The sequence below is a fragment of the Burkholderia sp. IMCC1007 genome, from assembly GCF_027257875.1.
Lineage (GTDB): Bacteria > Pseudomonadota > Gammaproteobacteria > Burkholderiales > Burkholderiaceae > Burkholderia.
In genome coordinates, this window is the sequence record NZ_JAPVQY010000008.1 from 1 (window position 1) to 57,014 (window position 57,014).

Here is a 57,014-nt window from a genome sequence, read left to right on the forward strand (position 1 = left end):
CTCGCGAAAGCGGGTGCGGCCGTCGCGATCGCCGACCTGAACCAGGACGGCGCAAACGCGGTGGCCGACGAGATCAACAAGGCAGGCGGCAAGGCAATCGGCGTCGCGATGGACGTGACCAACGAAGACGCCGTGAACAGCGGCATCGACAAGGTGGCCGAAGCGTTCGGCTCGGTCGACATCCTTGTATCGAACGCCGGCATCCAGATCGTCAACCCGATCGAGAACTACTCGTTCGCCGACTGGAAGAAGATGCAGGCGATCCACGTCGACGGTGCATTCCTCACGACCAAGGCCGCGCTCAAGCACATGTACAAGGACGATCGCGGCGGCGTCGTGATCTACATGGGTTCGGTGCACTCACACGAGGCGTCGCCGCTGAAGTCGGCGTATGTGACGGCCAAGCACGGCCTGCTCGGTCTTGCCCGCGTGCTGGCGAAGGAAGGCGCGAAGCACAACGTGCGCTCGCACGTGGTGTGTCCGGGCTTCGTGCGCACGCCGCTCGTCGACAAGCAGATTCCGGAGCAGGCGAAGGAACTCGGCATCAGCGAAGAGGAAGTGATCAAGAAGGTGATGCTCGGCAACACGGTCGACGGCGTGTTCACGACGGTGCAGGACGTCGCGCAGACGGTGCTGTTCCTGTCGGCGTTCCCGAGCGCCGCGCTCACCGGCCAGTCGTTCGTCGTCAGCCACGGCTGGTTCATGCAATAACGCCCCCGCCTCCCTGACAGGGAGGCGACTCCCGCATCACCGCTCATTGTCACGATGGAACGTGCAGTGCCGTCGATCGGCGTCACTCCGTTCCGCTCCGCCATCCATGGCGGGATTTCTCGGAGTCACTGATGAAACCGCACGCGCGTACAGAAAAGCAGGCCGTCGATGCGGCGGACCTGCATCACGAAGCCGGTGCGCCGGCCGCTGCGCGGTCGCTGCCGTACGAAACGATCGCGCTCGTCCTGCAAGGCGGCGGCGCGCTCGGCGCGTATCAGGCCGGCGTGTTCGAAGGTCTGCACGAGGCCGGCATTCCCCTCGACTGGATCGCCGGCATCTCGATCGGCGCGCTCAACACCGCGCTGATCGCGGGCAATGCGCCCGAACATCGCGTCGAACGGCTGCGCGAATTCTGGGAAACGATCTGCCAGCCGGCGTTCTTTCCCGCGATTCCGGCCGCATTCGAATTCGCGCTGTTCAACAGCATCGATCAGGTCCGCACGTTCTTCACCGCGTCGCAGGCCGCGAGCGCGATGATGCAGGGCCAGCGAGGGTTCTTCGTGCCGCGCTTCCCGCCGCCGCTGCCGGGCGTGGCCGATCATCCGGAAAAGATCAGTTGGTACGACACGTCCGCGCTGCGCGCGACGCTGCTCAAGCTGTGCGATTTCGACCGGATCAACTCGGGCGAGACGCGCGTGTCGGTCGGCGCGGTCAACGTCGGCACCGGCAACTTCGTGTACTTCGACAATTCGCGCATTCGCCTCGCGCCCGAGCACTTCATCGCGTCCGGCGCGCTGCCGCCCGCGTTCCCGCCGGTCGAGATCGACGGCGAGTATTACTGGGACGGCGGCGTCGTGTCGAACACGCCGCTGATGGAAGTGCTGCGCGCCCGGCCGCGCAGCGACACGCTCGCGTTCCAGGTCGATCTGTGGAGCGCACGCGGGCCGCTGCCGCGCACGATGGCCGACGTCGCCGAGCGCACGAAGGACGTGCAGTATTCGAGCCGCACGCGTTTCGTCACCGACACGCTGCAGCGCGAACAGCGCTACCGCAACGTGCTGCGCCACGTGCTCGACCAGGTGCCGGAAGAACAGCGCAAGAACGATCCGTGGTGCGTCGAGGCCGATGCGATGTCGAGCGGGAAGAAGTACAACATCCAGCATCTGATCTATCAGCAGAAAGCGTACGAGCACCACTACAAGGACTACCAGTTCGGTCTGTCGACGATGCGCGACCACTGGTCCGCGGGTCTCGACGACATCCGCAAGACGCTCGCGGTCAAGGACGGCCTCGCGCTGCCCACCAACGACGCGGGCTTCATCACGCACGATATTCACCGCCGCCGCTAAGGCCATGTGCAACGGACCGGCGCGATGCCTGCGCCGGTCCGTCTTCCTTTACGATCCGACATGCCGATTTTCATTGCGCTATTCGCGCTCATCGCGCTGGGATGGGGCGCCGTTCACCTGTTTCACGTCATCGCCGCGCAGTTCGGCCAGCCGGTCGCGATCGCGGCCGCCGTGCTCGCCGCCGCGTTCGTGATCGCGCTGATCGCGTGGTGGATCAAACGCCGCCGCGACATCGCACCGAACACGAAAGAACAAGGCTGGACTCACATCGTGCATCGCGCGTGGGGCGAGTTGCGCGTGTCCGCGACGCAGGGGCTGCTGTGGCTGTCGCATGACGGCGCGGACGGCCGCTATACGCTGTCGCAACTCGACGGCTGCGACGCTGAGCCGATCGATGGCCGCTGGCATCTCGTCGTGCGCGTGCGCGACGGCGCGCGCGGCGAATGGAAACTGCCGATGATGGACAAGCGCGACGCGCAGCGCTGGGCGCGCGTGCTGATGCTCGCGAAGGACAATCGGCTGTAACGGACTGGGGGCGCGGGCGGGGCGGCATACGGCTGCGTGTGGCGCATGACGGATGGCGCATGATGGACGACGCATGGCGCATGACGCTCGGCGAGCCGGAATGCCGCTCGCGCTATGCATGCTGCATCCGCCGCGCCGCAACTGCGGCGCCCGTTCCGGCCGACGACACCGCTGTTCTGGCGCCTGCCGACCGCATTCGTCGGCGGCCCCGCTCGCGCGAAGGCGAGCGAACCCCGCCACGCCCCACCCGCTTCCCTATCGCGCGCCGAGCGCCCATAACGCGTCGAGCACATGCTGTGTCGGCCGCTCGACCGGCCCGGCCCGATGCGCGATGCCCAGTTCGCGCCACAACGCCGGACGCAGCGGCCGCATCACGATCCGCGCGTCGGGCAGCGGGGCGCCCGCCTCATGCGGCAGCAGCGTCGCGCCGTACCCCGCGGCAACCAGGCTCTTGATCGCATCGTTGTAGTTGAGTTCGATACGCGGCTCGGGCCGATGGCCGCCGAGCGCGAACCATTCGGTCGTGAGCCGCGACAGGCGCGTGGTCGCATCGTTGAGGATCAGCGGACGCGCAGCCAGATAGGCCGACGTCACACGCGCCGGGAGCTGCCAGTCGGCGGGCAGGAAGGCCAGCACCGGGTCGCGCCGCCACGCGCGGATCGACAGCCCCGCGACCGCCGGCTGCGGCAGCGCAACCAGCCCGACGTCGAGCGTGCCCTGCGCAATGCGCGCCAGTGTGTCGGACGACGTGAGCACCGCGATCTGCACGTCGATGTCCGGATGCTGCTCGCGCAACCGGGCCACCGCCTGCGGCAGCAGATGCGCGATCGCGCCGGTCGACGCGCCGAGGCGCACTCGTCCGGTCAGCCCCTGCACCTGCCGCTGCACGTCGTCGAGCGTCGACTCGACCTCGGCCAGCAGACGGCGCGCCCGCTCCACCAGCGCTTCACCGATGGTCGACGGCCGCACGTTGCCGCGCGTGCGGGACAGCAACGGCGCGCCGATGCGGCTCTCGAGTTCGGCGACGTGAAGACTGACGGTCGGCGGCGCGAGATGAAGCAATTGCGCCGCGGCCACGAAGGATCCCTGGTCGGCGATTGCGACCAGCGTACGCAGCCGGTCCAGGCTGATCTCGCGCATTCCCACCTCTCGTTCAGGAAAACTGAATCCGGCAATCAGGAAATTCAACTTTTCCTATTCTAGGCGTTCGACGGACGATACGGTTTTCCCGACGTCCGAAGCAAGGAGCGCGACCACCATGAGCTTCCCCACTGTCTACATCGACGGCGATCAAGGCACGACCGGCCTGCAGATCCACGAGCGCCTGCGCGATCGCACCGACCTGCGGCTCGTCACGCTGCCGAACGCCGAACGCAAGGACCCCGCGCGGCGTGCCGAAGCGATCAACGCGTCCGACATCGCGATTCTGTGCCTGCCCGACGCCGCCGCGCGCGAGGCGGTCGGGTTCATCCGGAATCCGGCGGTACGCGTGATCGACGCGAGCTCGGCGCACCGTACCGACCCGGAATGGGTCTACGGCTTTCCCGAGATGGTCGAGGGGCACGCGCAGAAGATCGCACGCGCACGGCGCGTCACCAATCCGGGCTGCTATCCGACGGGCGCGATCGGCCTGCTTCGGCCGCTGCAACAGGCTGGCCTGCTGCCGCGCGACTACCCGGTGAGCATCCACGCCGTGTCCGGTTACTCGGGCGGCGGACGCAGCGCCGTCGACGCATTCGAATCGAACGGTGCGCCTCGCGCGAAACCGCTGCAGGTCTACGGCCTCGCGCTCGCGCACAAGCACGTGCCGGAAATCCAGCTGCATGCCGGGCTCGCACACCGTCCGCTGTTCGTGCCGGCTTATGGCGCCTATCGGCAAGGCATCGTGCTGACCGTGCCGATCGACTTGCGCGTTCTGCCGCCCGGCACGACCGGTGAGTCGCTGCATGCATGTCTCGCGCACCATTACGCCGACGCGCGTCATGTCGAGGTCACGCCGCTCGCGGACGCGCGCACGATCACGCATCTCGATCCCGAGGCGCTGAACGGTACGAACGACCTGCGGCTCAGCGTGTTCGTCAACGACGAGCACGGTCAGGTGCTGCTGTCCGCCGTGTTCGACAACCTCGGCAAAGGCGCATCCGGCGCGGCCGTGCAGAATCTCGATCTGATGCTCGGTGCGACGAACGTGGCGGAAGCGGCGTAAGCCGCGTGTGGACATCGTCGTGGGCGTGGCCGCCGAACAGAGCGGCGACGCCGTCGCATTTGCGGCTCGTGACGCTATCGCGAGCCGTCAAACCGCATCAGCGGATGCGCGAAACTTGCTCCCGTAAAAGCTCACCTTTGGACGATTTCAGCCCGCATCGTCGTTCGCCGCGGCATTCAGACCGGCGAACGTCTCGGCCAGAAAGTCGACGCACACGCGCACCTTCGCCGACGCCGCGACGCGTTCCGGATACACGGCCCAGATGTTCGCCGGCTGGTGCGCTTCCGGCAGCACGCGGCGCAGCGCGCCCTGTTCGATCAGCGGCCCCGCTTCCCAGATCGAACGCAACACGATCCCGCGCCCGGCCAGCGCCCATTGCACGGCCACCTCACCGTGGTTCGTCGACAGCGCGCCGCCGACCTTCACGGTTGCCGTCTCGCCGCGCAGGTTCAGCCGCCAGACGCCGAACGGATGGTCGCGCTCCTTGATCGCGAGACAGTCGTGCGACGCGAGATCCGCGAGCGAGCGCGGCGTGCCGCGTCGCGCGAGATAGTCGGGTGACGCGCACAGCACGCGATAGTTCGCCGCAAGGCGGCGCGCGATCAGGTGATCGGCGATGTCGTCGCCGATGCGCACGTCGAGGTCGTAGCCTTCGCCCGCGACGTCGACGAGCCGGTCGAACAGATCGAGCCGCACGTTCAGCTGCGGGTAGCGCGCGGAGAAGTCGAGCAGCGCCGGCGCAACGACATGCCGGCCGAAGCCGAAACTGCTCGAGATGCGCAGCGTGCCGCGCGGCACCGTGCGCGTGGTGGACACGTCTTCGACGAGATGGTCGACGTCGTCGAGGATCTTCTCGGCGCGCGCGAACACGCGCTCGCCGGCTTCCGTGACCGTCACGCGACGCGTCGACCGGTGCAGCAGCCGCGTGCCGAGCTGCGCCTCGAGCAGCGCGATACGCTTGCTGACATACGCAGGCGACACCGCGAGCTGCTCGGCGGCCGCGCTGAAGCTCGTCAGGCGGACGACCAGGCTGAACACGCGCAGGTCGTCGAGGTTCGGCGATTTGTTCACGATTCGTGGAAAGTCGATTAACCTTTCACGCGATTTTAATCCGAATGGAAATAAATAAAATGGCGTCATGTGCCGCTGCGCATGCTGCCAGCGGCCCGACCAGCCAAGGAGACTTGCATGAGCGACAGGACCTACAAGATTGCCGTGATTCCCGGTGACGGCATCGGCCGTGAAGTGATGCCCGAGGGGCTGCGCGCGCTGGACGCCGTCACGGCGCGTTTCGGCATCCGCTTCGAGTTCGAGCAGATCGACTGGGCCAGCTGCGAGTACTACGCGCAGCACGGCAAGATGATGCCGGACGACTGGAAGGCGCAGCTGTCGGGCATGGACGCGATCCTGTTCGGCGCGGTCGGCTGGCCCGCGACGGTGCCCGATCACATTTCGCTGTGGGGCTCGCTGCTGAAATTCCGCCGCGAATTCGACCAGTACATCAACCTGCGGCCCGCGCGCCTGTTCGATGGCGTGCCGTCGCCGCTCGCCGGCCGCAAGGCGGGCGACATCGACTTCATGATCGTGCGCGAGAACACCGAGGGCGAATATTCGTCGGTCGGCGGCACGATGTTCGAAGGCACCGAGCGCGAAGTGGTGATGCAGCAATCGATCTTCACGCGCCACGGCACCGAGCGCGTGCTGAAGTTCGCGTTCGATCTCGCGCAGCGCCGCGCGAAGCGCCTGACCGTCGCGACGAAGAGCAACGGCATCGCGATCAGCATGCCGTGGTGGGACGCGCGCGCGGCCGAGATGGGCGAACGCTATCCCGAGGTCGCCGTCGACAAGCAGCACATCGACATCCTGTGCGCGCGCTTCGTGCTGCAGCCGGACCGCTTCGACGTGGTCGTTGCATCGAACCTGTTCGGCGACATTCTTTCCGACCTCGGGCCGGCCTGCACGGGCACGATCGGCATCGCGCCGTCGGCGAACCTCAATCCGGACCGCACGTTCCCGTCGCTGTTCGAACCGGTGCACGGCTCCGCGCCCGACATCGCGGGCCAGTACGTCGCAAATCCGATCGCGATGATCTGGTCGGCGGCGATGATGCTCGACTTCCTCGGCAACGGCGCGGGACGCGAGCGCGAAGCGCACGACGCGATCGTCGCGGCGATCGAGGACCTGCTGCGCACCGGGCCGCGCACACGCGATCTCGGTGGTCAGGCGGGCACGCGGGAAGTGGGCGAAGCGATCGCGGCGCGGATCGCCGGCTGATCGAGCGCTGCGGGCAGTGCGCAGCTCGATGGGAATCGGTGCATGTCGGGTTCGGCGGTGAGCGACACGACATGCCGCTGCGCACCTGAACCCCATTCGGATGCGTGTGTGTCAATGCATGCGTTTCGCGGTCGTACGGTGAGCGACGCGATTCGATGACACGCACGGTTGGGTGCCGCTGGCGCGTCGGCGATGAGGATCGCGTTGAAGTCGAGCGATGAGTTGCATCGGGTGTCGATACCCACCGATCCAACTTCACCGCGCGCGTTTTACGAATGCGCGTGCATTCGATGCTTCTGTGTGCAATCGCGCGGGCTCACGTGAAGTTCGATACGTGAAGTTCGATCGGTGAGGTGCAGCGCGTAAAACGCCACACCGCACGCACAGAAAGCGCGTTCTCCCGAAAACCCTCACCTCAACGCAGCGCCCCCGTATTTCCTCACCTTTGAACACAGGCGTCGCGCTCGACGTACGATCGGGCGCGACGTTATCGTGTTCGTCACAGCCCGAGATCGGACAGACCGGGATGATCGTCCGGGCGACGACCGAGCGGCCAGTGGTACAAACGATCCGCTTCACGGATCGGCAGATCGTTGATGCTCGCATGGCGATGCGCCATCAGTCCGTTTTCGTCGAACTCCCAGTTTTCGTTTCCGTATGAACGGAACCAGTTGCCGGCATCGTCGTGCCATTCGTACGCGAATCGCACCGCGATGCGATTGCCGCCGAACGCCCACAGCTCCTTGATCAGCCGATAGTCGAGCTCGCGCGTCCATTTCCGCTGCAGCAGGCCGACGATCTCGTCGCGGCCCGTCACGAACTCCGCGCGATTGCGCCAGCGGCTTTGCGGCGTATAGGCGAGCGACACGCGCTGCGGATCGCGCGTGTTCCATGCATCCTCCGCGGCGCGCACTTTCTGGCGCGCCGTTTCGAGCGTGAAGGGCGGAACGGGCGGACGAACTTCCGGGGAAGCGGACATGGGATGCTCCTGTTCAAGGTTCTGGCCGCGCACGAGCGTGGCCGTCGGGACGAACTACTTCGATGATCGGGAAACCGTGTCGAGCAGCAGCTCGGCGGCGGCGCGCGCGTCGCGCGCGGCGTTTGCATCGCCGCTGACGAGGGCCACGCCGATCGCGCCGTCGATCAATACCAGCCATTGACGCGCGAGACGGGCAAACCCGCGACGCTCGATCCCGGCTTCGTCGGCATACGCGTCGAACCGCTCGCGCACGAACGCCAGCAAGCGCTCCTTGTGGATGCGCGCGACGACCCGCACCGGATCGTCGGCGTCGGCAATCTCGCCGGACGCGTTCAGGAATGCGCAGCCGTGAAAGTCGGGTTGCGCAAACCAGTCGCGCAGTACGTCGAACATGCCGAGCAGGTGCGCGCGTGGAGATTTGCCGCGCGCGAGCGTCGCGTCGACGAACCAGCGCATCCAGCGCTCGTCGCGACGTTCGAGTGCGGCGACGACCAGCGCCTCTTTCGATTCGAAATACGAATAAAAGCTCTTTCGCGCCGCGCCGGACCGCTTCACGATCGCATCGACGCCCGTCGCGTGGATCCCGCCCGAGTAGATCAGCGCCTCGGCCGCATCGAGCAGCCGGTCGCGAACGGCCGGTTCGCCGGAGAGTGCATTGGGTGTGTTCATGCGTTTACGGTAGAACGATCGTTCTCCGCCGTCAATGTTCGCGTGAAAAAGCCCTGTCGGTGAGAGGGCCGAACGTCGCGTGCTTCCAGTGGGCAAGTGGCGTCTTGCGGGCGGAGTTCGGCGCATGTTTGGATGTCCGCGACTCGAACCGCGATGGTTCAACGGTGAGCAGATCGAATAGCGGGCGGCGCACCGATCGGTGCGGCGTAGCCGAATGGTGAGTTCTTTCCGGTTGTTCACTTCACGCTCAAGGTTGTCATGGGAACATGGCTGAACCTCGGCCCGCGAGTCATTCCGCAACGGGCATCTATTCAATCGCGCGCTGTGAATGCGCGCCGGCAAAAAATCGAACGGTAAGAAGAAAGACGCGCGCCGAATGCGCGTGACAGAAGGGCGACCCTGATGGGTGAGATGCATGCGTGATTGCATGTCACCGAAGCGGTCCGAGGAATCGTAGTGTTCGTCGTCGCATCGCAGCCGGGAAGCTGCGTGTAGCCGCTGAATTCAACGTCCACGTGTGCCGCGAAAGCGCGATCGAGCCGCCATTCGGCACGCAAACACAGCTCCCGAATATTCTCACCTTACGCGTTCGTCGAAGCCGATCGACGTCGACGAACGTTCCAAACACCAGCGGGGCAGCCGGAAAACAGGCCGACGGCCCCGCCGGCGCTCAGACGGTCCAGTCGAGAATCACCTTGCCGCTTTCGCCGGACAGCATCGCATCGAAGCCTTTCTCGAAATCGTCGGCAGCGAAGCGGTGCGTGATGATCGGCGACAAATCGAGGCCGCTTTGCAGCATCGCGACCATCTTGTACCAGGTCTCGAACATCTCGCGGCCGTAGATGCCCTTGATCTCGAGGCCCTTGAAGATCACCTGGTTCCAGTCGATCGCCGTCTGCGCGGGCGGAATGCCGAGCAGCGCGACCTTGCCGCCGTGATTCATCGCCTCGAGCATGCTCGTAAACGCGCTCGGCACGCCGGACATCTCGAGACCGACGTCGAAGCCTTCCGTCATCCGCAGGTCGGCCATCACGTCGCGCAGCGACTCGCGTGCGACGTTGACCGCGCGCGTCGCGCCCATCTTGCGTGCGAGTTCGAGGCGGTAGTCGTTGATGTCGGTGATCACGACGTTGCGCGCCCCGACATGCTTCGCGATCGCCACAGCCATGATGCCGATCGGGCCTGCGCCGGTGATCAGCACGTCCTCGCCGACGAGGTTGAACGACAGCGCCGTATGCGTCGCGTTGCCGAACGGATCGAAGATCGACGCGAGATCGTCGGAGATCTCGGGCGGAATCTTGAACGCGTTGAACGCGGGAATCGCCAGATACTCGGCGAATGCGCCTTCGCGGTTCACGCCGACGCCCACCGTGTTGCGGCACAGATGGCGGCGCCCGGCGCGACAGTTGCGGCAGAAACCGCAGGTGATGTGACCTTCGCCGGATACGCGATCGCCGATCGCGAAGCCGCGCACTTCCTGCCCCATCTCGACGATCTCGCCGACGTATTCGTGTCCGACGTGCATCGGCACGGGAATCGTCTTCTGCGCCCAGTCGTCCCACTTCCAGATATGGATGTCGGTGCCGCAGATCGCCGTGCGGCGAATCTTGATCAGCACGTCGTTGTGTCCGACTTCGGGGCGCTTCACACGCGTGAGCGTGAGGCCCGGGCCGCGTTCGAGCTTTGCCAGTGCTTTCATGATCGCGCCTCCGTCAGACGATACCGAGCGACTTGCCGACGCGCACGAACGCGGCGACCGTCTGGTCGATCTGTTCGGGCGTATGCGCGGCGCTCATCTGCGTGCGGATGCGCGCGCGACCGCGCGGCACGACCGGGAACGAGAAGCCGATCACGTAGATGCCTTCGGCGAGCAGCTTGTCGGCCATGTTCGTCGCGAGCTGCGCGTCGCCGAGCATCACCGGGATGATCGGATGCGCGCCCGGCACGAGCGTGAAGCCAGCGGCAGTCATCTGTTCGCGAAACCGCACGCCGTTCTCGCGCACGCGCTCGCGCAGCTTCGCGCCTTCGTCGCTGCCGAGCAGTTCCAGCACCTTCAGCGACGCGGCGGCGATGCTCGGCGTCAACGTGTTCGAGAACAGGTACGGGCGCGAACGCTGACGCAGCAGTTCAACGATCTCGCGACGCGCCGCCACATAGCCGCCCGATGCGCCGCCGAGCGCCTTGCCGAGCGTGCCGGTGATGATGTCGACGCGGCCGTCGACGCCGCAATGCTCGGGCGTGCCGCGGCCATGCGCGCCGATGAAGCCGACCGCGTGCGAATCGTCGACCATCACGAGCGCGCCGTAGCGATCGGCGAGGTCGCAGATGCCTTTCAGATCGGCGATGATGCCGTCCATCGAGAACACGCCGTCGGTCGCGATCAGCTTGTGGCGCGCGCCCGCTGCGTCCGCTTCCTTGAGCTTCGCCTCGAGGTCGGACAGGTCGTTGTTCTTGTAGCGAAACCGCTTCGCCTTGCACAGACGGACGCCGTCGATGATGCTCGCGTGATTCAGCTCGTCGCTGATCACCGCGTCGTTCTCGTCGAGCAGCGTCTCGAACAGGCCGCCGTTCGCGTCGAAGCAGCTCGAATAGAGGATGCTGTCTTCCGTGCCGAGAAACGACGCCAGCGCGCTTTCGAGCTGCTTGTGCACAGTTTGCGTGCCGCAGATGAAGCGCACCGATGCCATGCCGAAGCCGTCCTGGTCGAGGCCGGCCTTCGCCGCGTCGATCAGGCGCGGATCGTTCGCCAGACCCAGATAGTTGTTCGCGCAGAAATTGAGCACGCCGGCACCGCCGGCGAGCCGCACGGCCGCGGCTTGGGGACTCGCGATCTCGCGCTCGGTCTTGTAAAAACCGTCCGCGCGGATCTGGTCGAGCGTCCCGCGCACCTGGGCGAGAAAGGCATCACGCATCGCAAAGCTCCTGACAGGGTTTCGCAATCCGTTCCGTGCCACTCGTGGCGGCAGCGCAACGGCCTGCTGCTGTTATAGTCGGTCGTTCGGTTGACCGCATTTATCCTATATTCCGAACTAGAATTCGAAATACCGAACAACTCTAAGCGAACGGAAACCAAATGGCAAGTTCCTCCGGGTCGCGGCGCACGCGTGCCGACGCCGCACCGCAGCAGCCGGCCGCGACGCCGCCGCGTGTCGGCGAGCAGATCCAGCGCCTGCGCAACGAGCGCAAGCTCACGCTCGACGACCTGTCGCGCGCGGCCGGCGTATCGAAGTCGATGCTCTCCGAGATCGAGCGCGACAAGGCCAACCCGACGATCGCGGTGGCTTGGCGGCTCACGAACGCGCTCGGCATCACGCTCGACGAACTGTTCTCGCAACCGAAAGCGCCCGAGACGATCCGTGTGGACGGCCCGCACGACATTCCGACGCTGGCTGGCCACGACGGCCGCTACCAGTTGCGCGTGTGGGGCCCGATCGACCTGGCCGGCAAATTCGAGTGGTACGAACTGACGCTGCCGGGCGGCGGCGCGCTCGTATCGAACGCACACGAACCCGGCACGCGCGAACACCTGACCGTGCTGCAGGGCGCGATGGAAATCGAAGCCGCCGACGCGAGCCGCCGCCTGAAAGCGGGCGACACCGCCCGCTATCCGGCCGACACGCCGCACGCCATCCGCAACCCCGGCAAGGCCGAGGCGCGCGCACTACTGATCGTGATTCATCGCTGACGATGCGTATAGCTGGCCGAATGGCCAGTTGCGGAAAATACTGTATGTTTGTACAGTATACGGACATTCCGCCATGCATGGCCGGGTCGGCGCACCGAGGCGCCTGCTTCGGCCGACAGGAGCCTGCGATGACAGAAGAACAAGATTTGGCCGCGCTCAGCTTCAAGGCTGCCGCGCACGACCTCGAACTGATCGTCCGCCATATTGCCGGGCGCTACATCCGCCAGCGCGTCCCGCTGTCGTGGCGTCTGCTGCACGCCATCGAAGCCGAGGCGCTGGCCGATCTCGGCTTTGCCAGCCGGCATGAAGCCGCTATGCGCCAGTTGTTCGAGCGCCCGTCGGACATGACCTTTCCCGAAACGGACGATCCGATCGATTTCGGCCGATCGAACGCACTCCCAGCCGTGTTCTCGTTCGCGGTGCTCGCCTATGAAGCAGCGGCAGCGTCGCAGAACGCGTCGCCGCGCGAGCGCGCGCCCCGTCCGTCGAAGGCTTGGGGCGACTGACGCCACGCCCGGGCCGTCCAGCGCGGCGGCCTGCTCCAGCATCCTGCTTACTGCCCGAGACGTTGCGGAAAGGGCTACCATACACGCAACTAACGGAATAAATAACATGTCTCTTCCCACGCCCCCCGACATCCCCGCACGGCCTGAAGAAAAGGACCTGTTCGACCGCGGCGCGTCCGACTGGATCGTCTCGCCCGAAACCGCGTTCGACGCATGGCTTGCCATGCAGGACTACCGTCGTTCATCGGCCGACGTCTATCGCGCGCAATGGGGCGCGTTTCTCACCTGGCTGCGTGCTCATCAGAAGAACCTCGCCACCGTCGATACCGCGTCGATCGCTCACTTCGTCGGTGAGCTTCCGATCCGGAAAACGCAACGAATGCGCTATTTGAGATTGATCGAGCGCGTGCTCGACCATATCCGGCGCACCGAGTTCGCATCGACCAACCCTGCCCGCTTCATTGCTCAGGATGGCGAAGCGACTTGGCGAAAGGCCCGTGACAACGAGCCGACCGGTTTCCTGACACCGACTGAACGCGCGAAGTTGCTCGCTTACCTGTTTTCGCCAATCGGCGTGTCCGGTTCCGCGTACTGGAAGGAGCGGCGTGATCGCGCGCTCGTTGCCGCGTTTCTCGGCGCTGGCGTGAAAACCGGCGAAGCGCGTGCACTTACGATTAGTTGCATCAATACCAGCGGCACATCGTTGCAGATCCAGTCGACGCATCCCGATTTCGCGCGCGAAACCCATCTCGCATCGTTCGCGATCGCGTTGCTGGAAGCATGGCTCGTGGAACGCAAGCGTCAGGAAATTCCGGGCGAACTCGTGTTCCCCGCATCGCATGCCGGCCGGCCGATGCACAAGGCAACGATGCTGCGCGCGATCGACGCGATCGTCGAATCCGCCGGGCTCACGTCGTCGCGCACTGCGCGCGCGAGTCCGCAAACGCTGCGCAACACCTACGCGGCCGAACTGTTCGAACACGACGTGCCGCCCGAGCGGGTCGGCAAATGGCTCGGTTTCATGCGCCCGATCTCGTCGAACCGCCTGCATCGCGCGTGGAAAAACTGGCGCGATGATCTCGCCAACGGTGATGCGTCCGACCAGGACGAAACTCACTGATTCGGAAGCGGCTGCTCACGCGACATGATGCGTGAGCGGCCTTGTGTGGCGCCGCCTCACCGTTTTGCGGCTCCCGAAAAACCTCACCTCAAGCTTCCCGGACAATCTCACCTGTGACACCGCGCCGGCGATCGGCGGCTCAGCTGCGCGCAAAGCGCGCGACAGCCTCGAATCGGGAAGGCCATGGCCCCGACGCATGTTCACATTCCGGGCACGACACTTCGAAGCCGTCGTCGCCACGTGACAACTCCGGCTCTCCGTCGCAATGCGGGCACTCGTTCGGGACCGGTATCTCGTGATCCAGCGACGTCCCGATCGCGGAAAACGCGTCTGCGTCGAGCTGGCCGGCATCGGCCAGCCGCCGAATCAGCGCCGAGATCTCCGGACTCATGCCGCGGCTCGCGCGCAGCGTGTTCGCCTCGCGCGTCGCGCGTTCCAGTTCGTCGCTCTGGGTGCGCAACTGCTCTTCGAGCCGGTCCGCACGGGCCTTGGCCGAACTCAGTTGCTGAAGAAAATCGAATTCTTTGCGTTGCACGTCGCGCAGGCCGCTCTGGTACGTCGAAGCCATGCTGCGCAGCGAATCGAGTTCGACCAGCATCGGTTTGACGCGGCGCTCGGCTTCGGCCACCGCGTCCTTGATCTGCTGCGCATAGTGTTCGGTGCGCTGCTGCAATTCGGCTTGCAACGTATCGATGCGATCGCGTAACGCAGCGTTCTGCGTCTGTTCGGCGTCGACGCGGCTGGCCATGGCAGCCAGTTCCTTCTCCAGTCGGGCGACTGTGGTGAGCAGCGTCGCTTCGTTTGCCGAACCGTGCGTCGATTGCGACGCGAGTTGCACTTCGAGTTCGGTCACGCGTGCTTGCAGCTGGTCGTTGCGGGTTTCGCTGCGGGCCAGCGCGCCTTCGAGCGTTTCCTGGCGAACGGTGGCGTCGCGCAGGCGCTGCTCCGCGTCGGTCACGGCTGCACGAATCTGTTCACGGTCGCCGTCGAGGCTTTCCCGGGCGGCTTTCAACGCTTCTTCATAGAGCGCACCAAGCAACGCGGCCGCCTTTTCCTCCACAGCTTTCGGAATCGCCGCGCCGTCGAGCCTGACCTTGGACGCGGAGCGGATGCGCTCCCAGAAGTGATCGATGTCCTTCGGAATGTCGCTGGCGCTGCCCGTCTGGGTCAGATCCCGGACATTGGCGGCCGACGGCCGAATGCCGAGATCGAAGAACAGACGCTTGCACGCATGCAGCGACAATTCCTGACGTCGAGCGCCGCTCGCGCGCAGCGATTCGAGTTCTTCCCGGATGGCGTGACGGATTTCATCCAGCGTCATGGCGTGGCTCACAGACATTGAGATGTTGCGATCATAACGAAATACGTATTTTTTGATACTTTTTTTCGTCGACCGTCGCGAATTTACGTCGCTTCGCACAGAAATCGGGTCTGTGAGGCGATTCACGCGAGTGGCGCTTCAAATCCCGTGAAACAAAGCGAAGAATGGCTGTCAAGTCATTGTATTACAAGCGTTTTCATGCACGCCTCCAAAAAGGGCATTTGTTTCACATGACAGCCGACATCGCAGCCTGTGGGTGTTCAGGGGTTGGTGTGTCTGTGGAAAACTCGGGAACGAAGGTCTTGAGAGTATTAGAAGTAAACACCCTTGAACCCTTAGTTAAAAACGTTAACGCCACGGCACAGCCTTATCCAGCAAGGCTTTCCGGCCGACAAGGTGAAGTTTTACGGGACCCAAGGTGATCTTTTGCGGGAGCAGAAGTGATGGGGTTCGGGGAGCTGCGTGAGCCGATGCAGGAAAGGTCGTGAGCGGATTCGGGATCACAGTCAAACACGCGTTTTTTCAAAGGTGAGGCTTTTCGGGGCCATACAGCCACAGAACCCGCGCTGTGCCTGCGTGCACAGATTTCTGCCTGTGCAGACATAGGTGAGATTTTGCGGGACCTTCTTCGCGCCCTGATTCTGCCCATCTTTTAGGCGTTTTTCCCGAAAGGTGAGGTTTCACGGGACTCACAGCAGATTTGCTGTGAGGATTTCCGGGAACCGGCCGCCATTTTGCACAGAAAAGCGCGCTGCGGGGCCTGTGATGCCCGAAAGGTGAGGCTTTTCGGGACGCAAATCCGGGGTTTCCTGCCCGCATCCCGCTGAGGTGAGGTTTTTCGGGAGCTAGATCACAGCCGGAGATCATGCTCACAGGTGAGGATTTTCGGGAGTCCAATTTGCCCGGAAATTGGTCAAAGGTGAGCCTTTTCAGGACCTGTGACCCGAGTAATTCGCTGAAAAGCCCGCCAGGACTGGCCGAAATCCGATTTTCGCTGTGCCACTTTTTGGCACAGGTGAGGTTTTTCAGGAGTCGGCACACAGCTGTCGCACTCGCTTCGAGGCCGGAAAGGTGAGGCTTTTCGGGGGGAGATCGTCCAATGCAGCCGAACGCCAGTTGCGCCTAAGTATCGGATGCGATTGAGATTTTTGATACCGCGCCAGTTACGGTGAGATTTTTCGGGAGTCGCTTTTGCGTCCGTTGCAGCGCCGTTTTTTTCAATAAGGTGAGGCTTTTCGGGAGGTCTTGCCGGCTAGTCCCGCGCGTGTCGGGGATTCGTCGACGAGCGGGTCACAGGATTACGGTTCGCTTGGGTGAGGATTTTCGGGACCGAACGTATTCTGTGCGCTGTACAATGCGCGCCCGGGCCTGTGAAGCGGACCCGCTTCACGCTCCGGAGCCGCTTTTCGGGTTGTGTTTCCGTATGCCGCGCGTGATCGCGATCCGCCGGCCAGCCGCGCCTGTACATGCATACAGGCCTGCACAGGGCCCTCGCAGCGATGCCGTGCGATGCAGCGGAGACGCTGTGACCGATGCACGTCGGAGGAGTCGTAAAATTACGACAAATCTAAAGGTGAGGTGATACGGGAGCCGGTTCCGCACGTGTCGCGCACAGGCAAAAATCTGTGAACCGGCGCATCCCGCGACACGTCTGGAAGAGTCCGGAACGCCCGGATTTCGGACCGGTGAGCGTTTTCGGGAGGCCGTTGGGGTGAGTGCCGCTTTGCACGCGCGCTTCACCGGCTATGGTGAGTATGTCGTTCTGGACGCACATCACCACAGGCGCTATCCTTCCGGGAAACTTCTCCTCCGACCCGACGCATGGCCACGAAGCGCGCCAAGAAAACCGATGTGGATGTGGTGAGTGCCAGTTCAGCCGAATTGCGTAAGGCCGTCGAGGCGATCGCAATTCAGCCGAAGAGCGGCAAGATCACGCTCCTTACCCGCAAGCTGTTCAACGTCCTGCTCGCCGTCGCGCAGCAGGCCGACGACTCGGGCGATACCTATCGCGCGCTGCTGTCGGACATCGTCGCCAACTCCGCCTTCGATTCGAACGACACCGCACTGGTGAAGGAACACCTGCGCCGCATGGTGTCGGTCCAGGTCGAATGGAGCACGGGCACGTCGAGCCAGAAGCCGGGCCGCAAGTGGGGCATTTCGACGCTGATTGCCGATGCCGAAATTCTCGAGGATCCGGCCACCCGCCGCGTGTGGGTCGAATTCTCGTTCGCACCGAAGATCAAGAAGAAGCTGCTGGACCCGGTGCAATACGCGCGCCTGAGCCTGCAGTTCCAGAGCCAGCTGCGCAGCAGCGCGGGTCTCGCGCTGTACGAAATCTGCGTGCGCTATCTGACGAACCCAAGCCATCTGACGATGCGCGAACCGTGGGAATGGTGGCGTCCGATTCTGTCGGGCACGCCGGATACTGAAGCCGGCGACGAGGCGAAGCGCGAGTACAAGTACTTCAAGCGCGACTATCTGCGCCCGGCGATCGCCGAGGTCAACGCAGTCACCAACATCTTCGTCGAGCTGATCGAGCATCGTGAAGGGCGGCGGGTCGCGGAGATCCAGTTCCGCGTGACCGAACGCAAGCAGCCGATGCTCGCGCTCGACGAGCATCCGAACGTGTTCGACAGCACGCTGGTCGACCGGATGGTGAAGCTCGGGATCCCGCTCAAGGAAGCGCAGACGCTCTACGCGGACAGCGAGGAAAACCGGATCCGCGCGGCGCTGCAGATGACCGAGCAGCGGATGCGCAGCACGACGCTGCCGCCGGTGCGCAGCGCGCCGGCGTTGTTCAAGGATGCGCTGAAGAAGGGTTATGCGCCGCCGGTGGAGTCCGTCGATGCGCTGCCGGCCGGCACGCCGTCGGCGAAGGTCGTCGCGCCGCAGCCGGACGATTTGAAAGCGCGTCTGCTGAGCGAATTCGCGGCGTTCCGCCGCAAGGAAGCGAAGGTGCTCTACGAGGAGCAGGGCGACGCCGAGCGCGAAGTGGCGCTCGAGTCGTTCGAGTCGGAGGTGTTGCCGACGATGGGCTCGCACCTGCGTGACGACTGGCGCAAGCGCGGCCTCGAGTCCAAGCTGGCCGAGACGGCATTTTTCGACTGGCTGGCCCAGAAGACCTGGGGCGAGCCGACCGACGGCGACCTGCTGTCGTTCACCCTGAATCAATCGCGGGCCGCCTGAGGCCCGCTCAGGCCCACTGACGGGCCGCCCGCCGGCCGCCGCCTAAGCGGCGGGTCCGGCGGATCTCCAGGCCGCACCGGCCGCTTCCGTCACTCCGACAACAGCATCCGTTCGAGCTGCTCGAGGATCGCGTCGCGCTTTTCCTTCGGAAGCCCGCGCAGGCGCAGTTCGATGCGGTCTTCGCCATACGACTTCAGGTCGCCGACCGACTTGCCGCCGAGCTTGATCTCGAGACGTTGCGCATAGCGCTGCCGCCCCGCCGGCTTCGGCGTCTCTTGTGCCGCGACACGGCCCTTGACGATGTCCGACACCTGACGCGTGCTGAGGTCGTCCGACACGATCTTGTTGATCAGTCGCAGCGTGGCCTCGGTGCCGCGCGCATTGTGATAACGGCCGACCTGATACGCCATGTTCGAACCGAAGCGATCGGGACGCGCGACCATCTCCTGCATGACCGCTTCCGGCAGCTTGCCGATCGACAGCGCAACGGCGACCGTCGACTCGTCGAGGCCAAGATGTTCGGACAGCTCCTTCTGGCTCTGGAAATGTTTGTCGTCGAGGAACCGGCGCCACACGACGGCGTTATCGAAGACCGTCTGCGAATCGCGTTGCACGTTCAGGTCGTACCCGAGCTTGTAGCTCTGGATACCGATCGGCACGTCGATGACGATCGCCTTCACCGATTCCTTGTTCGCTTCCTTCAGTGCGCGTACGCGGCGGCCGCCGTCGCTGACGAAATATGTGCCCGGATTGTCGTAGTCCGGAATCACGTGAATCGCCTGCTGTTGCCCTTGCTTCGCGAGGTTGACCGCGAGCTCGGCGATCGACGATTTCAGATAGAAGTGCCGCGGGTTGAACGGGCTATGCTTGATCGTCTTCAGCGGCAGCTCGATCACCTGGCCAGGTGCATAGCGGTTCTCGAGACGCCACGCGCGATATTGCGCCGACTCGTCGGTCGACGGATCGAGCAGGACTTCCGGCACGGGCGGCGGCGCGATGTCCTTTTTCGCGGACTTCGTCGGGGCCGGCGTGGCCGTCTCGGACTTGACGATGCCGTCGATGGCATTCAGGCGGTCAAGCGCAGTGCGCTTCTCGCTCGTCGTGATATCCGGGCGCGCTTGGAATCCTTTTGCAAATTGGGAGGGCTTCATGTGACTCCTTTATGCGCATAAAGTCAGGGCAGCATGGCGACGATTTCGTCGGCACATGCGCGAATTTCCGCAGCGGCCAGCTTGGCGCCGCGATCGTTCATCTGCAGCACGGTCTGACCGAGCGCCATCGCCTGCTTGTACGCTTCCCGGGTCGGGATTTGCGTTTTCAACAGCGGGAAGCCGAGATCCTCGAGTGCGCGCTTGAGCTCGCGCGTCAGCATCCGTTTCTCTTCGGTCTTGTTCAGCAGGAACACGGCGCGGAGGTCTTCATTCATCACTTGCGCCTGCTGGATCAGCTTGACCAACCCGACGCTCGACCAGTAATCGGCCGGCGACGACGAAGTCGGGATCACGGCAATCGACGCGGCCAGCAGCACGACGCCCGATACTTTCTCGGTGATCGACGGCGGGCAATCGACGACGATGATGTCGTAGTCGTTGATGAACTTCTTGATCTCGCGATGGATCTGGCCGCCGGCTTCGGCAAGGTTGACGACCGGGAAAGGAATGCCGGCGTCGCTGTCGCCAGACGCGCTCGACCAGTGAATCAGTGTGTTTTGACCGTCAGCGTCGATGACGAGGACGCGCTTCCCTTTCTCGTGGAATGCCGCGCCGAGGTGCATGGCAATCGTGCTTTTGCCGACGCCACCTTTTTGTTGAGTGACTGCAATGATTTCTGCGGCCAATTTCCACTCCTGTTTTTGGTCGTTGGAATTCTACAGGACGATATTTATATTTCAATGAAATTGTCGTTCACCAACTACGCGTTAGCCATTCGGGCTATCGGTTTATGCGCATAAACGAGACGGCCAATATCGAGTGGCTGAGGCGCCGCAGTTGTGCGGCTAGGGACGATCGATGAGTGGCTGGATAGTGGATCGGCAGACGGGTCGATTTCATGTCGCAGATGCCAGTCGCTCGCTGCGATGTGGAGGCACCTGCCCTCTCGCTTGTTCAGGAGGTCTGCTTCCTTCGAGGGGGGAGTTTGTGCGCATAAACTTCGGAGCGTGCGGCGGCTATTCGCCGGTGGGAGCAGCGTTCGACCTTCGCCTGGACAGGTGCGTCCTCTCTCGTGGACTGCCGAATTGCTCGGGATGCTCGGGATGCTCGGGATGCTCGGGATGCTCGGGATGCTCGGGATGCTCGGGATGCTCGGGATGCTCGGAACGCTCGGAACGCTCGGAACGCTCGGAACGCTCGGAACGCTCGGAACGCTCGGAACGCTCGGAACGCTCGGAACGCTCGGGACGCTCGGGATAGCGCGGCCGCTGCGTATAGGTCCCCTCGGTGTTTATGCGCATAAACGCGTCGAAGATGGCGATTGCAACGGGCTGACGACGAGTACATGGGGCGACGAGCGTTGCCGCTCGGAATGCTATCGAGCCCTGCCCCGCTGACTGCTGCAGGACGCAAGTGCAGGCCGAGCGGAGAGATGGCCACTAGACCTGCTCGCATGCGCGGAGCTTTATGCGCATAAATTCAATGAGGCGGCGCGCTCGGCCATCGTCATGCATCGACTCGATGCTGGCCGGTGGCCGTATCCGTCAGGTGTGCCGCAGGCCTGCCAAGACCGTGCGCGCCGCGTTCGACTGGAAATCGGCGATGAACCAGTTTGCTATCCTGTTCGGCGAGCGATTTATGCAGGCTCGTAGATAACCTGTTGTTCAACCGCCTCACCCACAAAAATGCGGACAGGTTCGGCCATCGTCATGCATCGACACGATGCTGGCCGGTGACCGTATCCGTCAGGTGCACCGCCGCCCTGCCATACCGTGCGGGCTGCGTGCGACTGGAAATCAGCGATGAACCAGTTCGCTATCCTGTTCGGTGAACGATTCACGCAGGCGTGTGGATAACGCGTCGTTTAATCCCCTCACCCACAAAAATGCGGACAGATTCGCCAGATGCGTTCGCGAACCTGTCCGCTTTGCTGCGCTCGGTACGTCACCGGGTGGCCATTGTTGGCCAAGTCGCTTCTCCGGCCGCGAGCGTCGTGATGCTCGACGGCGCAACACGCTTTATGCGCATAAACGTTTCAACCACCTTCGCTCGGACGTGTTCCGGCGACATACTCCTCCGCCCGCCGGATCTACCCCCCTCGCAATCTCGTTCCCGCCTCGCCGAATCCAACACGCTCGCAATTTCGTCGCTGCCCCGAGCCGCCGAAATACCCGCAATCAGACTGGCTACAATACTGACCTCTACCATCCAGGCCTGAAAGATGATCACGATCTATCACAACCCCCGATGCTCGAAGTCACGCGAGACTCTCGCGCTCGTAGATACACTGAACACGACCGGCACCCAAGTGAACGTAGTCGAGTACCTGAAGACGCCGCCGACCGTCGAGGAACTTGCAGTGCTGCATCGTCAGCTGGGCCGTCCGGTGCGCGATATGCTTCGCGATGGCGAGGAGCCGTACAAGACGCTGGATCTGGCTCGCGCGGATCTCACCGATGCCCAGGCATACGAAGCGATTGCCGCTCATCCGATTCTGCTGCAGCGTCCGATCGTCGTGTATCGAGGCAAGGCCGCCATCGGGCGACCGCCTGAATCGGTGCGCACACTGTTCGAATAATTATTGTTCGCCGTATTTTTCTGGTCACATCAGCCCGGCGCACGAGCACCGGGTTGATTGGGAAGATCGCTCTCCGCGACTACCGCGCAGCGACACCAGCGACACGACGCTTGGAAAGCGCACCGGGTCGGCGGGCCAAATCGCGCACCGCCGACACCTCTCCATACCGTCCTTCCCGCCGCACGGAAACCGCAGCCGCCAGCAAAACAACGCACAGATACAACGGCCGAGCGCAACCGATTACCCGAGTACATTCGCAGACCGCCGCCACCGCCCACATCACGCAGCCACGCCACGCAGCCCACGCCACGCAGCCCACGCAGCCCACGCCACGCAGCCCACATCACGCAGCCCACATCACGCAGCCCACATCACGCAGCCCACATCACGCAGCCCACATCACGCAGCCCACATCACCGCAGCCCACATCACCGCAGCCCACATCACCGCATGCCGTGCAAATCACACCAGCAGCGTAAAAGCAGCGATCACCACACCAACACCAACAGCAACACCACCATCGTCAACGCCCCCCACATCACCGGCCGCAACGACATCCCCCCTCTAACCACCCCCCGCCGTGTCCTCCCCCTCCCTTCCCGCCGCCGCCTGCGCAGCAGCCCTCAGCATCCCGATCTGTCCGCGATAAGCCCTGCATCCGCTACAAATCGGCAAATGCACACGCACCTGCATCCGCTCGTGCGGCGTCAAACGCCGGTCGAGCGCATCCGACAGCAGTCGCGTCACGTCAGTACATTTCCCCGGCAGCATCTTCGGTCGTCAGTCCTTTTTCGCTGAGGCAGGTGCGCAGGCGCGTGCGCGCCCGGTACAGCAGCACGCTGCAATGATTGGTCGTCAACGTCAGTTCGCTGCAGATGTCGTCGACCGCGACATCGAGGAATTCGCGCATCATGAACACGCGTCCGATTTGCTCGGGAAGATGGTCGAGGCAGACCTGGAACAGCGTCCAGAACTGCTGTTGCTGCAACAGCGTCTCGGGGCGCGGCCACGGTCGCGGCTTCGTATGCGCGGCCCAGTGCCCGTTTTCCTTGAACAATTCGCGATCGAGCACAGCTTCGCCATCGAGTTCGGCATCGAGCGCGGACAGGCTCACCATCCGCTGCCGTGCGCGCAGGACGTCGATCAGCTTGTTGCGCAGGATGCCGAACACCCAGGTCTTGTGCGCGGACCGTCCCGCAAATTCCCCGGCGTGCGACCACGCGGCGGTCAGTGCTTCCTGCACGGCATCTTCGGCCGCGTCGGCGTCGCGGAGCTGAAGTCGCGCGAAGCGCAGCAGGTCATGCCGCAGTTGGGCCAGATAAGCAGGGTCGTCGTACGCGGACGGCATGGCGGGTCGGAAGCCTCACGAAGCGAGCGCGAATACGCCACCGGGCGGGCGCGTCGCAGTGCGAGCAGCTTACTGGGCGCCACGTCGGCCCGCAACGCATGTTCCGTCGCGAATTCACGAACGCGGCCGGTGCGCTGCGCTATGCTTGCCGGAACCCAGCGTCGCGTGCAGCGAAGTCGCGACGCGGCCGATTTGTAACATCAGACGATAATGACCAAGTTATCCACAATTTCTGTGGAAAACCTTGTGGAAAGTCGGCCCAGTCGCCCCGTGGGACGGCTCGCGGGCTGGCTTGCCTATAAACAGACCTTTGTCGTCTGTCCAGCATCAATCGATCCGATTCCTCACTCACCGGAAGGAGAATGCCATGCCCTATCGTGTAGCGGTCGTCGTCGGCAGCCTGCGCCGCGGTTCCTGGAACCGCGCGCTCGCGCATGCCGTGGTTTCGCTCGCCCCCGCCGACTTCTCGTTCGAATTCGTCGAGATCGGCGAACTGCCGCTGTACAGCCAAGACTACGACGCCGACTTTCCGGAAGTCGCGCAGCGCTTCAAGCAGTCGATCGAAGCCGCGGATGCGCTGCTGTTCGTCACGCCGGAGTACAACCGGTCGATTCCGGGCGTGCTGAAGAATGCGCTGGATTGGGGCTCGCGTCCGTGGGGCCACAACTCGTGGTCGGGCAAGCCGGCTGCGGTGCTCGGCACGTCGCCGGGCGCGGTGGGCACGGCGCTCGCGCAACAGCACCTGCGCAACGTGCTCGCGTATCTCGATGTGAAGACGCTCGGCCAGCCCGAAATGTTCATCAAGCACGACCCGGCCCGCATCGACGATCAAGGCCAGATCGTCAGCGAGGACACGCGCAAGTTCCTGCAGGGCTTCGTCGATCGCTACGTCGGCTGGGTCCGCTTGCTGAAGGCGGCCTGAGCACCGCCTCCTTCACGCTGCCGGTGCCTGACTCGCGCGCCGCGGTTCAGGTGCCGGTATGCCGCGCATCGCGCGCTTCGCGAATCCCGAGCAGGATCTCGTCGAGCAGCGCGATGTCGAACGGCTTCGACAGCACGCGCACGTTGACGGTGCGCGTGCGGTCGAGTTCTTCCGCATAACCGGTGACCAGGATCACGGGCAGCTTCCCCGGCCGCTTGTCGATGGCCTCGGCGAGATCGATGCCGTTCAGCCGGCCCGGCATGTGGATATCGGAGATCACGAGGTCGAACGCATCGTTCGCGGCCGCGCCTTCGATCAGGCGCAACGCGTCGTCGGCGGTGGGCGCATAGGTCACGCGGTGCCCGAGCAGCGTGAGCAGCGCTTCGGTGCCGGCGGCGACTTCGCCGTTGTCTTCCACGAGCAGCACGTGCAGCCCGGCGAGCGCGCTGCTATCGTGAGCGACGGGCTGCGGCCGCGCGACGATGTCCTCGATGCGCGCGCGCGGCAGGTACAGGCGTACCGACGTCCCGGCGCCAACCGCGCTGTCGATCGTCGCCAGGCCGCCGGAACGTTCGCAGAACGCGAACACCTGCGGCAACCCGAGCCCCGTTCCCATCCCCTGCCCCTTCGTCGTGAACAGCGGCTCGAACGCCCGCGCGAGCACGTCGGGCGCCATGCCCGAACCCGTATCGTCGAGCGAGATCTGCACGAAATCGCCGGTCAGCGGAAAGCCGTCCTCACGGCGCAGCGTGACGTTGCGCGCGCCGACCGTGAAGCGTCCACCGGTCACCATCGCATCGCGCGCGTTGACCGCGAGGTTGATCACGGCGAGCTCGAGCTCCGCGACGTCGACGCGGATCGGCCAGACGCCGGGCTCGATCGCGACGACCAGCAACGACTTCGAACTGAGCGACGTCTTCAGCAGTTCGCGGCACGTGCCGAGCCATTGACCGACGTCGATCGTCTCGTTGTGCAGCGGCTGCTTGCGTGCGACGCCGAGGAGCTGGCGCGTGAGCGACTGGCCGTTCTTCAGCGCGCGTTCGATCGCGCCGAGCTCCTTGTCGAGATGCTGGACGCCGCGGCGCCGCACGATCTGCACGTTGCTCGAGATGATCATCAGCAGGTTGTTGAAGTCGTGCGCGACGCTGCCGACCAGATTGCCGAGCGCCTGCATCTTGCGCGACTGCCGGTACGCCGATTCGATCGAGCGCCGCATCGACGCTTCCGCCTGCCAGCGGTCCCACGCCTGCTCTTCCGCCTTCAGCCGCTTCAGCGACAGCCAGATCACCGACCATAGCGCGATCGACGGCGCGAACATCGAGATGAACAGCACGCTCAGGTGTTCGTACCATTCGCGCCAGATTGCCGAGGTGCGGTATGCGCAGGTCACGTACACGGGATAGCTGCCGACCTGGCGGTACGCGACGATCTCGCTGCTGCCGTCACGGCGCACGCGCACCACGCCCGCCCGCGGGTCACTGCGCGGGTTGCCGAAGGTCGCGCGAAGGTCGGTGTGCGCGAGCACCGGCGGCGGCGGGTACGACGCGATCACCGCGCCGTCGGAGCGCGCGAGCGCCATCGTCATCGGCGTGCTCGCACCGCCGAGCAGGTCGCGGTAGAACGCGTTGAAATACGACGACTTCAGCGCGATCGACACCATTCCGGCGAACGAACCGTCGGTGTGGCGTCGCGCGACGCCGGTGTTGAACACGGGGATGTTCTCGAGCTTGAGCGGCCCCATCATCAGCCGCGAGATGTGTTCGATCACCTTGCCGTCGCGGATGCCGGCGAAATCGTCGCGGTTCGCGATCGACGCATACGGCGCCGGATAGTACAGGCTGTTCGCGAGCAGCATCCCGCTCGCGCCGAAGATCGAGACGGCCGCGACCTGCGGATAGCCGCCGCCGATCGTGTTCAGCGCATCGTGAATGTCGGACTCCTCGTGGCGCACGGTGGCGTCGTCCATGTCCTGCACGAGGTCGACGATGCGCGCATCGAGGCTTTCGGTCAGGTCGAACACCTTGAGCGCGTGCTCCTCGGCGACGCGCACGGTGCGCATCGTCACGTCGCTCGCCGCGGCTTCGCGCGCCTTCAGGTCGTTGTACGCCATGACCGACACGTAGATGCACGGCAGCACGATCGCCGCGACGAGCAGCACGATCAGCGTGACCCGCCGGACCGCGAAATCGTGCTCGGGTGCACCGGATGCATAGCTGCCGTCGTCGTGCCAGTCGTCGGTGGGCGCAGAGGCGGATGTGCGGGAGTCGGCAGGCCGTTGGGACGTCATCAAAGGAAGCGGGTAAAGCAAAGTTGCATGCAATCATAAACGACTTGCGCGCGCCCACTGTGTCGCAGCACGCATACTGGACCTGTCGGTTCCTACAGGGTGCAAATGAAAGATTGAAAACGCGACGAATCCGGCAGCGCAAACGTACACAAAGAAAAATTCTGCGTACTTATCTTTAAAACGGGCGTGGCTGTTTTCCGAATGTCGGGCGATCGGATCGATTTTGTCCGAAATGGTGAAAATGGCGAGTTGCACCGGCCCCGATTTACTCAGAGAATCGCGCGTTGCTTTCCCTATGACAGATATATGCGCCCGCCGGCATTTGGCGCGCGGTGCGTCGCGTGTTCGTGCGCGGCGCCCGCGCGCGGCCGCACGGCGGTGCCCGCGCCTGATTGCATCACGGCTCAAGAAAGGCGCCGTGCGGCCGTTAACGCGAGAGAGACCATTCCGTATACCGCTTCGCGCCATGCCTTTGCCGATTGTGATTGCCGACGATTCCTTGCTCGCTCGCAAACTTCTGACAAAGGCGCTGCCGGGAGACTGGGACGTCGACGTCGCGTATGCGGCGAATGGTCGCGAGGCGCTGGCGCTCTATCGTGACGGCAAAGCTTCCGTGATGTTTCTGGACCTGACGATGCCCGACATGACGGGCTATCAGGTTCTGGAGACACTGCGCCACGAGGATCTGAACACGTTCGTGATCGTGGTATCCGCCGATATCCAGCCGCAGGCGCAAGCTCGCGTGCGCGAGCTGGGCGCGATCGCATTCGTTGCCAAGCCCGTGACGTCGGAGGCATTGCTGCCCATTCTCAAGGAGTATGGGTTGTATGCCTGAATCGGTATTCACGGCGGAGCAACGCGACGCGTTGCAGGAAATCGCCAACCTCGCGATGGGCCGCGCCGCGGCGCGCCTCGCGCTGTTGCTCGGGCATTTCATCGAGCTGTCGGTACCGCGCGTGCGCGTCGTGAAGGCCGCCGACGCGGGCGCCGCGCTGCGCGAGATGACCGGCATTCACGACAACGTGACGGCCGTGCGCCAGGGATTTCGTTCCGACATCAAGGGCGAGGCGCTCGTGCTGTGCCGAAGCGCAGGCGTCGCGCGGCTGATGTCGCTGATGGATCGGACGTTCGGCGCCGGCGTGTACGGCGGCATGGCGACCCAGGACGAGCTCGTGTTCGACGTCGCCAACGTGCTGATGAGCGCATGCGTCGCGTCGATCCTCGACGAGCTCGGCCGCAAGCCCGTGTTCTTCCCGCCGGGGCTGCTCGGCGCGAACGTGTCGTTCGACGACGTGTTCCAGCCGAACGCGCTCGCCTGGAATGTCGCGCTGCTGCTCGAAGTGAACTTCGGGCTCGAGGATCGCGCGTTTCGCGCACATTTCGTGATGCTGATGGCCGAGGATTCGATCCGGTTGATGGGCGACGCGCTCGACGCGTTGCTGTCCGCGCTATGACCGCCGCCACCACCACCACCGCTGCGTCGCTGAGCGACCTCGTGATCGAGCGGGTCGGCTTCGGCCTGTTCGTGCTCGATCGCTCGATGACCGTGCTGATGTGGAATCGCTTCATGCAGGACCACAGCGGCATCGCAGCCGACGACGTGATCGGCCGCAACCTGTTCGACCGCTTCCCCGACCTGCCGCGCGCATGGCTCGAACGCAAGCTCGAGAGCGTGTTCCAGCTCGGCAGTTTCGCGTTCAGCTCGTGGGAGCAGCGGCCTTACCTGTTTCGCTTCGAGCACGACCGGCCGATCACGGGCGGCGTCGACTACATGCAGCAGGACTGCACGTTCATGCCGCTCACGCGCGGCCGCGAAGTCGAAGCCGTGTGCGTGACGATCTCGGACGTCACGCACGTGAGCGTGATGCAGCGTGAGCGCGAGGAAGCGGTTGCGAAGCTGCGCGAACACGCGAATCGCGACGGCCTCACCGGCATCGCGAACCGGCGTTTCTTCGAGGCGCGGCTCGGCGACGAGTTCGCGCGCTGGCAGCGCTACGGCGGCGACCTGTCGGTGCTGCTGTTCGATCTCGACCACTTCAAGACGATCAACGACCGGTTCGGGCACGCGGTCGGCGATGCGGTGTTGCGCGAGACGGCGCGCCGCGTCGCGTCGATCGTGCGCTCACAGGACACGTTCGGCCGCTTCGGCGGCGAGGAATTCGCGCTGCTGCTGCCGTGTACCAATCTCGACGACGCGATGCGGGTGGCCGACAAGGTGCGCGATGCGATCGGCAGCACGCCGGTCGATGCGGAAGGCGTCAGCGTGCCGGTGACGGCGAGCGTCGGCGTCGCCTACGCGACGGCGGGCGCGCCCGCGAGCGACGCGCTCGTCAACGAGGCCGACACCGCGCTCTATCGCGCGAAGCGGCTCGGGCGCGACCGGTCGATCGCCTACGCGTGAGCGTCGCGCCGCCGCTTCGTGACGGCGGCGGCGGCGGTCGCGTCGCTCAGCTTTTCGCGATATCGGCCAGCACGCCGGCCAGCACCGCCGGCTGCGACACGAACGGCGAGTGGCTGCTGTCGAGCTGGTGCACGTGGGTCGGGTTGCCGGGCACGAACGCGTCGGCTTCGTCGATGAAGCGCTGCTGCAGCGCGGGCAGGATCACGCGATCCTGCAGGCACTTGATGTAGTGACGGTCGATCGCGCCCCAGCGCGCGGCGGTCGTCGGGATCGCTGTCGCGAACGGTGCGGCCGGTACGTCGCAGGTCATCAGGTTCGCCACCGCTTCGAAGTCGGCCTGCGGCACGTCGTCGTACAGCGCGCGCTTGACCGTCTCGCGATACGCGGCGTCGCCGCTGCGCGGATCGATCCGCAGCGCACCCGCGACGCGCGGGCTCGCGAGCATCAGCGGGCCGAGCATCTCGCCCTTGTTTTCCGGTGCGCGCACGTAGTCGAGGCCCGGCACGCCGGACGCGGGCATGAACGCCGCGAGATAGACGACTTTCGCGATCTTCTCCGGCGCGCGCTCCGCCGCGGCCGTGATCGCGAGGCCGCCCATGCTGTGGCCGACCACGACGACCTTGCCGTGGCCGAGCGCGTAAGCGTCGTCGACGGCCTGCATCACCTGCGACGCGTAGTCGTCGAGCGTCGTGTTCGCGACCGGCGACGGCTCGGCGCCGAACGCGTCCTTGTCGAGCGGCCGTTCGAGATAGGACGCGGGAAAGCGCGCATTGATGCCGTGCGCCGGCAGGTCGCGCGCGATCGACAGATAGCCGCGCGCGGCCAGTGCGGCCGCGACGTGCGCGTAGCACCACGCACCGTGCCACGCGCCGTGCACGAGCACGAAAACGGGATGGCCGGACTGCGGGGTGGCGGTAACGTTCGTCTCCATGGTGTCGGTCTTTTTTGAGAAAGACGTTCATCTTAGACGATGCGGCGCGCGTTCAAGCATCCACGCGGCGACCGATGCCGCGCGCATTCGCACCGGGTGTCGCGATGGGGCCCTTTTGTCTCGTACAGGCCACATCTCGTCCGGATCTGGTTTGATTTTGTATGGAAGCGCGTTAATTTGACGCTTTGTTCACGATTGCGCCCATGAACGTCGACTACCTCTTCTATCGGAAGCCGGACAAGCCGGGCCCCTATTCGCTCGACGACCTGGGCGACATCGCGCCGCCGATCGGGCCGAGCGACGCGGTGCGCGCGGGGATCGCGCGCGTGTTCGAACAGATCGACTGGCACGAGTCGCCCGACGTGCCGGGCGCCTGGTTCGGCACGGGCGGCCCGTCGTTCCAGTTCACGGCGGAGTCCGACGGGCACGTGACCAGCTTCATGGGGTCGCGCCTCGAACGCCGCTCGATGCTGCAGCTGACCCGGGAAATGGGGCTCATCGCGCTCGATCTGCAGCGCGACATCGTCTACGGCTGACGGGCGGCGCGACGCCGTTCGCCGCCGCGCCCCGCCCAGCCGGCCCGGCGCTGGTCCAGGGCGGCGCTCCAGCCGTGGCGCGGGTCCGCCATCGAAGTTCAAAGATTGCTATACTTTCGGCCAATTCCGGCTTCCGGCCGGTAATTTGTGCCTGTCTGCGTCGATCGTTCGCATATCTCGCACGCATTTGACGCCCTGACCAACCCAGCCGGGCATGGCTTCTTCAATCGCCCCGCGTGGGGGTCTCCGTGGAGCTCGTCTTGGCCGTTTCCAATCTCGTCGTGGACGAACAAGAAACCGACGCCGCTGCCGTCACATCGGGCAGTTCTTTCTATTTGGCAATGCGCATCCTGCCGGCCGTGCAGCGTGACGCAATGTTCCAGGTCTACGCGTTCTGCCGCGCGGTCGACGACATCGCCGACAGCGACCTGCCGCGCGCCGAGCGCAACGCGGGCCTCGATCGCTGGCGCGCGGACATCGACGCATGCTTCGCCGGCCGGCCGCCGCGTCATCTGGTGGCGCTCGAGCGCGAGATCCGCGCGTTCAACCTGCAGCGCGACGACTTCCACGCGATGATCGACGGGATGGCGATGGACGCCGCCGAAGACATCTGCGCGCCCGACGAGCCGACCCTCGACCTGTTCTGCGATCGCGTCGCGAGCGCGGCCGGCCGTCTGTCGGTGAGGATTTTCGGGATCCCGGAAGCGGAAGGGATCACGCTGTCGCACCACCTCGGCCGCGCGCTGCAACTGACCAACATCCTGCGCGACATCGACGACGACGCTGCAATCAACCGCTGCTACCTGCCGCGCGAACTGCTCGCGCGCGAAGGCATCGCGATCACCGATCCGGCGACGATCGTGCGCGATCCGGCGCTGCCGCGCGTGTGCGCGACGCTCGTCGAGCGCGCCATCGAGCACTTCCGCCAGGCCGACGCGGTGATGGACACCTGCACGCGCGCACAGGTGAAGGCGCCGCGCATCATGTCGGGCGCGTATCGCTGCATTCTCGACGCCGCGATCGCGCGCGGCTTCGCCGCTCCGCGCGCGCCGCTGCGCAAGCCGAAGGCGCGCATGCTGATGATCGCCGCGCGCTACGCGCTGTTCTGAGCCGATGCCCAGAACCGTCCACGTGATCGGTGCAGGACTCGCGGGCCTGTCGGCCGCCGTCGAGCTGCAACGCCGCGGGCGGCGCATCGTGCTGCACGACGCGCATGCGCACGCGGGCGGCCGCTGCCGCTCGTGGTTCGACGGGACGCTGAACACGACGCTCGACAGCGGGCTGCATCAGGTTTTCGCGGGGCAACCCGCGATGCAGCGCTACCTGCGCGCGATCGGCGCGGCCGATCAGCTCGCGGGGCCCGCGCTGTCTGAATTCGCGATGGTCGACGTCGCGTCGCAGCAGCGCTGGACGCTGCGCTTCGGCAACGGACGCTGGCCGTCCTGGCTGTTCGACGCGGCATCGCGCGTGCCGGGTACGACACCGCTCGATTACCTCGCGCTCGCGCCGCTCGCGTTCGCGCGCATGGGCCGCTCGCTCGCACAGACGATGCGATGCGACGGCGTGCTGTGGGAACGTTGGCTGAGGCCGTTTTTTCTCGGTGCGCTGAACGTCGAGCCGCGCCACGCGAGCGCCGAGCTCGCGCGCGCGGCGCTGTGCGGCGCGTTCGCCGCGGGCGGCCCCGGCTGCCGTCCGCTCGTCGCGCGTCACGGGCTGGGCAGCGCGTTCGTCGAACCGGCGCTGCGGATGCTGCAGCATGGCGGCGCGCAGATCCGCTTGAACTCGCGGCTCGACGCGCTCGAGTTCGGCGCGCACGGCAATGCGCTCGACGCGGTGGCGATCGGCGGCGAGCGCATCGATCTCGCGCCGGGCGACGCGGTCGTGCTGGCCGTGCCGCCCGAGGTCGCGCAGCCGCTCGTACCGGATCTGACCGCGCCCGACACGTTCGGCGCGGTCGTGACCGCCTATTTCGCGGTCGACGCGCCGGCCGGCAGCCCGTTGCAGACGAGCGTCGTCAACGGCGTGGTCGACGCGATGCGTACCGGCGGCGGCCCGCTCGCGGCGACGATCCGGGACGCGAGCCGCTGGCTCGAGATGCCGCGCGACGAACTCGCGCGGCGCATCTGGGAAGACGTCGCGCGCGTGAGCGGCGCGAACGCGGACACCCTGCCCGCGTGGCAGCTCGTGGTCGAGCCGCGCGCGGGTTTTGCGGCGGTGCCGTCGCAGGAAATGAAACGTCCGGCCGTGCGAACGCGCTGGACCAATCTCGTGCTGGCAGGCGACTGGATTGCCACCGGCCTGCCCGCCACGATCGAGGGCGCGATCCGTTCCGGCCAGCTGGCCGCGGACGTGCTCCAGACACAGTAAGCAACAGAGGGACCGATGAACGATCTCACCGAAATGGCTACCCTGTCCGCCGGCACCACGCCGGCCGGGCTCGACGCGGCCGTCGCCAGCGCAACCGACGCGCTGCTGGCCGCACAGAAACCGGACGGACACTGGGTCTACGAACTCGAGGCCGATTCGACGATTCCGGCCGAATACGTGCTGCTCGTCCACTATCTCGGCGAGACGCCGAACCTCGAGCTCGAACAGAAGATCGGCAAGTATCTGCGCCGCATCCAGCAGGCCGACGGCGGCTGGCCGCTGTTCACCGACGGCGCGCCGAACATCAGCGCGAGCGTGAAGGCGTATTTCGCGCTGAAGGTGATCGGCGACGACGAAAACGCCGAGCACATGCAGCGCGCGCGCCGTGCGATCCATGCGATGGGCGGCGCCGAGATGTCGAACGTGTTCACGCGCATCCAGCTCGCGCTGTACGGTGCGATTCCGTGGCGCGCGGTGCCGATGATGCCGGTCGAGATCATGCTGCTGCCGCAGTGGTTCCCGTTCCACCTGTCGAAGGTGTCGTACTGGGCGCGCACGGTGATCGTGCCGCTGCTGGTGCTGAACGCGAAGCGCCCGCTCGCGAAGAATCCGCGCGGCGTGCGTATCGACGAGCTGTTCATCGACCCGCCCGTCAACGCCGGGCTGCTGCCGCGCCAGGGCCACCAGAGCCCCGGCTGGTTCGCGTTCTTCCGCGTGGTCGACCATGCGCTGCGCGCGGTCGACGGGCTGTTCCCCAGCTACACGCGCGAGCGTGCGATCCGCCAGGCCGTGTCGTTCGTCGACGAGCGCCTGAACGGCGAGGACGGCCTCGGCGCGATCTATCCGGCGATGGCCAACGCGGTGATGATGTACGACGTGCTCGGCTATGCGGAAGATCATCCGAATCGCGCGATCGCGCGCAAGTCGGTCGAGAAGCTGCTCGTCGTGCACGAGGACGAAGCGTATTGCCAGCCGTGCCTGTCGCCGGTGTGGGACACGTCGCTCGCCGCGCATGCGCTGCTCGAAACCGGGGACGCGCGCGCCGAGGATGCGGTGATGCGCGGCCTCGACTGGCTGCGCCCGCTGCAGATCCTCGACGTGCGCGGCGACTGGATCTCGCGCCGGCCGCACGTGCGGCCGGGCGGCTGGGCATTCCAGTACGCGAACGCGCACTATCCGGACGTCGACGACACGGCCGTGGTCGTGATGGCGATGGACCGCGCGCAGAAGCTCCGGCACACCGACACGTATCGCGACTCGATGGCGCGCGCGCGCGAATGGGTCGTCGGCATGCAGAGCAGCGACGGCGGCTGGGGCGCGTTCGAACCGGAAAACACGCAGTACTACCTGAACAACATCCCGTTCTCCGATCACGGTGCACTGCTCGATCCGCCGACGGCCGACGTGTCGGGCCGCTGCCTGTCGATGCTGTCGCAGCTCGGCGAGACGCCGCTGAACAGCGAGCCGGCCCGCCGCGCGCTCGACTACATGCTGAAGGAACAGGAGCCGGACGGCAGCTGGTACGGCCGCTGGGGGATGAACTACGTGTACGGCACGTGGACGGCCCTGTGCTCGCTGAACGCGGCCGGCCTGACGCCGGACGATCCGCGCATGAAGCGCGGCGCGCAGTGGCTGCTGTCGATCCAGAACAAGGACGGCGGCTGGGGCGAGGACGGCGACAGTTACAAGCTGAACTACCGCGGTTACGAGCAGGCGCCGAGCACGGCGTCGCAGACGGCCTGGGCGCTGCTCGGCCTGATGGCGGCCGGCGAGGTGAACAACCCGGCCGTGGCGCGCGGCGTCGACTACCTGATCGCCCAGCAGAACGACGAAGGTCTGTGGGACGAAACGCGCTTCACGGCGACGGGCTTCCCGCGCGTGTTCTACCTGCGCTATCACGGCTATCGCAAGTTCTTCCCGCTGTGGGCGCTCGCACGCTATCGCAACCTGAAGCGCGCGAACGCGACGCGCGTGACGGTCGGGATCTGACGGCGTGGCAGCGACGCAGCTCAACGGCACGTTGCCCGTCATCGCCGTCACGGGGATGGCGTTCGAGGCGCGCATCGCGCGCGGCCATGGCGTCGACGCGGTGTTCGCCGCGCGGGCCGACCGGCTCGAGCGCGCGCTGGCCGAAGCGACGGCACGCGGTTGCGCGGGTATCGTCAGCTTCGGCACGGCGGGCGGGCTCGCGCCCGATCTGGCGCCCGGCGCGCTCGTGATCGCGGATGCGGTCGACGGGCCGTTCGGCCGCGTGCAGACGGACACCGGCTGGAGCGCGCGGCTCGTCGCGGCGCTGCACGACACGCCGGTGTGGGCGCGCGTCACGCGCGGCACGATGGCGGCCGTCGGCGCGCCGGTGATCAGCGAGCAGGACAAGACGTCGCTGCACCATGCGAAGGGTGCGCTCGCGGTCGACATGGAATCGCACATCGCGGCCGCGTTCGCCGCGGCGCGCGGCGTGCCGTTCGCGGTGTGCCGCGCGATCGTCGATCCGGCGTGGCGCACGCTGCCGCGCGCGGCGACGGCCGGCCTGCGCGACGACGGCACCACGGCCATCCTGCCGATCCTGCGCGAACTGCTGAAGCAGCCGTCGCAGCTCGGCGCGCTGCTGCAGGTCGCGAGCGACGCGCGTGCGGCACGCACGACGCTGATCCAGGCGCGGCACGCGTTCGAGCGTGCGGGCGCATTGCGGATCGTCTGAGCGGCGTTCGCCGCTTCTCCCCTTCCCCGTTCTTTTCGGATACGCAAAACAAGAGCGCTGCATGATGCAGCGCTCGTGGTCCTGCTCGTGCGTGCCGTGCCGCGTTACTGCACGGCAGGACTGCTCGCGGGCAGCGTCGGCATTGCCGGCGCGATCGGCGCGCCGTTGGAGGCAGGCGCCGTCGTCGCCCCGACCGGTGCGGCCGCAGACGCCGCGGCGGGTGCGGCAGGTGCGCTCGCGGGCGCTGCGCTGTCCGCGCCCGGATCGTCGTACTGCGGCAAGCCCGGCGCGGCACCCGATGCGCCCGGATCCTCGTAGTTCGGCAGCCCCGGCACGGCCGGCGCGGCCGCCGGCACCGCGCCCGATTCGCCGGGCTCGGTGTAGTTCGGCGCCGCGGCCGATGCCGACTGGCCGTGATACGTCAGCGACTTGCGCTGCTGCAGGTACGCATCGCGGACGAACGAATACGGATCGAGCGCCGCCTGCTTCAGCAGGTCGGTCGCGCCGAGCAGGTCCGAACGCGCGCTGATGAACTGCGCGATATACATCGGGTTGCGCACGGCCGGCTCGATGTAGTTCAGCAGGTTGAAGCGCACGTCCACCGCGCGGCCGACGCCGTCGCGGACGGTGCTCGGCCCGAACACGGGCAGCACGACGTACGGGCCGGACGGCATGCCCCAGCGCGCCATCGTCAGCCCGAAATCCTGGTGATGCTTCGGCAGCCCGGCAGGCGTCGCGATGTCGATCAGGCCGGCGACGCCGAACACCGAGTTCATCGCCACGCGCATCAGATCCTGCGTCGCATCGGTAATGCGCAACTGCAACAGGTTGTTCGCCATGTTGCCGAGATCGCCGAGGTTCGAGAAGAAGTTGCTGATCGCGGTGCGCACCGGTGTCGGCGTGACCTTCTGGTAACCCCTCGCGATCGGCTGCGCGATGTTCGTGTCGACCGTGTCGTTGAACTTGTACATCGCCCGGTTCATCGGCTCGAGCGGGTCGTTGGGGTTGCGGTTCGGGCCCGTCGCGCAGCCGCTCAGCACTGCGCTGGCAGCGATGGTCGCCGCAATGATTCGCACCTTATTCATTGTTTCCTTGCAATTGGTTCTTGGCGCGTTTGACGCGCGGTTTGCCCATCAGGACGGGCTGAAACACCACGGCGCCGATCAGGGTGCAGGTCAGTGCGAGCGCAAGCAGCTTGCCCATGCTCGACGTACCCGGATGATGCGACAGCCACAGGCTGCCGAAGGCGGTTGCCGTCGTCGCGGCGCTGAACAGCACCGCGTGCGTGAGGCTCGAATGCAGCAGGCCCGTCTGGCCCGCGCGCCACGCCATCACGAAATACACCTTGAACGCGACGCCGACGCCGAGCATCAGCGGCAGCGCGATGATGTTCGCGAAGTTGAGCGACATGCCGAGCACGACGCACATCTCGAGCGTCACGAGGCCCGACACGAGCAGCGGTATCAGCGTGCGCAGCACGTCGCCGAAACGGCGCAGCGTGACCCACAGCAGGATCGTGATCGAAATGATCGACCACAGTGCCGCATGCAGGAACGCGTTGATGATCGTGTTGGCCGAATGCAGGATCGAGATCGGGCCGCCAGTCGCGCCCGGCTCCGCCGCCTTCACCGCTTCCGCGAAGCGACGCAGCATCGTGTCGTCGTTCGGGTCGACGCCCTTCGGCACCTTCGGCGAGATCTGCACGAGCGCGTGGCCGTCCGGCGCGACCCAGTCGCGCACGAGCTGCGGCGGCAGCGATGCGCGCGTGACGTCCTGCGGTTGCAGCAGCGTCGCGAGCTGGTTCAGCGCGATGCGCAGCGTGTCGGAGAACGCGCGCTCGGCACGGTCGCGCGTCGCGCTGTCGGCGGCCGCGAGCTTCGCGAGCGATGCCGACAGGTGTTGCGCGGCGGCGGCGCCCGGGCCCGGGTGATCTTCCGCCGCGTAGCTCAGCAGATCCGACGTGCGCTTGAGCGCGGCGACGCGCTGTGCGTCCGTTGCGGGTGGCGCGGCCGGCTGCGTGAGCGCGGGCAGCAGGTCGCTCGCGGCGGCGGCGATCGCGGCGCGCTTGGCCGGCTGGTCGGGCGGGATGAAGGTCGACAGCGTCGTCGTGCGGCCGACTTCCGGCAGCGCATCGAGACGCTTCGCGGCGGCGTCGGCATCGGTGAGCGACGGCGCGAGCAGCGTGACGTCGTTGACGGCCGCTTCGGGCGAATCCTTCAGCGCGAGCAGCGTCGCCATCGATTCGCTGTGCGGATCTTTCAGGTGCAACGGATTGAAGTCGAAATGCAGGAACATGAGCAGCGGCAGTGCGCCGATCACGACCGCGAGCGTGCCGATCAGGATCGGCTTGCGATGGCGATCGAGGAAATCGTCGACGGGGGCGAGCCACGGGAAGCCCGGCGTCTTCGATTCGCCCGGCGGCGCGAACAGGCGCAGCAGCGCGGGCAGCAGCGTGAGCGTCGTCAGCAGTGCGACCAACATCCCGACGCCCGCGATCAGCCCGAGCTCCGACACGCCGCGATAGGCCGTGGGGATGAACGAGAAGAAGCTCGCCGCGACCGCCGCGGTGGCGAGTGCGAGCGGCATGCCCATCGAGTGCGCGGCGCCGATCAGCGCGTGATCGATGCGTTGGTCGCGGAAGCGTTCCTCGCGGTATTTCACGCCGTACTGGATCGAGAAATCGACGCCGAGGCCGACGAACAGCACCATGAACGCGACCGAGATCATGTTCAGCGAGCCGACCATCGCGAGGCCGAGCGCGGCAGTCACGACGAGGCCGACGAACAGCGTGACGAGCACCGAGCCGATCATCCGTTTCGAGCGCAGCGCGAGCCACAGGATGCCGAGCACGACGAGCAGCGTGAGCACGCCGTTGAGCGCCGCGCCGTCTTCCACCGACGCGAATTCGTCGTCGGCGAGCGGCTGCTCGCCAGTCAGGCGCACCACCGCGCCGTAGCGTTGCTCGAGGCCGAGCGATTTCGCGGTGTCGCGGATCACCTCGGTCGTTTCGGCGCCCGCCTTCAGCGCGCCGTAGTTGACCACCGGCTGCACGGTGACGAATGCGTACGCCGGTTGCCGCGCGGCGTCGCTGTCGACCAGCGCGCGCCACGAGAACGCGGCCGGCTTGCCCGCCAGCACGTCGTCGACCGTGGCCGCGCTGCGTGCGAGCAGCTTGGCCATCGCCGGCAGCTTCACCTGGCCGGTCAACAGCGGCTGGCCAAGCGTGGTGGACAGCGTGGTCGCGAGGCCGGTCAGGCTCGGGTTCTTCGCGAGTTCGTTGACGAGCGGACGCGCGCTCGCGAGCTGCGCCGTCGTGTCCGAGACTTCCTGCTGCGACAGGAACAGCAGCCCGTTGTGCTCGAAGAACGGGCCGCCGCCCGGTTCGGCGACCTGGCCGATGCGCCCGGCGTCGGCCTGCTTCTGCAGTGCATCGGTGAGTGCGTGCGCGGCGGCCGTCGCGAACTCGGGCGCGGGCGCCTCAACCACCGCGAGGATCGTGCCGTTGCGCTGCGGGAACGCCTTGTCGACGGCGTGGCTGAGCGCGGCCCATTGCGGCTCGGCATCGACGAGCTTGCTGATGTCGGTATTGATCTTGAAGTGCTGCGCGACATAGACGCCGCTGCACGCGGCGATGATGAACGACAGCACGACGACCCAGACGGGCCGACGTACCGACCATGCAACGAGTCGAACGATGAGAGAGGTCACCATGTGCGGTGCGGTGGGGCTGGGAAGGACAAAGGAACGAGTATACCGGCGCAACGTGACGGCGGTCGCGACGTTGCGGCTTTATGGGGCGGGAAGGATATTTGCTCCAGCGCTCAGGAATCGGTGCGGACGGGCCGGTGATTCGTATGAGGATATTTTCACGATCGGCCGGGATCGCGCTGCGGCGGGCACTGTGACAAAAGGGGCTCAAAGGTAACAGTCGATCACTGCCCCGCAGGCCGGCGTCGGGGCCGCTATACTTCGACCCACCGGCCGATGCAATCGACGCGATCTGCCGGCCGTTTTTTTCTCATCGAGTGCGATATCGTATGAAACGTCATCTGTTTGCTTTTGTCGCGGCGGCCGCCGTGTCGGTCTCCGCTTTCGCGCAGAGCGCGCCGGTCGACGTCGTGCGCAATGCGGTCGAAGGTACCGTCAGCGCGATGAAGGCCGATCCGTCCGCGCGCGGCGGCGATATGGCGAAGGTCACGCAAGTCGTCGAGCAGCGCTTCCTGCCGGCGACCAATTTCGAGCGCACGACCCGCATCGCCGTGGGCGATGCATGGAAACAGGCGACGCCGCAACAGCAGCAGGAGCTGTACAAGCAGTTCAAGCTGCTGATGACCCGCACCTATGCCGCGTCGCTCGCGCAGCTCGGCAACCAGGATGCGAAGTTCTCGTTCAAGGCGGGCGGTGCGTCCGGTGCCGATGCGCTGGTGCAGTCGACGGTGACCACGCCGGGCGACAGCCAGTCGGTCGGCTACCGGCTCGGCAAGGTCGGCAACGACTGGAAGATTTATGACATCGACATGTCGGGTGCGTGGCTGATCCAGGTCTACCAGGGCCAGTTCAAGGGCCAGCTCGCGTCGGGCGGGATCGACGGGCTTATTACGTATCTGCAGAAGCACAATTCGCGGACGAATTGAGGTCCGTTTTTCCGTATGCATGAAGGGCGCCCGCGGGGCGCCTTTTTCGTCGGCGCGCCCCGAACGCCGCCCTACCGCCGCCGATGCTCGACCGCGAACTTGATCAGTTCCGCCTGCCCTTCGATGTCGAGCTTGCGCTTCAGGTTGAGCCGGTGCGTCTCGACCGTGCGCACCGACAGCCCCGTCTGCTGCGCGATCTGCTTGCTCGACAATCCCTCGGCCAACGCGTCGAGGATGTCGCGTTCGCGCGGCGTCAGCCGGTCCAGCGGCGACGCGGCCGCGCTCGCGTGGATCATCCGCACCGCGAGCCCTTCGCTGAAGAACGTCTGCCCGGCCAGCACCGCGCCGATCGCGCGCACGATCTCGCTCGCGGGCGAATCCTTCAGCAGGTAACCGCTCGCGCCGGCGCGCACGGCCTGCGTCACGTACTCGATGTTGTCGTGCATCGACAGCATCAGCACGCGAATCCCCGGAAAGCGTTCGTGGAACACGCCGGCGAGCGTGATGCCGTTCATGCCGTTCATCCCGACGTCCATCAGTGCGAGATCGGGCTCGAGTGACGCGGCGAGCGCGAGCGCTTCGTCGGCATTGCCGGCCTCGCCGACCACGGACAGATCGGCCGCTTCGAGCCGCATCCGCAAGCCGTCGCGCACCAGCGGGTGATCGTCGACGAGCAGCAGGCGGGCGGCGGGCCGGGCGGTATCGGGGGCGCTCATAGGCAAAGTCTCCGGTTATGGGCGCGTCGTCAGGCGGCGCGCAGCGGCACGCGCGCGGCCACGACGGTGTGGCCGACCTGCGACGTGATCGTCAACGTGCCGCCGAGCGCATCGAGGCGCTCCCGCATGTTGCGCAGGCCGATGCCGCGGCGCGCATCGGTCTGCGACCGTTCGGCGTCGAAGCCGCAGCCGTTGTCGGCGATGGTGAGCGTGACGGAGTGCGCGCTGACGTCGAGCGTGACGGCCGCGCGCGACGCGTGCGCATGATGCACGATGTTGCTGAGCGCTTCCTGCGCGATCCGGAACAGCGCGGTGTTGACGGCGGCGGGCAACGGCCGCGCGCCGCTGTGCGCGACCTGCGTATAGCCGATGTCGATCCCGCTTTCGGCGCCGAATTCGCGCACGAGCTGTTCGAGCGCGGCGGCGAGGCCGAGATCGTCGAGCATCGCCGGCCGCAGCGCATGCGAGATGCGCCGCACTTCGCGCAGCGTGTCGCCGAGGCGCCCGACGCCCGACGCGAGCGCCTGCTCGGCTTCGGGCACGCGCGTTGCGCCGCGCTCGAAGCGCGCGAGCGCGGATTCGAGCATCAGCTTCGCGGACACCATCATCTGGCTGATCCCGTCATGCAGCTCGCGCGACAGCCGCTCGCGCTCCTGCTCCTGCGATTCGACGACACGCTGCGCGAGCTGCTTGAGCTTCGCATCGGCACTGCGCGACTCGCTGACGTTGAGCACCAGCGCGCACACCGCGATCGCCGCGGCGCCGGTCAGCGCGATCGCGGTGAGCCAGCTCATCGTGCGCTCGATGTTGGCGGACGCACGCGCGTCGATACGCTGCAGCGCGGTGTCGACGTCGTCGAGATAGATGCCGGTGCCGACCATCCAGCCCCACCGTTCGAGCGCGACGACGTAGCCGAGCTTCGGCGCGGCCTTGCCCGTGGACGGCCGCTGCCACGTGTAGCGCACGAAGCCGCCGCCGTGCGATGCGGCGCCGATCAGCTGCTGGATCGTCAGCGCGCCCTTGGGATCACGCATCGACCAGAAGTTGTGACCCACGCGCTCGGGCTCGCGCGGATGCATCAGCGAATTGCCGTGCAGGTCGTACACGAAGAAGTAGCCGTCGGGGCCGAAATCCATCTTCTGCAGCATTGCGAGCGCCTGCGTGCGCAGCAGCGCGTCGTCGCGCGCGTTGCGGCCGCTCGCGTCGTAGAGCGGCATGATCGCGCTGGTCGCGAGCTCGACGTAGTGCTTGAGCTCGACTTCCTTGCTCGACAGGTACGCGGCCTGGATCGTCGCGTGCTGCGTGCGCGCGAGCGACGTCGCCTGCTGGCGCACGCCGAAGCCGATGCCGGCGATCGCGAGCAGGAACGGCACGATGGCCAGAAGGAAGATCTTTGCCTTGAGTCTCATGGTGGTGTGAAGCGGGGCGCGGGCCGGCGGGCGCGTGTGTCGCGCGGCGGCTCGGCGAGCCGACATTGTCGGCGATTTCGCGCGCGGACGGCGGCGGCCGCGCGGCAGCGCGGCCGATGCTCAGGCCCGGTATTCAGGCCCGGTATTCAGGCCAGACACTCAGGCCAGGCACTCAGGCCCGACGCGCCTCGGGTTCGACGCTCGCGGGGTTCTGCACGACGATCTGGTTGCGTCCGCGCTCCTTCGCGCGGTACAGCGCGTCGTCGGCGAGCTTCAGCGCGGCCTGGATGCTGTCGTCGCGTTCCGGATAGCAGGTTGTCACGCCGATGCTCGCGGTCAGGCGGCCGGACGTGTCCGCATCGTGCCGGATGCCGAGATCGAGAATGCCCTTGCGGATCGTCTCGGCGATCGACACGGCGCCGTTCGTGTCGACGTCAGGCAGCACCACGACGAACTCTTCGCCGCCGTAGCGGGCCGCGTAGTCGGCCGGCCGGCGCAGGCATCCGGCGATGCAGCGGCCGACCGCCGACAGCGCGTCGTCGCCGGCCTGGTGGCCCTGCGTGTCGTTGTAGCGCTTGAAGTGATCGACGTCGACGAACAGCAGCGACAGCGCGTGCTGCGAGCGCGCGGCACGGCGCCATTCGCGCGCGAGCGTGACGTCGAGCATCCGGCGGTTGTCGAGCCCGGTCAGGCCGTCGGTGCGCGCGAGCGCCTCCAGCTCGGCTTCCGCGCGGTGACGCTTGCGCAACTGCACGTCGAGCAGCAGCGACAGGCCGACGAAGCCGAGCGCGAGCACGGCCATCGCGGAGCCGATCGGAATGGCGCGGTCATACCACGCGGCGTAGGTGTCGGCTTCCGAGCGCGCGACCATGATGATCAGCGGCAGGTGCTCGAGGTGCCGGAACACGTACAGGCGCCGCACGCCGTCGATCGTCGCGGTATCGGCGAAGCTGCCCTCGCTCGCAGTCATGAAATGCCGGAACGTGCTGGCCTTGCTGATATTGCGGCCGACGATCGACGGATCGTACGGCTTCCGTGCGAGCATCAGGCCGTCCGTGTTGATCAGCGCGACGGAGCCGCGATCGCCGAGCGCCAGGCGCGAGAACAGATTCTGGAAATATTCGAGCCGGATCGACATCACGGCAACCCCACCGAACGAGCCGTCGGGCCGCGTGATCCGGCGGCTGAGCGCGATGCTCGGCGAGCCGTCGCGCAGCCGCGAATGGTACGGGGGGCTGACGTACAGGCCGACGTCCGGATGATCGCGCTGCACGGTGAAATACGGCTCGTGGCTGAAGTTGGCCTTGCGCGGCACGTCGCTCACGCCGTCGACTTCGATGTCGCCCTTCGCATTCAGCACGTAGATACCGCCGAGGTACTTGGCCGTTGTCGCGCGGTCGAACAGCACCTGGCGGCGCAGCGCCATCGGCAGCGCTACGATCGTCGGGTCGTTCGCGCCATCGACGACCGCCTGCAGCGACAGCGAATAGATCTCGATGTTGCGTTCGATGTCCCACGACGCCATCAGCGCGAGGTTCTGCTGCATGCTGCGCGAGCGGTCGCGCGCGTCGATGCGGCCTTCGTACAGCACGATGGTGCACAGAAGCATCAGGAGCAGCGCGATCAGCAGCCCGGAATAGAAGATCAGGTGCGGCAGCAGGAGCCGGCGCAGCCGAGCGGCGGTACGGCCTGACAGGCCGGGTTCGCCGGGCATTGCGTAGTCGGTTTCTGCCATGGTCCGAGGATCGAGTGGCATCGTCGCTGGCGGCGGCCGATGCGATTGTTCGTATGGTTCGCCGGCGGCGATCCAGTGCGCGGGCTCCTGCGGATTTCGCCGGACCGACCGGGAAAGCGCGCCGATTATCGCTAAATTGCGGGCCGGATAAGCTGCTTAATTCCCCCGTTCACCGGCAAGATTTGCCGCGATTCGATGATCCGACGAATCGAGCGGCGCGAATTGGTCCGAGTATAGCGCGGGCATTCGTGTGCGCGGAAAATGTTGCGCCCGCTTGATCCGGATCAAATTGCCGGACCGTCCGATACTTGCGGATAACCCTCAAAGCATTGCAGTGCAAGGGCCGCGCGGCTCGTGCGGCCCGCTCGCCGATTTTCACGCTTTAACTCTGATGAATGGGCCAGCGAACTCGTTCGATATGTGCCGATTATCGTTTTCAGCGACTGCATGAACCTGATATGAAAAACGGGCGGCCGTGACGGCCGCCCGTTTCGTTAAGCCCGCATGCGGGAAGTCCCGCATGCGCGGGCTTAACCGCCTTACGGTTGCGCCTTGAACGCGAGCCGGAACCGATGCAGCAGCGGCTCGGTGTAGCCGCTCGGCTGCGACGTGCCCTGCAGCACCAGCGCGCACGCGGCCTTGAACGCGGTCGACTGGTCGTAGCCGGGCGCCATCGGCCGATAGTTCGGATCACCCGCGTTCTGCTGGTCGACGACGCGTGCCATCCGCTTCAGCACGTCGAGCACGAACGCCTCGGTGATCACGCCGTGACGCAGCCAGTTCGCGATGTGCTGGCTCGAGATGCGCAGCGTTGCGCGGTCTTCCATCAGGCCGACGTCATGGATGTCGGGCACCTTCGAGCAGCCGACGCCCTGTTCGACCCAGCGCACGACGTAACCGAGAATGCCCTGCGCGTTGTTCTCGACTTCGCTCAGGATCTCGGCCTCGCTCCACGCGGCGCGCTCGACGACCGGCACGGTCAGCAGCCCTTCGAGCAGCACGTCGCGCTCGCTCGCGTACGGCGTCTTCTCGAGTTCCTGCTGGACGGCTTGCACGTCGACCAGGTGGTAGTGCAGCGCGTGCAGCGTCGCGGCGGTCGGCGACGGCACCCAGGCGGTGTTCGCGCCGGCGCGCGGATGCGCGATCTTCTGCTCGAGCATCGCGTGCATCAGGTCCGGCATCGCCCACATGCCCTTGCCGATCTGCGCGCGGCCGCGCAGGCCGGCCGACAGGCCCGCGAGCACGTTGTTGCGCTCGTATGCCTGGATCCACGCCGACGACTTCATCTCGCCCTTGCGGATCATCGGGCCCGCTTCCATCGCGGTGTGCATCTCGTCGCCGGTGCGGTCGAGGAAGCCGGTGTTGATGAACGCAACGCGGCCGGCGGCCGCCGCGATGCACGCGGCGAGGTTCACGCTGGTGCGGCGCTCCTCGTCCATGATGCCCATCTTCAGCGTGTTGCGCGGCAGGCCGTACAGATCCTCGATGCGCGCGAACAGCGTGTCGGCGAACGCGACTTCGGCGGGGCCGTGCATCTTCGGCTTCACGATGTAGATCGAGCCCGTGCGCGAGTTGCGCTTGGCCTTCAGGTCGTGCAGCGCGCACAGCGTGGTGACGACGCCGTCGAGGATCCCTTCCGGAATCTCGTTGCCGTCGCGGTCGAGCACCGCGCCGATCGTCATCAGGTGGCCGACGTTGCGCACGAACAGCAGCGAGCGGCCATGCAGCGACAGCGTTCCGCCGGCGGGCGTCGTGTATTCGCGATCGGCGTTCAGGCGGCGCGTAAACGTCTTGCCGCCCTTCGCGACTTCCTCGGCGAGCGTGCCCTGCATCAGGCCGAGCCAGTTGCGGTAGAGCTGGACCTTGTCGTCGGCGTCGACGGCCGCGACGGAATCCTCGCAGTCGATGATCGTGCTGACCGCGGCTTCGAGCACGACGTCCTTCACGTTCGCGGGATCGGCGCGACCGATGGGCGTCGATGCGTCGATCTGGATCTCGAGGTGCAGGCCGTTGTGCTTCAGCAGGATCGCGGACGGCGCGCCGGCCGCGCCCTGGTAGCCGACGCACTGCGCCGGCTGCGCGAGGTGCACGACGCCCTTCGCGGTCTCGACCGCGAGCTGGCCGTCCTGCACGCGGTAGCGCAGCGCGTCGCGGTGCGAGCCGCTCGCGAGCGGCGCCGCGTTGTCGAGCACGTTGCGCGCGTAGTCGATCACGCGTTGCCCGCGCGTCGGGTTGTACGCCGACGTGCGTTCGGCGCCGCCGTCTTCGGGCAGCGCATCGGTGCCGTACAGCGCGTCGTACAGGCTGCCCCAGCGCGCGTTCGCGGCGTTCAGCGCATAGCGCGCGTTCGACAGCGGCACGACGAGCTGCGGGCCGGCCTGCGTGGCGATCTCGCTGTCGACGTTCGCGGTGGCTGCCGCGACGTTCGGCGGGACCGGCACGAGGTAGCCGATCGTTTCGAGGAACGCGCGAAACGCGGCATGGTCGCGCACCGGGCCCGGGTTCGCGCGATGCCACACGTCGAGCTCGTGTTGCAGACGGTCGCGTTCCGCGAGCAGTTCGCGGTTGCGCGGCGCGAGGTCGTGCACCAGCGCTGAAAAACCGCTCCAGAACGCGGCCTTGTCGATGCCGGTGCCCGGCAGTGCTTCGTTTTCAATGAACTGGCTGAGCGCTGGCGCGACTTGCAGTCCTGCTTGGTCGATCATCGTGATTCCTCCCGGGAACGAAAAACGCGCGCGTTGGCTGTAGGGCCTGTTCACGCTAATAACGGGCTTGCGCTGGCCCCCGGAAGGGCCGAGCGCAAGGATTGCGACGAAGCGAATACTCGACGTATTCGCGAGGAGCATGACGCGGCGATCGGCCCTTCCGGGGGCCAGCCCCACGAACGATTTTCTCCAAACAGGGGAACGTGCCTTTCCGCCCGCATGGCGGCGTCGTTCGTCGTTGCAATAGCTACGGCTATTGCGCCTCCTCTCTCCTTGCCCTGCGGGCGGAAAGGCACGTTCGCAAGCCCGTTATTAGCGTGAACAGGCCCTAGGCCACGACGCTTTGTGTGCCGGCGCGGGCGATCTGCGCGTCCTGCTCGGACTTTACGCCAGACACGCCGATTGCGCCCGCAATGCGGCCGTCCACCGTGACCGGCACGCCGCCTTCGAGCAGCCCCGTCAGCGGCGCGCTCAAAAACGCTGTGCGGCCACCGTTGATCATATCCTCATACGCCTTCGTCTCGCGACGGCCCAGCGCCGCCGCGCGCGCCTTGTCCTGCGCGATGTACGTGCTGGCGGCCGACGCGCCGTCCAGGCGCGCGAACGCCAGCAGGTGGCCGCCGTCGTCGACGATGGCGATCGACACGGCCCAGCCGTGGCGCTCGGCCTCCGCGCGGGCCGCGACGAGCATGCGTTCGACGTCGGCGAGTTCGAGTTCGGGTTTCGTTTTCATGGAAGTCCTCCGGAATCAGCGGTCAGTTGACGAGTCGGTTGTCGACGAGCTCGATCCAGTGACGCACGGGCGTGCGGCCCGCGCCGTTCAGGTGAGTCTGGCAGCCGATATTGGCCGTGACAATCAGGTCCGGCCGTGCGGCTTCGAGCGCGTCGAGCTTGTTGTCGCGCAGTTTCGTCGCGAGTTCGGGTTGCGTCAGCGAATAGGTGCCGGCGGAGCCGCAGCACAGATGGCCGTCGGCGACATTCGTCAGATCGAAGCCGAGCCGCGTCAGGATGCTTTCCACCGCGCCGCCGAGCTTTTGCGCGTGCTGCAGCGTGCACGGGCAATGGACCGCGACGCGGCGCGGCGCGGTATCGGCGAGCGCGTCGAGCGGCTCGGCCGCGATCACTTCGGCAAGATCGCGTGCGAGCGCGCTGACGCGCCGCGCCTTGTCCGCATAGACGGGGTCGGAGCGCAGCAGGTCGCCGTATTCCTTCACGAACGCGCCGCAGCCGCTCGCCGTCAGCACGATCGCTTCCGCCCCCGCCTCGACCGCCGGCCACCACGCGTCGATGTTGCGGCGTGCGCGGGCGAGGCCGGCGTCCTGTGCGTTCAGGTGATATTCGGTCGCGCCGCAGCAGCCGGCTTCGCGCGCGGGCGTGACGCTGATGCCGAGCCGGTCGAGCACGCGCGCGGCGGCCGCGTTGGTGTTCGGCGACAGCGACGGCTGCACGCAGCCTTCCAGCATCAGCACGCGCCGCGCGTGACGCAGCGGCGGGCGCGGCGCGGCCGCGGGCACGGCGGCCGGGATCTTGTCCTGCAGCGTGCCGGGCAACAGCGGGCGCAGCGCGCGGCCGGCTTTCAGCAGCGCGGCGAAGGTGGCCGGCCTCGGCACGACGTGGCGCAGGCCCACGCGCAGCAGGCGCTCGCGCGCCGGGCGGCGTGCGCGCTTCTCCGCTTCCGCGCGGCCGATGTCGAGCAGCGTGTGATAGCGCACGCCGGACGGGCACGTCGTTTCGCAGTTGCGGCAGCTCAGGCAGCGGTCGAGATGCTGCTGCGTGCGTTCGCCGCACGGCTCGCCTTCGAGCATCTGCTTGATCAGGTAGATGCGTCCGCGCGGCCCGTCGAGCTCGTTGCCGAGCACCTGGTAGGTCGGGCAGGTCGCATTGCAGAAGCCGCAGTGCACGCATGCGCGCAGGATCGCTTCCGCTTCGTCGGCCCGGTCGAGGGCCTTGCTTGCTTCGCTGAGATTGGTTTGCATCGCGGTTCGGATTCGGGTGGCGTCAGACGTCCGCGTACAGGCGGCCGGGATTGAAAATCGCATGCGGGTCGAGCTGGGCCTTCAACTGCCGATGCACGCGCAACAGCGCGGCCGGCAGCGGCTGGAACGGCTCCGGTGTGACGCCGGGCGTGCAGCAGGTTGCGTGGCCGCCCCACTGCGCGGCGAACCGCTGCACGTCGGCCGGTGCGGCATCGCTCTTCAGCCAGCGCTGCGCGCCGCCCCAGTCGACCAGCTGCGCGCCGGGCAGCGCGTCGAGCGGCGCGGCGGCCGGCACCGACACGCGCCACAGTGGGCGCGGATCGTCGAAGAACGGCAGCGACAGGTCGCGCAGCCGCGCCCAGAACCCGTCGTCGCGATCGTCCATCCGCTCGCCGCCGATCGTGTCGCGCGCGGCCTTCACCGAGCCCTCGCCGCCTTCGATCCGCACGCGCAGCACGCCGTCCGCGTGGCAGGCGCCGGCGAGCGGCAGCCCGGCGCGCCGCCATCCGGCGATGCGTTGCACCGCTTCGGCCGCCGTGAGCGGCAACGCGAGATCACCGGTCGAGCGCGGTTTCGGCAGCACCTTCAGCGACACCTCGGTCACGACGCCGAGACAACCGAAACTGCCGGCGAGCAACCGCGACACGTCGTAGCCCGCGACGTTCTTCATCACCTCGCCGCCGAAGCGCAGGTGTTTCGCGTGGCCGGTGATCACGCGGCAGCCGAGCACGAAATCGCGCACCGCGCCGGCCCACGGGCGGCGCGGCCCCGACAGCCCGGCCGCGAACATCCCGCCGACGGTCGCTGCGGCGCCGAACGACGGCGGCTCGCACGGCAGCATCTGGCCGGCCGCGTCGAGCATCGCTTCGAGCTCGGCGAGCGGCGTGCCCGCGCGGGCGGTGATCACGAGTTCGGTCGGGTCGTACGCGACGATGCCGCGGTGCGTGCGCACGTCGAGCGTGCGGCCTTCGACGGTGCGGCCGACGAAGGCCTTCGTGCCTGCGCCGCGAATGTGCAGCGGCTGGCGATCGTGGATGGCGGCGTCGACCTGTGCGACGAGCGCCGCGCTGTCGTCGATCGATTCGATGTCGCGTCGCATCAGAAGCGCTCCAGTTCGGGAAACGGCAGCTTGCCGTGATGGACGTGCATCGCGCCGAATTCGGCGCAGCGATGCAGCGTCGGGATGTTCTTGCCGGGATTGAGCAGGCGCTGCGGATCGAACGCGGCCTTCACCGCGTGGAAGAACGTGATTTCGTCCGCGTTGAACTGCACGCACATCTGGTTGATCTTCTCGCGCCCGACGCCGTGTTCGCCGGTGATGCTGCCGCCCACCGCGACGCACAGCTCGAGGATCTTGCCGCCGAGCGCTTCCGCGCGGTCGAGCTCGCCCGGCCGGTTCGCATCGAACAGGATCAGCGGATGCATGTTGCCGTCGCCCGCGTGGAACACGTTCGCGACCGGCAGCGCGTATTCGGCCGACAGCGCGGCGATGCCTTCGAGCACGCGCGGCAGCTCGCGACGCGGAATCGTGCCGTCCATGCAGTAGTAGTCGGGCGACATGCGGCCGACCGCGGGGAACGCGTTCTTGCGGCCGGCCCAGAAGCGCTGGCGCTCGGCTTCGTCGCGCGCGACGCGGATCTCCGACGCGCCGGCATCGCGCAGCAGCGCGGCGACGCGTTCGGCATCTTCTTCGACATCGCTCGCGCTGCCGTCGAGTTCGCACAGCAGGATCGCCTGCGCGTCGACCGGGTAGCCGGCGTGGATGAAGTCCTCGGCCGCGCGGATCGCGAGGTTGTCCATCATCTCGAGCCCGCCGGGAATCACGCCCGCGCCGATGATGCGCGCGACCGCCCCGCCCGCTTCGGCCACGTCGTCGAAGCTCGCCATCAGCACCTTCACGCTCGGCGGCTTCGGCAGCAGCTTCACGGTCACTTCGGTGACGATGCCGAGCATCCCTTCCGACCCGGTGAACAACGCGAGCAGATCGAAGCCCGGTGCGTCGAGCGCGTCGGCGCCGAGCGTCAGCGTGTCGCCGTCGATCGTCACGATCTCGACCTTCAGGATGTTGTGCACCGTGAGCCCGTATTTCAGGCAATGCACGCCGCCCGCGTTTTCGGCGACGTTGCCGCCGATCGAACACGCGATCTGCGACGACGGATCGGGCGCGTAGTAGAGGCCGTACGGCGCGGCCGCCTGCGAGATCGCGAGGTTGCGCACGCCGGGCTGCACGCGCGCGATGCCGGCATCGGCGTCGATGTCGAGAATCCGGTTGAACTTCGCCATCACGAGCAGGATGCCCTTTTCGAGCGGCATCGCGCCGCCCGACAGCCCGGTGCCCGCGCCGCGCGCGACCACCGGCACGCCGTGCGCGGCCGCGACGCGCAGCACCGCGCGCACCTGCTCGACCGTGTCGGGCAGCACGACCGCGAGCGGCACCGTGCGGTATGCGGCGAGGCCGTCGCATTCGAATGGCTTGAGCGCCTCGCGTTCATGCAGCACGTCGAGGCCGGGCGCCGCCGCGCGCAGCGCGGCGACGAGCGTGTCGCGGTCGACCGTCGCCAGCGGGCCGTCGATCCGTTCGTCGTAGGCGAAACTCATCGTGTGTCTCCGTCTCCACCATGCAGGCGCCGCGCGGTAGGCGGCGCGCCGGATGGAACGCATTCTTGGCGGGACGTGCGGGCGTGTCCAGACGTCACGCGAGTGGTCATACCAGTTTTTGCAGGGGCGTCAACCAGCAGCTATCGATTAGGTCTAAAAACCCAACCATGACAAGGCTTTGTGCGAAAATCCCCGATATTCTTCCGAGGTGGTCATACCAGCATGGAAATGCACGATCGACAGGCCCCCGCGCGCAATGTGGCCGACGTCGTCGCCGAGCGGATCGAGCAGCTGATCGTCGACGGCGTGCTGAAGGCAGGCCAGGCGCTGCCGTCCGAGCGGCGGCTGACCGAGAAGCTCGGCGTGTCACGCACGGCTGTGCGCGAAGGGATGAAGCTGCTGCGCGCGCGCGGGATCATCGATACGACGCACGGCAAGGGCTCGTTCGTCGCGAGCCTGACCCCGCAACGCGAAGTCTCTCCGATGATGCATCTGCTCGGTTCGCAGCCGCGCACGCTGTACGACCTGTTCGAGGTACGCGGAATGCTCGAGACGGAAGCCGCGCGGCTCGCCGCGCTGCGCGGCACGCCGGCCGATTTCATCCTGATCCGGCGCCGTTACGAGGAAATGACGGCGGCGGACACGCAGGATCTCGATCCGGCCGCGCGCGCGAAGCTCGACCATGCGTTCCACCTCGCGATCTGCGAGGCATCGCACAACCCGGTGCTCGTCAATACGCTGCAATCGTTGACCGATCTGCTGCTCAGTTCCGTGTTCGCGTCGGTGAACAACCTCTATCACCGCGAGCCGTTGAAGAAGCAGATCGACCGCCAGCATGCGCGGCTTTACAACGCGGTGACCGGGCGCTTGCCCGACCAGGCGCGCAAGGCCGCGAGCGAGCATATTCGCCAGTGCGTCGACTACCTGCGCGAGATCGAACAGGAGGAACAGCGGCTCGTGCGCTCGACGCTGCGGCTCGAAGGATGGACTTGAGGCGAGCGCACGCTGGAGCGGACGCCGTCGCCATGACGTTCGTCACGGAAATCGTCGTCCCGGTGCGGCCTGAGGAGCGAATATGTCACAATGTGACCCATTCGATGCGTGGCCCGACACGACCCGTTTCGCCTTCGCGCGACACGTGCTTTGGCGGTCGACCGTGACGCGCCGCCGATCCTTGAAGGAGGACGCTGCATGTCGATTCCGATGCGTGGCGACGGGCCCGAGGCCCGCGCCGTCCAGATCCTGCATCGCCCTGTCTGCGACCTGCTCGGCTGTGCATGGCCGATCGTGCTCGCGGGCATGGGCGGCGTTGCGCGGGCCGAGCTCGCGAGTGCGGTGAGTGCCGCCGGTGGCTTCGGTTTTCTCGGGATGGTGCGCGAGCCCGTCGCGTTGATCCGGCGCGAGGTCGGGTTGGTTCGCGCGGCGACCGAGCGGCCGTTCGGCGTGAACCTGATTCCCGCATCGACACCGCCTGAACTGCTCGATGCACAGCTCGACGCGTGCATCGAATTGCGCGTGCCCGTGGTTGCGCTGTTCTGGGACGTGATGCCGGGCGTCGTGCGGCGTCTGCGCGATGCGGGCGTGCGCGTGGTACATCAGGTCGGGTCGCTCGACGATGCGCGCGCGGCGGAGGCGGCCGGTGCACAGGCGCTGATCGTGCAGGGGCACGAGGCTGGCGGTCATGTGCGTGGCGATCGGCCGCTGGCCGAGTTGCTGCCTGACGTGGTTCGTACGACGCGGTTGCCGGTGCTCGCGGCGGGCGGCATCGTCGATGGTGCCGACGTGGCCGCTGCGATGGCGCTCGGCGCGCAGGGCGCGGTGATGGGTACCGCGTTCATCGCAACGCATGAATCGTTCGCGCATGCGTATCACCAGCAGCGGATCGTCGACGCGCATGAAGGCGACGCACTGCTGACCGACATCTTCCATATCAACTGGCCGCGCGGTGCACGCGTTCGTGTGTTGCCGTCGAGCGTCACGCGCGGCGAGCGCGGCGATCCGTTCGGCGACGCGCGCGTCGTGATCGGCGACGAGGAAGGGCGGCCGATCTATCTGTTCAGCACCGACTCGCCGCTGCGTACGATGACGGGCGATTTCGAAGCGATGGCGCTGTATGCGGGTACCGGGGCCGGGCGGATCGATGCGATCGAATCGGCCGGCGCCGTGCTGCGCCGTATCGTGCTCGATGCGGCGGCGATCGTCGAGAACGGGGCGGTGACGACTGCACCGGCAGCTGCGTCCGACGAGAATCGGGCGGCGTTGCTTGCGGCGCTAGATGAATTGCTGGAGGCGGAGCGCGCGGGGGCTCGGGTTGCGTCGGAGACGGCGGCAGAGGTCACGGAGGATGCCGAACTGCATCGGTTGATCGCGCATATTCGGCAGGACGAAGCACACTGGTGCAGCGTGCTCGTCGATGCGATCCGCACGCTTGGCGCGACGCCTACGCGGGCGACCGGTTCGTTTTATGAAAAGGCGATGGCGATCGACGATCTGGCCGAGCGGATGGCGTTTCTGAATCGAGGACAGAGGTGGGTCGTGCGCAAGCTGCAGACGCTGCTGCCGACGCTTGCCGACCCGGATATTCATCACGCGCTGTCGCTGATGCTGGTCGCGCATGAGAAGAATATCGGGTCGGTGGACATGCGGTTGCGGGAGCAGCGGGCGGGCGGGGTGTAAGCGTATGGGGAAGTCGCGGCTGGAAACCGTGTTGGCCGGTTCAGCGGCGATCATTGCCGATCGCGTCCGACGGGCGGCACTCAAGCCCGGCGCGAATCCTCATCGTGCTCGGAATCGGCGGCCCGCAGTAGCTCCGCCACGGAATTCAGAATGACGGCGGTCACGCCCCAGATATCGTATTCCTGATCCGCCCAGTACCACGCGCCGGCGCGCTCGCCATCCGTGTATTGCCGCGGCAGGGCGGAATTCAACAGCGTGGCGAGCGGCAATTCGAAGATCTCTTCGACCTCGGCCGGCGCCGCCGCCCATGCGGCCGTGGCAGACACGAGGCCGATCACCGGGACGATGGCGTGATTACGCTTCCGTGTCTTATGGATCGGCAGACACCCGACCAATCGGACAGCGTTCGGGTCGAGGCAGATCTCCTCGAAGCTCTCGCGCAGTGCCGTGCATCCCACGTCGTGATCCGACTCCATCGGGCGGCCGCCGGGGAAGCTCACATGCGAGGAATATTCGCTCAGGTTCGACGAGCGCTTGGTGAGCAGAACCGTCGGCGCTGGGCGTAGCACGACGGGCACCAGCACGGCCGAAAGTTTCCACACGCCGCTAATGTCGTCGAACGATTCCTTTATCGCAGACCAGCTCGTCGAACCCGGAAGCCGGAAACGCTCCACGCCTCGCACGATGGACTCGACGAGAACGTGCGTTGCGCCGGTGTCCGGCAGCGACGCGGGTTGTTCGTCATCGGTATTCAGGGCGCCTTGGTCGGTTTTCACGTCCTCCTCCTGTATGGATGCAGCGGAAATACCTCGATGCGGTTGTTCCTGTTCAGCGAGCGCGTCGATGCTGGCGCGATCACGATACCGTATTTTGCGAAATGTCCGCGGCGTTCGAGGTCGACCGGAAGCCGGCATCGGGTTCGGCTTGAGTGAACGGAAAATCCGGTATCACGGACATGCCTGCGGCGACGAGCACCTCGTCATTCCCAGCTACTCCGTTCAGAGCCCGAAAAGCAAAAACCCGCCTTCCGGGCGGGCGCTCGGGTATCGCCCGCATCGGGCCGCGCGGGCGCTGGCGGAAGGGCGCGCGCCGACGGTCGCGCTGATGGTGTCGAGCATCGCGAACCGGTTCTATCCGCATCGGACTCGCGGTCGAGCGCGCAGTGCGCCGCAACGGGCAGTTTTTGATCATCCGCAATACGAATGAAGATCCGTTGCAGGGGCGCGCGTATCTCGACCAGATCGCCGGGGCAAGAGAGGACTCCGTCGCCCGCTCGCCTCACCCGCCTTCGACGAGCCCCATCACGATCCGTCGCGCCGATTCGAGATGGGACACGGTCATCGCCCGCGCGCCGCGTGCATTGCGTGCCCGGCACGCTTGCAGGATCTCTTCATGCTCGACCTGGAACGACGGCGTATCCGCAAGCAGCGTCGTCTGCAGGCGTTCGTACCGCTCGACCTGGCCGCGCAGTTCCGCGATCGCCTGCAACAGCCGCGCGTTGCCGCAGCACGAATACAGCAGCGCATGGAATTCGCGATTGAGCTCGCCTTGCCGGCGCGGCACGCCGGATTCGCCGAGCAGCCGATGCACGAGTTCGGCGCGTGCCAGCGTCTCGTCGTCGAGCCGCTTCACGCTCCGGTAGATCGCATCGCCTTCGAGCAGCGCGCGCATGTCGTAGATTTCCTGCACGTCGGACGCATCGAGCATGCGCACCACCGCGCCGCGATTGCGGAAGATGTCCAGCAGCCCTTCGCGTTCCAGGCGCTGGATCGCTTCGCGCATCGGAATCCGGCTGATCCCGAAACGCTCGGCAAGGTCGCGCTCGACGAGCCGTTCGCCTGCCTGCAACTCGCCGTTGATGATCATTTCCCGCAGCGATGCGGCCACCGCGTCCGCCGTGGAATCGAGTCTGGCTTCCATGCCTCTGGGCTCCTGAGTTTGGAATAATGGTATACCAAACGTGATTCCAGTGCCACAATGTCGGCCTCACGTTCCGATAGCAGAGGAGAGCGAGATGGCGCATGGCGAACACAAGTACCGCGTGGCAGTGGAGTGGGTCGGCAACCGCGGAACCGGCACGTCGGGGTATCGCGAATATGGCCGCGATCATGTGATCCGCGCGGGTTCGAAGCCGGATATTCCCGGTTCGTCGGACGCCGCGTTTCGCGGCGATGCGGCGCGCTGGAACCCGGAGGATCTGCTGCTGGCGTCGGCTTCGGCGTGCCACAAGCTCTGGTATCTGCATCTGTGCTCGGATGCCGGGATCCGCGTGCTCGCGTACGTCGACGACGCCGAAGGCACGATGCTCGACAGCGCCGAACCAGGGCGCTTCACCGAAATCGTGCTGCACCCGCGCGTGACGATTCGCGCCGGCGACGATCGCGCGCTGGCGGAGCAACTGCATCGTGCGGCGCATGCGAAGTGCTACGTGGCGAACTCCGTCAATTTCCCGATCCGGTGCGAGCCGGTGATCGAGTTCGCCGCGGGGTGACGCACGCCAGGAGTCGACGTTGAAGCTCTTGTCCGAAGACGGAAGGCTCGCGGCACCCTGGGTGTAACCGGCGCACCGGGTCGACGCGGCCGGCGTGCCGTTCGGTTCCACCGGCACGCGCGCCGCACGGGCGGCCGTTCCCGAGCATCGTTACAGCGCGACCCCGTACACGTCGCGCGCGGCCGCGCGGATCGCGTCGGCCATCACCGCGACGGCCGGCGAATGCAGCCGGTCGGTGCGCGTGATGATCCCGAAATCGTCCATCCGGCAATCCATCTCCAGCGGCAGCACGGTGACGATCCCGTGTCGCGCGTAGTACAG

The 57,014-nt window shown here is 66.3% G+C and carries 50 protein-coding genes and 1 pseudogene (1 of these 51 running past the window's edge); 25 read left to right on the plus strand and 26 right to left on the minus strand.

What is annotated here, in order from left to right:
- From O1Q03_RS10055 to O1Q03_RS10065, 3 genes are all read left to right on the plus strand, one after another.
- Window positions 1–711, plus strand: a 711-nt coding sequence (locus tag O1Q03_RS10055; protein ID WP_269503140.1) for a 3-hydroxybutyrate dehydrogenase, incomplete at its 5' end; no start/stop codon positions are given.
- Window positions 712–842: 131 nt separating this feature from the next.
- Entirely contained in the window at window positions 843–2,060 is a 1,218-nt protein-coding gene (locus O1Q03_RS10060) for a patatin-like phospholipase family protein (protein ID WP_269503142.1), read from the plus strand.
- 60 nt (window positions 2,061–2,120) lie between these two features.
- The gene (locus O1Q03_RS10065; protein ID WP_269503143.1) at window positions 2,121–2,585 is read left to right on the plus strand and encodes a hypothetical protein; all 465 of its coding nucleotides are present in this window, start codon (window positions 2,121–2,123) and stop codon (window positions 2,583–2,585) included.
- A 255-nt stretch (window positions 2,586–2,840) separates the two neighbouring features.
- On the opposite strand, the gene O1Q03_RS10070 is transcribed toward O1Q03_RS10065, so the two are convergent.
- A complete protein-coding gene (locus tag O1Q03_RS10070) occupies window positions 2,841–3,725 on the minus strand; it encodes a LysR family transcriptional regulator (RefSeq protein WP_269503144.1) in 885 nt (294 codons plus the stop codon).
- Window positions 3,726–3,843: 118 nt separating this feature from the next.
- Here O1Q03_RS10070 and argC point away from each other — a divergent pair, with 118 nt between their 5' ends.
- The gene (gene argC, locus O1Q03_RS10075; protein WP_269503145.1) at window positions 3,844–4,791 is read left to right on the plus strand and encodes an N-acetyl-gamma-glutamyl-phosphate reductase; all 948 of its coding nucleotides are present in this window, start codon (window positions 3,844–3,846) and stop codon (window positions 4,789–4,791) included.
- 147 nt (window positions 4,792–4,938) lie between these two features.
- On the opposite strand, the gene O1Q03_RS10080 is transcribed toward argC, so the two are convergent.
- A complete protein-coding gene (locus tag O1Q03_RS10080; protein ID WP_269503146.1) occupies window positions 4,939–5,862 on the minus strand; it encodes a LysR substrate-binding domain-containing protein in 924 nt (307 codons plus the stop codon).
- Between the two features lie 117 nt (window positions 5,863–5,979).
- Here O1Q03_RS10080 and O1Q03_RS10085 point away from each other — a divergent pair, with 117 nt between their 5' ends.
- Window positions 5,980–7,065, plus strand: coding sequence for a tartrate dehydrogenase (locus O1Q03_RS10085; RefSeq protein ID WP_269503147.1), 1,086 nt, complete (start codon window positions 5,980–5,982; stop codon window positions 7,063–7,065).
- Window positions 7,066–7,564: 499 nt separating this feature from the next.
- On the opposite strand, the gene O1Q03_RS10090 is transcribed toward O1Q03_RS10085, so the two are convergent.
- From O1Q03_RS10090 to O1Q03_RS10105, 4 genes are all read right to left on the minus strand, one after another.
- Entirely contained in the window at window positions 7,565–8,044 is a 480-nt protein-coding gene (locus O1Q03_RS10090) for a nuclear transport factor 2 family protein (RefSeq protein ID WP_027781811.1), read from the minus strand.
- Window positions 8,045–8,098: 54 nt separating this feature from the next.
- A complete protein-coding gene (locus tag O1Q03_RS10095) occupies window positions 8,099–8,713 on the minus strand; it encodes a TetR/AcrR family transcriptional regulator (RefSeq protein WP_269503412.1) in 615 nt (204 codons plus the stop codon).
- Window positions 8,714–9,383: 670 nt separating this feature from the next.
- Complete coding sequence (gene tdh, locus O1Q03_RS10100; RefSeq protein ID WP_098554394.1) at window positions 9,384–10,412, minus strand: L-threonine 3-dehydrogenase; 1,029 nt, start codon at window positions 10,410–10,412, stop codon at window positions 9,384–9,386.
- A gap of 13 nt (window positions 10,413–10,425) precedes the next feature.
- On the minus strand, window positions 10,426–11,625 hold the full coding sequence (locus tag O1Q03_RS10105; protein WP_269503150.1) for a glycine C-acetyltransferase: 1,200 nt from the start codon (window positions 11,623–11,625) through the stop codon (window positions 10,426–10,428).
- A gap of 161 nt (window positions 11,626–11,786) precedes the next feature.
- On the opposite strand from O1Q03_RS10105, the gene O1Q03_RS10110 reads away from it, so the two are divergent.
- The 3 genes from O1Q03_RS10110 (at window position 11,787) to O1Q03_RS10120 (ending at window position 14,024) form a co-directional block, all read left to right on the plus strand.
- Window positions 11,787–12,398 carry a helix-turn-helix domain-containing protein gene (locus O1Q03_RS10110; RefSeq protein WP_269503151.1) on the plus strand — a complete coding sequence of 204 codons (612 nt, stop codon included), beginning with the start codon at window positions 11,787–11,789 and terminating at the stop codon, window positions 12,396–12,398.
- A 128-nt stretch (window positions 12,399–12,526) separates the two neighbouring features.
- Window positions 12,527–12,904 (plus strand): DUF2471 family protein, encoded by a 378-nt coding sequence (locus O1Q03_RS10115; protein WP_269503413.1) that lies wholly within the window; start codon window positions 12,527–12,529, stop codon window positions 12,902–12,904.
- 106 nt (window positions 12,905–13,010) lie between these two features.
- Window positions 13,011–14,024, plus strand: coding sequence for a tyrosine-type recombinase/integrase (locus tag O1Q03_RS10120; protein ID WP_269503153.1), 1,014 nt, complete (start codon window positions 13,011–13,013; stop codon window positions 14,022–14,024).
- Between the two features lie 139 nt (window positions 14,025–14,163).
- Here O1Q03_RS10120 and O1Q03_RS10125 read toward each other — a convergent pair whose 3' ends face one another.
- Entirely contained in the window at window positions 14,164–15,345 is a 1,182-nt protein-coding gene (locus tag O1Q03_RS10125) for a DNA-binding protein (RefSeq protein WP_269503414.1), read from the minus strand.
- A 1,821-nt stretch (window positions 15,346–17,166) separates the two neighbouring features.
- Between O1Q03_RS10125 and O1Q03_RS10130 the strand changes: the two genes are divergently transcribed.
- A complete protein-coding gene (locus tag O1Q03_RS10130; protein ID WP_269503154.1) occupies window positions 17,167–18,531 on the plus strand; it encodes a replication initiation protein in 1,365 nt (454 codons plus the stop codon).
- Between the two features lie 89 nt (window positions 18,532–18,620).
- Here the strand turns inward: O1Q03_RS10130 and O1Q03_RS10135 are convergent, their stop codons facing one another.
- Together O1Q03_RS10135 and parA are read right to left on the minus strand one after the other, a co-directional pair.
- Window positions 18,621–19,682: a ParB/RepB/Spo0J family partition protein gene (locus tag O1Q03_RS10135; protein ID WP_175691088.1), complete on the minus strand. Its 1,062-nt coding sequence runs from the start codon at window positions 19,680–19,682 to the stop codon at window positions 18,621–18,623.
- A gap of 23 nt (window positions 19,683–19,705) precedes the next feature.
- A complete protein-coding gene (gene parA, locus O1Q03_RS10140) occupies window positions 19,706–20,368 on the minus strand; it encodes a ParA family partition ATPase (protein WP_269503155.1) in 663 nt (220 codons plus the stop codon).
- Window positions 20,369–20,767: 399 nt separating this feature from the next.
- Here parA and O1Q03_RS10145 point away from each other — a divergent pair, with 399 nt between their 5' ends.
- Window positions 20,768–21,079, plus strand: a complete 312-nt coding sequence (locus O1Q03_RS10145; protein ID WP_269503156.1) for a hypothetical protein — start codon at window positions 20,768–20,770, stop codon at window positions 21,077–21,079.
- Between the two features lie 824 nt (window positions 21,080–21,903).
- Window positions 21,904–22,260, plus strand: coding sequence for an arsenate reductase (glutaredoxin) (gene arsC / locus O1Q03_RS10150; RefSeq protein ID WP_269503157.1), 357 nt, complete (start codon window positions 21,904–21,906; stop codon window positions 22,258–22,260).
- Between the two features lie 564 nt (window positions 22,261–22,824).
- Here the strand turns inward: arsC and O1Q03_RS10155 are convergent.
- Together O1Q03_RS10155 and O1Q03_RS10160 are read right to left on the minus strand one after the other, a co-directional pair.
- On the minus strand, window positions 22,825–23,031 hold the full coding sequence (locus O1Q03_RS10155; protein WP_269503158.1) for a zf-HC2 domain-containing protein: 207 nt from the start codon (window positions 23,029–23,031) through the stop codon (window positions 22,825–22,827).
- Complete coding sequence (locus tag O1Q03_RS10160; RefSeq protein ID WP_269503159.1) at window positions 23,009–23,608, minus strand: RNA polymerase factor sigma-70; 600 nt, start codon at window positions 23,606–23,608, stop codon at window positions 23,009–23,011. Before O1Q03_RS10160 ends, O1Q03_RS10155 begins: the two co-directional genes overlap by 23 nt.
- Window positions 23,609–23,975: 367 nt before the next feature.
- Between O1Q03_RS10160 and O1Q03_RS10165 the strand changes: the two genes are divergently transcribed.
- On the plus strand, window positions 23,976–24,530 hold the full coding sequence (locus tag O1Q03_RS10165; RefSeq protein ID WP_269503160.1) for an NADPH-dependent FMN reductase: 555 nt from the start codon (window positions 23,976–23,978) through the stop codon (window positions 24,528–24,530).
- Between the two features lie 46 nt (window positions 24,531–24,576).
- Here O1Q03_RS10165 and O1Q03_RS10170 read toward each other — a convergent pair whose 3' ends face one another.
- Window positions 24,577–26,817, minus strand: coding sequence for a hybrid sensor histidine kinase/response regulator (locus O1Q03_RS10170; RefSeq protein ID WP_269503161.1), 2,241 nt, complete (start codon window positions 26,815–26,817; stop codon window positions 24,577–24,579).
- A gap of 466 nt (window positions 26,818–27,283) precedes the next feature.
- On the opposite strand from O1Q03_RS10170, the gene O1Q03_RS10175 reads away from it, so the two are divergent.
- From O1Q03_RS10175 to O1Q03_RS10185, 3 genes are read left to right on the plus strand one after another with little or no spacing between them, the layout of a single operon-like run.
- Window positions 27,284–27,652 (plus strand): response regulator, encoded by a 369-nt coding sequence (locus O1Q03_RS10175; protein ID WP_269503162.1) that lies wholly within the window; start codon window positions 27,284–27,286, stop codon window positions 27,650–27,652.
- Window positions 27,645–28,271: a chemotaxis protein CheC gene (locus O1Q03_RS10180; RefSeq protein WP_269503163.1), complete on the plus strand. Its 627-nt coding sequence runs from the start codon at window positions 27,645–27,647 to the stop codon at window positions 28,269–28,271. Before O1Q03_RS10175 ends, O1Q03_RS10180 begins: the two co-directional genes overlap by 8 nt.
- Window positions 28,268–29,218: a sensor domain-containing diguanylate cyclase gene (locus O1Q03_RS10185; protein ID WP_269503164.1), complete on the plus strand. Its 951-nt coding sequence runs from the start codon at window positions 28,268–28,270 to the stop codon at window positions 29,216–29,218. Before O1Q03_RS10180 ends, O1Q03_RS10185 begins: the two co-directional genes overlap by 4 nt.
- A 46-nt stretch (window positions 29,219–29,264) precedes the next feature.
- Here O1Q03_RS10185 and O1Q03_RS10190 read toward each other — a convergent pair whose 3' ends face one another.
- Complete coding sequence (locus O1Q03_RS10190) at window positions 29,265–30,149, minus strand: alpha/beta fold hydrolase (protein ID WP_269503166.1); 885 nt, start codon at window positions 30,147–30,149, stop codon at window positions 29,265–29,267.
- Between the two features lie 203 nt (window positions 30,150–30,352).
- On the opposite strand from O1Q03_RS10190, the gene O1Q03_RS10195 reads away from it, so the two are divergent.
- From O1Q03_RS10195 to O1Q03_RS10215, 5 genes are all read left to right on the plus strand, one after another.
- Window positions 30,353–30,685 (plus strand): hypothetical protein, encoded by a 333-nt coding sequence (locus tag O1Q03_RS10195; RefSeq protein WP_269503167.1) that lies wholly within the window; start codon window positions 30,353–30,355, stop codon window positions 30,683–30,685.
- A gap of 260 nt (window positions 30,686–30,945) precedes the next feature.
- The gene (gene hpnD / locus O1Q03_RS10200; protein WP_096508799.1) at window positions 30,946–31,794 is read left to right on the plus strand and encodes a presqualene diphosphate synthase HpnD; all 849 of its coding nucleotides are present in this window, start codon (window positions 30,946–30,948) and stop codon (window positions 31,792–31,794) included.
- Window positions 31,795–31,798: 4 nt separating this feature from the next.
- Window positions 31,799–33,052, plus strand: coding sequence for a hydroxysqualene dehydroxylase HpnE (gene hpnE / locus O1Q03_RS10205; RefSeq protein ID WP_269503169.1), 1,254 nt, complete (start codon window positions 31,799–31,801; stop codon window positions 33,050–33,052).
- 15 nt (window positions 33,053–33,067) lie between these two features.
- Window positions 33,068–35,041 carry a squalene--hopene cyclase gene (gene shc, locus O1Q03_RS10210; RefSeq protein ID WP_269503170.1) on the plus strand — a complete coding sequence of 658 codons (1,974 nt, stop codon included), beginning with the start codon at window positions 33,068–33,070 and terminating at the stop codon, window positions 35,039–35,041.
- A 4-nt stretch (window positions 35,042–35,045) separates the two neighbouring features.
- Window positions 35,046–35,753: a phosphorylase gene (locus tag O1Q03_RS10215; protein WP_269503171.1), complete on the plus strand. Its 708-nt coding sequence runs from the start codon at window positions 35,046–35,048 to the stop codon at window positions 35,751–35,753.
- Between the two features lie 104 nt (window positions 35,754–35,857).
- Here O1Q03_RS10215 and O1Q03_RS10220 read toward each other — a convergent pair whose 3' ends face one another.
- A complete protein-coding gene (locus O1Q03_RS10220) occupies window positions 35,858–36,838 on the minus strand; it encodes an MlaA family lipoprotein (RefSeq protein WP_269503172.1) in 981 nt (326 codons plus the stop codon).
- On the minus strand, window positions 36,831–39,464 hold the full coding sequence (locus O1Q03_RS10225) for an MMPL family transporter (RefSeq protein WP_269503173.1): 2,634 nt from the start codon (window positions 39,462–39,464) through the stop codon (window positions 36,831–36,833). Before O1Q03_RS10225 ends, O1Q03_RS10220 begins: the two co-directional genes overlap by 8 nt.
- A 326-nt stretch (window positions 39,465–39,790) precedes the next feature.
- Between O1Q03_RS10225 and O1Q03_RS10230 the strand changes: the two genes are divergently transcribed.
- Window positions 39,791–40,387 carry an MlaC/ttg2D family ABC transporter substrate-binding protein gene (locus tag O1Q03_RS10230; RefSeq protein ID WP_269503174.1) on the plus strand — a complete coding sequence of 199 codons (597 nt, stop codon included), beginning with the start codon at window positions 39,791–39,793 and terminating at the stop codon, window positions 40,385–40,387.
- 71 nt (window positions 40,388–40,458) lie between these two features.
- Here the strand turns inward: O1Q03_RS10230 and O1Q03_RS10235 are convergent, their stop codons facing one another.
- The 8 genes from O1Q03_RS10235 to glcD all read right to left on the minus strand — a co-directional run bounded on the left by O1Q03_RS10235 (window position 40,459) and on the right by glcD (window position 51,526).
- The gene (locus O1Q03_RS10235) at window positions 40,459–41,103 is read right to left on the minus strand and encodes a response regulator (RefSeq protein ID WP_269503176.1); all 645 of its coding nucleotides are present in this window, start codon (window positions 41,101–41,103) and stop codon (window positions 40,459–40,461) included.
- Between the two features lie 29 nt (window positions 41,104–41,132).
- Window positions 41,133–42,512 carry a cache domain-containing protein gene (locus O1Q03_RS10240; RefSeq protein ID WP_269503178.1) on the minus strand — a complete coding sequence of 460 codons (1,380 nt, stop codon included), beginning with the start codon at window positions 42,510–42,512 and terminating at the stop codon, window positions 41,133–41,135.
- Between the two features lie 172 nt (window positions 42,513–42,684).
- Window positions 42,685–44,247 (minus strand): sensor domain-containing diguanylate cyclase, encoded by a 1,563-nt coding sequence (locus tag O1Q03_RS10245; RefSeq protein ID WP_269503179.1) that lies wholly within the window; start codon window positions 44,245–44,247, stop codon window positions 42,685–42,687.
- Window positions 44,248–44,786: 539 nt separating this feature from the next.
- Window positions 44,787–46,952: a malate synthase G gene (locus O1Q03_RS10250; protein WP_269503180.1), complete on the minus strand. Its 2,166-nt coding sequence runs from the start codon at window positions 46,950–46,952 to the stop codon at window positions 44,787–44,789.
- Between the two features lie 328 nt (window positions 46,953–47,280).
- A complete protein-coding gene (locus O1Q03_RS10255; RefSeq protein ID WP_269503182.1) occupies window positions 47,281–47,685 on the minus strand; it encodes a GlcG/HbpS family heme-binding protein in 405 nt (134 codons plus the stop codon).
- Between the two features lie 22 nt (window positions 47,686–47,707).
- On the minus strand, window positions 47,708–48,928 hold the full coding sequence (glcF, locus tag O1Q03_RS10260; RefSeq protein ID WP_269503183.1) for a glycolate oxidase subunit GlcF: 1,221 nt from the start codon (window positions 48,926–48,928) through the stop codon (window positions 47,708–47,710).
- Between the two features lie 22 nt (window positions 48,929–48,950).
- Window positions 48,951–50,027 (minus strand): glycolate oxidase subunit GlcE, encoded by a 1,077-nt coding sequence (gene glcE, locus O1Q03_RS10265; protein ID WP_269503184.1) that lies wholly within the window; start codon window positions 50,025–50,027, stop codon window positions 48,951–48,953.
- On the minus strand, window positions 50,027–51,526 hold the full coding sequence (gene glcD / locus O1Q03_RS10270) for a glycolate oxidase subunit GlcD (protein WP_269503185.1): 1,500 nt from the start codon (window positions 51,524–51,526) through the stop codon (window positions 50,027–50,029). Before glcD ends, glcE begins: the two co-directional genes overlap by 1 nt.
- Before the next feature lie 222 nt (window positions 51,527–51,748).
- On the opposite strand from glcD, the gene glcC reads away from it, so the two are divergent.
- Window positions 51,749–52,519 carry a transcriptional regulator GlcC gene (gene glcC / locus O1Q03_RS10275; RefSeq protein ID WP_269503187.1) on the plus strand — a complete coding sequence of 257 codons (771 nt, stop codon included), beginning with the start codon at window positions 51,749–51,751 and terminating at the stop codon, window positions 52,517–52,519.
- A 198-nt stretch (window positions 52,520–52,717) separates the two neighbouring features.
- Complete coding sequence (locus O1Q03_RS10280; RefSeq protein WP_269503189.1) at window positions 52,718–54,202, plus strand: nitronate monooxygenase; 1,485 nt, start codon at window positions 52,718–52,720, stop codon at window positions 54,200–54,202.
- A gap of 80 nt (window positions 54,203–54,282) precedes the next feature.
- Here the strand turns inward: O1Q03_RS10280 and O1Q03_RS10285 are convergent, their stop codons facing one another.
- Window positions 54,283–54,978: an NUDIX hydrolase gene (locus O1Q03_RS10285; protein WP_269503190.1), complete on the minus strand. Its 696-nt coding sequence runs from the start codon at window positions 54,976–54,978 to the stop codon at window positions 54,283–54,285.
- Between the two features lie 256 nt (window positions 54,979–55,234).
- On the opposite strand from O1Q03_RS10285, the pseudogene O1Q03_RS10290 reads away from it, so the two are divergent.
- A pseudogene (locus O1Q03_RS10290) lies at window positions 55,235–55,469 on the plus strand (LacI family DNA-binding transcriptional regulator); the annotation flags it as partial.
- 11 nt (window positions 55,470–55,480) lie between these two features.
- On the opposite strand, the gene O1Q03_RS10295 reads toward O1Q03_RS10290, so the two are convergent.
- Window positions 55,481–56,122 carry a GntR family transcriptional regulator gene (locus O1Q03_RS10295; protein WP_269503192.1) on the minus strand — a complete coding sequence of 214 codons (642 nt, stop codon included), beginning with the start codon at window positions 56,120–56,122 and terminating at the stop codon, window positions 55,481–55,483.
- A gap of 94 nt (window positions 56,123–56,216) precedes the next feature.
- Between O1Q03_RS10295 and O1Q03_RS10300 the strand changes: the two genes are divergently transcribed.
- Window positions 56,217–56,693 carry an OsmC family protein gene (locus tag O1Q03_RS10300; RefSeq protein WP_269503193.1) on the plus strand — a complete coding sequence of 159 codons (477 nt, stop codon included), beginning with the start codon at window positions 56,217–56,219 and terminating at the stop codon, window positions 56,691–56,693.
- 150 nt (window positions 56,694–56,843) lie between these two features.
- Here the strand turns inward: O1Q03_RS10300 and O1Q03_RS10305 are convergent, their stop codons facing one another.
- A protein-coding gene (locus O1Q03_RS10305) for a LysR family transcriptional regulator (RefSeq protein ID WP_269503194.1) crosses the window boundary here: on the minus strand, window positions 56,844–57,014 show its final stretch. Its footprint extends 780 nt past the window's final position; the window shows 171 of its 951 coding nt (coding positions 781–951); the start codon falls outside the window, past its right edge — the gene reads right to left on this strand; it ends in the stop codon at window positions 56,844–56,846.

Coding starts and splice junctions, on each gene's coding strand:
- O1Q03_RS10060 (WP_269503142.1), top strand. CDS start 843: ATGAAACCGCACGCGCGTACAGAAAAGCAGGCCGTCGATGCGGCGGAC.
- O1Q03_RS10065 (WP_269503143.1), top strand. CDS start 2,121: ATGCCGATTTTCATTGCGCTATTCGCGCTCATCGCGCTGGGATGGGGC.
- O1Q03_RS10070 (WP_269503144.1), bottom strand. CDS start 3,725: ATGCGCGAGATCAGCCTGGACCGGCTGCGTACGCTGGTCGCAATCGCC.
- argC (WP_269503145.1), top strand. CDS start 3,844: ATGAGCTTCCCCACTGTCTACATCGACGGCGATCAAGGCACGACCGGC.
- O1Q03_RS10085 (WP_269503147.1), top strand. CDS start 5,980: ATGAGCGACAGGACCTACAAGATTGCCGTGATTCCCGGTGACGGCATC.
- O1Q03_RS10090 (WP_027781811.1), bottom strand. CDS start 8,044: ATGTCCGCTTCCCCGGAAGTTCGTCCGCCCGTTCCGCCCTTCACGCTC.
- O1Q03_RS10095 (WP_269503412.1), bottom strand. CDS start 8,713: ATGAACACACCCAATGCACTCTCCGGCGAACCGGCCGTTCGCGACCGG.
- tdh (WP_098554394.1), bottom strand. CDS start 10,412: ATGAAAGCACTGGCAAAGCTCGAACGCGGCCCGGGCCTCACGCTCACG.
- O1Q03_RS10105 (WP_269503150.1), bottom strand. CDS start 11,625: ATGCGTGATGCCTTTCTCGCCCAGGTGCGCGGGACGCTCGACCAGATC.
- O1Q03_RS10110 (WP_269503151.1), top strand. CDS start 11,787: ATGGCAAGTTCCTCCGGGTCGCGGCGCACGCGTGCCGACGCCGCACCG.
- O1Q03_RS10115 (WP_269503413.1), top strand. CDS start 12,527: ATGACAGAAGAACAAGATTTGGCCGCGCTCAGCTTCAAGGCTGCCGCG.
- O1Q03_RS10120 (WP_269503153.1), top strand. CDS start 13,011: ATGTCTCTTCCCACGCCCCCCGACATCCCCGCACGGCCTGAAGAAAAG.
- O1Q03_RS10125 (WP_269503414.1), bottom strand. CDS start 15,345: ATGACGCTGGATGAAATCCGTCACGCCATCCGGGAAGAACTCGAATCG.
- O1Q03_RS10130 (WP_269503154.1), top strand. CDS start 17,167: ATGGCCACGAAGCGCGCCAAGAAAACCGATGTGGATGTGGTGAGTGCC.
- O1Q03_RS10135 (WP_175691088.1), bottom strand. CDS start 19,682: ATGAAGCCCTCCCAATTTGCAAAAGGATTCCAAGCGCGCCCGGATATC.
- arsC (WP_269503157.1), top strand. CDS start 21,904: ATGATCACGATCTATCACAACCCCCGATGCTCGAAGTCACGCGAGACT.
- O1Q03_RS10155 (WP_269503158.1), bottom strand. CDS start 23,031: ATGCTGCCGGGGAAATGTACTGACGTGACGCGACTGCTGTCGGATGCG.
- O1Q03_RS10160 (WP_269503159.1), bottom strand. CDS start 23,608: ATGCCGTCCGCGTACGACGACCCTGCTTATCTGGCCCAACTGCGGCAT.
- O1Q03_RS10165 (WP_269503160.1), top strand. CDS start 23,976: ATGCCCTATCGTGTAGCGGTCGTCGTCGGCAGCCTGCGCCGCGGTTCC.
- O1Q03_RS10170 (WP_269503161.1), bottom strand. CDS start 26,817: ATGACGTCCCAACGGCCTGCCGACTCCCGCACATCCGCCTCTGCGCCC.
- O1Q03_RS10175 (WP_269503162.1), top strand. CDS start 27,284: ATGCCTTTGCCGATTGTGATTGCCGACGATTCCTTGCTCGCTCGCAAA.
- O1Q03_RS10180 (WP_269503163.1), top strand. CDS start 27,645: ATGCCTGAATCGGTATTCACGGCGGAGCAACGCGACGCGTTGCAGGAA.
- O1Q03_RS10185 (WP_269503164.1), top strand. CDS start 28,268: ATGACCGCCGCCACCACCACCACCGCTGCGTCGCTGAGCGACCTCGTG.
- O1Q03_RS10190 (WP_269503166.1), bottom strand. CDS start 30,149: ATGGAGACGAACGTTACCGCCACCCCGCAGTCCGGCCATCCCGTTTTC.
- O1Q03_RS10195 (WP_269503167.1), top strand. CDS start 30,353: ATGAACGTCGACTACCTCTTCTATCGGAAGCCGGACAAGCCGGGCCCC.
- hpnE (WP_269503169.1), top strand. CDS start 31,799: ATGCCCAGAACCGTCCACGTGATCGGTGCAGGACTCGCGGGCCTGTCG.
- shc (WP_269503170.1), top strand. CDS start 33,068: ATGAACGATCTCACCGAAATGGCTACCCTGTCCGCCGGCACCACGCCG.
- O1Q03_RS10220 (WP_269503172.1), bottom strand. CDS start 36,838: ATGAATAAGGTGCGAATCATTGCGGCGACCATCGCTGCCAGCGCAGTG.
- O1Q03_RS10225 (WP_269503173.1), bottom strand. CDS start 39,464: ATGGTGACCTCTCTCATCGTTCGACTCGTTGCATGGTCGGTACGTCGG.
- O1Q03_RS10230 (WP_269503174.1), top strand. CDS start 39,791: ATGAAACGTCATCTGTTTGCTTTTGTCGCGGCGGCCGCCGTGTCGGTC.
- O1Q03_RS10235 (WP_269503176.1), bottom strand. CDS start 41,103: ATGAGCGCCCCCGATACCGCCCGGCCCGCCGCCCGCCTGCTGCTCGTC.
- O1Q03_RS10240 (WP_269503178.1), bottom strand. CDS start 42,512: ATGAGACTCAAGGCAAAGATCTTCCTTCTGGCCATCGTGCCGTTCCTG.
- O1Q03_RS10245 (WP_269503179.1), bottom strand. CDS start 44,247: ATGGCAGAAACCGACTACGCAATGCCCGGCGAACCCGGCCTGTCAGGC.
- O1Q03_RS10250 (WP_269503180.1), bottom strand. CDS start 46,952: ATGATCGACCAAGCAGGACTGCAAGTCGCGCCAGCGCTCAGCCAGTTC.
- O1Q03_RS10255 (WP_269503182.1), bottom strand. CDS start 47,685: ATGAAAACGAAACCCGAACTCGAACTCGCCGACGTCGAACGCATGCTC.
- glcF (WP_269503183.1), bottom strand. CDS start 48,928: ATGCAAACCAATCTCAGCGAAGCAAGCAAGGCCCTCGACCGGGCCGAC.
- glcE (WP_269503184.1), bottom strand. CDS start 50,027: ATGCGACGCGACATCGAATCGATCGACGACAGCGCGGCGCTCGTCGCA.
- glcD (WP_269503185.1), bottom strand. CDS start 51,526: ATGAGTTTCGCCTACGACGAACGGATCGACGGCCCGCTGGCGACGGTC.
- glcC (WP_269503187.1), top strand. CDS start 51,749: ATGGAAATGCACGATCGACAGGCCCCCGCGCGCAATGTGGCCGACGTC.
- O1Q03_RS10280 (WP_269503189.1), top strand. CDS start 52,718: ATGTCGATTCCGATGCGTGGCGACGGGCCCGAGGCCCGCGCCGTCCAG.
- O1Q03_RS10295 (WP_269503192.1), bottom strand. CDS start 56,122: ATGGAAGCCAGACTCGATTCCACGGCGGACGCGGTGGCCGCATCGCTG.
- O1Q03_RS10300 (WP_269503193.1), top strand. CDS start 56,217: ATGGCGCATGGCGAACACAAGTACCGCGTGGCAGTGGAGTGGGTCGGC.